This window comes from Paenibacillus sp. EPM92 (genome assembly GCF_016586185.1).
Lineage (GTDB): Bacteria > Bacillota > Bacilli > Paenibacillales > NBRC-103111 > Paenibacillus_G > Paenibacillus_G validus.
Genome location: NZ_BCPS01000023.1, coordinates 1 through 56523 on the forward strand (window position 1 = coordinate 1; position 56523 = coordinate 56523).

At 57.7% G+C, this 56523-nt stretch carries 57 protein-coding genes and 1 riboswitch (1 of these 58 only partly in view); of the genes, 15 read left to right on the plus strand and 42 right to left on the minus strand.

Features of this window, described 5'->3' with window-relative positions; genetic code table 11:
* Window positions 1-194, plus strand: a 194-nt coding sequence (locus JMF85_RS27935; RefSeq protein WP_236595726.1) for a hypothetical protein, incomplete at its 5' end; no start/stop codon positions are given.
* Here the strand turns inward: JMF85_RS27935 and JMF85_RS03650 are convergent.
* From JMF85_RS03650 to JMF85_RS03670, 5 genes are all read right to left on the minus strand, one after another.
* Window positions 191-964, minus strand: coding sequence for a sporulation protein (locus tag JMF85_RS03650; RefSeq protein ID WP_127605108.1), 774 nt, complete (start codon window positions 962-964; stop codon window positions 191-193). The genes JMF85_RS27935 and JMF85_RS03650 overlap by 4 nt on opposite strands.
* Window positions 965-1060: 96 nt before the next feature.
* Complete coding sequence (locus JMF85_RS03655) at window positions 1061-1759, minus strand: serine/threonine protein kinase (RefSeq protein WP_372814180.1); 699 nt, start codon at window positions 1757-1759, stop codon at window positions 1061-1063.
* Window positions 1760-2053: 294 nt separating this feature from the next.
* Window positions 2054-2323 (minus strand): hypothetical protein, encoded by a 270-nt coding sequence (locus JMF85_RS03660; protein WP_054798306.1) that lies wholly within the window; start codon window positions 2321-2323, stop codon window positions 2054-2056.
* An 82-nt stretch (window positions 2324-2405) separates the two neighbouring features.
* Window positions 2406-3452, minus strand: a complete 1047-nt coding sequence (locus tag JMF85_RS03665; protein WP_201317765.1) for a flavin-containing monooxygenase — start codon at window positions 3450-3452, stop codon at window positions 2406-2408.
* Window positions 3453-3480: 28 nt separating this feature from the next.
* On the minus strand, window positions 3481-4653 hold the full coding sequence (locus JMF85_RS03670) for a cation diffusion facilitator family transporter (protein WP_201317766.1): 1173 nt from the start codon (window positions 4651-4653) through the stop codon (window positions 3481-3483).
* 209 nt (window positions 4654-4862) lie between these two features.
* On the opposite strand from JMF85_RS03670, the gene JMF85_RS03675 reads away from it, so the two are divergent.
* Window positions 4863-5219 (plus strand): DUF3889 domain-containing protein, encoded by a 357-nt coding sequence (locus tag JMF85_RS03675; RefSeq protein WP_201317767.1) that lies wholly within the window; start codon window positions 4863-4865, stop codon window positions 5217-5219.
* 87 nt (window positions 5220-5306) lie between these two features.
* Here the strand turns inward: JMF85_RS03675 and JMF85_RS03680 are convergent, their stop codons facing one another.
* Window positions 5307-6152: a DUF72 domain-containing protein gene (locus JMF85_RS03680; RefSeq protein ID WP_201317811.1), complete on the minus strand. Its 846-nt coding sequence runs from the start codon at window positions 6150-6152 to the stop codon at window positions 5307-5309.
* Window positions 6153-6334: 182 nt separating this feature from the next.
* Between JMF85_RS03680 and JMF85_RS03685 the strand changes: the two genes are divergently transcribed.
* Complete coding sequence (locus JMF85_RS03685; protein ID WP_141334816.1) at window positions 6335-7198, plus strand: EcsC family protein; 864 nt, start codon at window positions 6335-6337, stop codon at window positions 7196-7198.
* A 191-nt stretch (window positions 7199-7389) separates the two neighbouring features.
* Here JMF85_RS03685 and JMF85_RS03690 read toward each other — a convergent pair whose 3' ends face one another.
* Both JMF85_RS03690 and JMF85_RS03695 read right to left on the minus strand, forming a co-directional pair.
* Window positions 7390-8745 carry a DUF2252 domain-containing protein gene (locus JMF85_RS03690; RefSeq protein WP_201317768.1) on the minus strand — a complete coding sequence of 452 codons (1356 nt, stop codon included), beginning with the start codon at window positions 8743-8745 and terminating at the stop codon, window positions 7390-7392.
* A gap of 173 nt (window positions 8746-8918) precedes the next feature.
* On the minus strand, window positions 8919-9326 hold the full coding sequence (locus JMF85_RS03695; protein WP_201317769.1) for a hypothetical protein: 408 nt from the start codon (window positions 9324-9326) through the stop codon (window positions 8919-8921).
* Window positions 9327-9603: 277 nt separating this feature from the next.
* Between JMF85_RS03695 and JMF85_RS03700 the strand changes: the two genes are divergently transcribed.
* Both JMF85_RS03700 and JMF85_RS03705 read left to right on the plus strand, forming a co-directional pair.
* Window positions 9604-11277, plus strand: a complete 1674-nt coding sequence (locus JMF85_RS03700; protein WP_127605120.1) for a glutamine--tRNA ligase/YqeY domain fusion protein — start codon at window positions 9604-9606, stop codon at window positions 11275-11277.
* A 119-nt stretch (window positions 11278-11396) separates the two neighbouring features.
* Window positions 11397-11888, plus strand: coding sequence for a DinB family protein (locus tag JMF85_RS03705; RefSeq protein ID WP_127605122.1), 492 nt, complete (start codon window positions 11397-11399; stop codon window positions 11886-11888).
* 198 nt (window positions 11889-12086) lie between these two features.
* Here the strand turns inward: JMF85_RS03705 and JMF85_RS03710 are convergent, their stop codons facing one another.
* From JMF85_RS03710 to JMF85_RS03730, 5 genes are all read right to left on the minus strand, one after another.
* Window positions 12087-13352 carry an MFS transporter gene (locus JMF85_RS03710; protein ID WP_201317770.1) on the minus strand — a complete coding sequence of 422 codons (1266 nt, stop codon included), beginning with the start codon at window positions 13350-13352 and terminating at the stop codon, window positions 12087-12089.
* A gap of 121 nt (window positions 13353-13473) precedes the next feature.
* Window positions 13474-13983, minus strand: coding sequence for an SRPBCC family protein (locus JMF85_RS03715; protein WP_054800345.1), 510 nt, complete (start codon window positions 13981-13983; stop codon window positions 13474-13476).
* Between the two features lie 156 nt (window positions 13984-14139).
* A complete protein-coding gene (locus JMF85_RS03720) occupies window positions 14140-14730 on the minus strand; it encodes a TVP38/TMEM64 family protein (protein ID WP_201317771.1) in 591 nt (196 codons plus the stop codon).
* A 62-nt stretch (window positions 14731-14792) separates the two neighbouring features.
* Entirely contained in the window at window positions 14793-14945 is a 153-nt protein-coding gene (locus JMF85_RS03725) for a hypothetical protein (RefSeq protein WP_201317772.1), read from the minus strand.
* Between the two features lie 129 nt (window positions 14946-15074).
* The gene (locus JMF85_RS03730) at window positions 15075-16829 is read right to left on the minus strand and encodes an ABC transporter ATP-binding protein (protein WP_201317773.1); all 1755 of its coding nucleotides are present in this window, start codon (window positions 16827-16829) and stop codon (window positions 15075-15077) included.
* Window positions 16830-17139: 310 nt separating this feature from the next.
* Here JMF85_RS03730 and JMF85_RS03735 point away from each other — a divergent pair, with 310 nt between their 5' ends.
* On the plus strand, window positions 17140-17775 hold the full coding sequence (locus JMF85_RS03735; RefSeq protein ID WP_054798311.1) for a DsbA family oxidoreductase: 636 nt from the start codon (window positions 17140-17142) through the stop codon (window positions 17773-17775).
* A 108-nt stretch (window positions 17776-17883) separates the two neighbouring features.
* Here JMF85_RS03735 and JMF85_RS03740 read toward each other — a convergent pair whose 3' ends face one another.
* The 3 genes from JMF85_RS03740 to JMF85_RS03750 form a co-directional block, all read right to left on the minus strand.
* Window positions 17884-18243 (minus strand): response regulator, encoded by a 360-nt coding sequence (locus JMF85_RS03740; RefSeq protein WP_054798312.1) that lies wholly within the window; start codon window positions 18241-18243, stop codon window positions 17884-17886.
* A 38-nt stretch (window positions 18244-18281) separates the two neighbouring features.
* Window positions 18282-19256 carry an HD-GYP domain-containing protein gene (locus tag JMF85_RS03745; protein ID WP_127605134.1) on the minus strand — a complete coding sequence of 325 codons (975 nt, stop codon included), beginning with the start codon at window positions 19254-19256 and terminating at the stop codon, window positions 18282-18284.
* A gap of 145 nt (window positions 19257-19401) precedes the next feature.
* A riboswitch (cyclic di-GMP riboswitch) is annotated at window positions 19402-19484 on the minus strand.
* Window positions 19485-19684: 200 nt separating this feature from the next.
* On the minus strand, window positions 19685-21244 hold the full coding sequence (locus JMF85_RS03750) for an AraC family transcriptional regulator (protein WP_201317774.1): 1560 nt from the start codon (window positions 21242-21244) through the stop codon (window positions 19685-19687).
* Window positions 21245-21559: 315 nt separating this feature from the next.
* On the opposite strand from JMF85_RS03750, the gene JMF85_RS03755 reads away from it, so the two are divergent.
* Window positions 21560-21952 carry a hypothetical protein gene (locus tag JMF85_RS03755; RefSeq protein ID WP_201317775.1) on the plus strand — a complete coding sequence of 131 codons (393 nt, stop codon included), beginning with the start codon at window positions 21560-21562 and terminating at the stop codon, window positions 21950-21952.
* A gap of 68 nt (window positions 21953-22020) precedes the next feature.
* Here the strand turns inward: JMF85_RS03755 and JMF85_RS03760 are convergent, their stop codons facing one another.
* The 6 genes from JMF85_RS03760 to JMF85_RS03785 all read right to left on the minus strand — a co-directional run bounded on the left by JMF85_RS03760 (window position 22021) and on the right by JMF85_RS03785 (window position 25652).
* Window positions 22021-22461, minus strand: coding sequence for a Dps family protein (locus JMF85_RS03760; RefSeq protein ID WP_127605140.1), 441 nt, complete (start codon window positions 22459-22461; stop codon window positions 22021-22023).
* 35 nt (window positions 22462-22496) lie between these two features.
* On the minus strand, window positions 22497-22946 hold the full coding sequence (locus JMF85_RS03765; RefSeq protein WP_164751723.1) for a Fur family transcriptional regulator: 450 nt from the start codon (window positions 22944-22946) through the stop codon (window positions 22497-22499).
* Window positions 22947-23268: 322 nt separating this feature from the next.
* Window positions 23269-24099 carry a winged helix-turn-helix domain-containing protein gene (locus JMF85_RS03770; RefSeq protein ID WP_127605144.1) on the minus strand — a complete coding sequence of 277 codons (831 nt, stop codon included), beginning with the start codon at window positions 24097-24099 and terminating at the stop codon, window positions 23269-23271.
* Entirely contained in the window at window positions 24072-24470 is a 399-nt protein-coding gene (locus tag JMF85_RS03775) for a Fur family transcriptional regulator (protein WP_054798516.1), read from the minus strand. The genes JMF85_RS03770 and JMF85_RS03775 overlap by 28 nt, the downstream gene beginning before the upstream one ends.
* 272 nt (window positions 24471-24742) lie before the next feature.
* Entirely contained in the window at window positions 24743-25378 is a 636-nt protein-coding gene (locus JMF85_RS03780) for an SdpI family protein (RefSeq protein ID WP_054798515.1), read from the minus strand.
* Entirely contained in the window at window positions 25371-25652 is a 282-nt protein-coding gene (locus JMF85_RS03785; protein WP_174817556.1) for an autorepressor SdpR family transcription factor, read from the minus strand. Before JMF85_RS03785 ends, JMF85_RS03780 begins: the two co-directional genes overlap by 8 nt.
* Window positions 25653-25901: 249 nt before the next feature.
* Between JMF85_RS03785 and JMF85_RS03790 the strand changes: the two genes are divergently transcribed.
* Window positions 25902-27542 carry a stalk domain-containing protein gene (locus JMF85_RS03790; RefSeq protein ID WP_054798513.1) on the plus strand — a complete coding sequence of 547 codons (1641 nt, stop codon included), beginning with the start codon at window positions 25902-25904 and terminating at the stop codon, window positions 27540-27542.
* Window positions 27543-27666: 124 nt separating this feature from the next.
* On the opposite strand, the gene JMF85_RS28550 is transcribed toward JMF85_RS03790, so the two are convergent.
* From JMF85_RS28550 to JMF85_RS03800, 3 genes are all read right to left on the minus strand, one after another.
* Window positions 27667-28053, minus strand: a complete 387-nt coding sequence (locus JMF85_RS28550; RefSeq protein ID WP_308645017.1) for a dicarboxylate/amino acid:cation symporter — start codon at window positions 28051-28053, stop codon at window positions 27667-27669.
* An 11-nt stretch (window positions 28054-28064) separates the two neighbouring features.
* Window positions 28065-28301, minus strand: coding sequence for a cation:dicarboxylate symporter family transporter (locus tag JMF85_RS28555; RefSeq protein ID WP_308645018.1), 237 nt, complete (start codon window positions 28299-28301; stop codon window positions 28065-28067).
* A 290-nt stretch (window positions 28302-28591) separates the two neighbouring features.
* The gene (locus JMF85_RS03800; protein ID WP_201317776.1) at window positions 28592-29035 is read right to left on the minus strand and encodes an aminoacyl-tRNA deacylase; all 444 of its coding nucleotides are present in this window, start codon (window positions 29033-29035) and stop codon (window positions 28592-28594) included.
* A gap of 98 nt (window positions 29036-29133) precedes the next feature.
* On the opposite strand from JMF85_RS03800, the gene JMF85_RS03805 reads away from it, so the two are divergent.
* A complete protein-coding gene (locus tag JMF85_RS03805) occupies window positions 29134-31287 on the plus strand; it encodes a YhgE/Pip domain-containing protein (RefSeq protein WP_127605147.1) in 2154 nt (717 codons plus the stop codon).
* Here the strand turns inward: JMF85_RS03805 and JMF85_RS03810 are convergent.
* Both JMF85_RS03810 and JMF85_RS03815 read right to left on the minus strand, forming a co-directional pair.
* Window positions 31284-31772 (minus strand): GyrI-like domain-containing protein, encoded by a 489-nt coding sequence (locus tag JMF85_RS03810; protein WP_141334840.1) that lies wholly within the window; start codon window positions 31770-31772, stop codon window positions 31284-31286. The genes JMF85_RS03805 and JMF85_RS03810 overlap by 4 nt on opposite strands.
* Before the next feature lie 28 nt (window positions 31773-31800).
* The gene (locus JMF85_RS03815) at window positions 31801-33765 is read right to left on the minus strand and encodes a dihydroorotate dehydrogenase (protein WP_201317777.1); all 1965 of its coding nucleotides are present in this window, start codon (window positions 33763-33765) and stop codon (window positions 31801-31803) included.
* 329 nt (window positions 33766-34094) lie between these two features.
* Here JMF85_RS03815 and nagZ point away from each other — a divergent pair, with 329 nt between their 5' ends.
* Entirely contained in the window at window positions 34095-35321 is a 1227-nt protein-coding gene (nagZ, locus tag JMF85_RS03820) for a beta-N-acetylhexosaminidase (protein ID WP_201317778.1), read from the plus strand.
* A gap of 66 nt (window positions 35322-35387) precedes the next feature.
* Here nagZ and JMF85_RS03825 read toward each other — a convergent pair whose 3' ends face one another.
* Window positions 35388-36809, minus strand: coding sequence for an HD-GYP domain-containing protein (locus tag JMF85_RS03825; protein ID WP_201317779.1), 1422 nt, complete (start codon window positions 36807-36809; stop codon window positions 35388-35390).
* Window positions 36810-36977: 168 nt separating this feature from the next.
* Between JMF85_RS03825 and JMF85_RS03830 the strand changes: the two genes are divergently transcribed.
* Window positions 36978-37232 carry a hypothetical protein gene (locus JMF85_RS03830; protein WP_127605157.1) on the plus strand — a complete coding sequence of 85 codons (255 nt, stop codon included), beginning with the start codon at window positions 36978-36980 and terminating at the stop codon, window positions 37230-37232.
* A 30-nt stretch (window positions 37233-37262) separates the two neighbouring features.
* Here the strand turns inward: JMF85_RS03830 and JMF85_RS03835 are convergent, their stop codons facing one another.
* Complete coding sequence (locus JMF85_RS03835) at window positions 37263-37553, minus strand: hypothetical protein (RefSeq protein ID WP_127605159.1); 291 nt, start codon at window positions 37551-37553, stop codon at window positions 37263-37265.
* Window positions 37554-37901: 348 nt separating this feature from the next.
* Here JMF85_RS03835 and JMF85_RS03840 point away from each other — a divergent pair, with 348 nt between their 5' ends.
* Window positions 37902-39275: a sodium-dependent transporter gene (locus JMF85_RS03840; RefSeq protein ID WP_201317780.1), complete on the plus strand. Its 1374-nt coding sequence runs from the start codon at window positions 37902-37904 to the stop codon at window positions 39273-39275.
* Window positions 39276-39441: 166 nt separating this feature from the next.
* On the opposite strand, the gene JMF85_RS03845 is transcribed toward JMF85_RS03840, so the two are convergent.
* The 9 genes from JMF85_RS03845 to JMF85_RS03885 all read right to left on the minus strand — a co-directional run bounded on the left by JMF85_RS03845 (window position 39442) and on the right by JMF85_RS03885 (window position 47969).
* Window positions 39442-40245, minus strand: coding sequence for a sugar phosphate isomerase/epimerase family protein (locus JMF85_RS03845; protein ID WP_155614921.1), 804 nt, complete (start codon window positions 40243-40245; stop codon window positions 39442-39444).
* A 39-nt stretch (window positions 40246-40284) separates the two neighbouring features.
* Entirely contained in the window at window positions 40285-41115 is an 831-nt protein-coding gene (locus JMF85_RS03850; RefSeq protein ID WP_141334853.1) for an AraC family transcriptional regulator, read from the minus strand.
* Between the two features lie 34 nt (window positions 41116-41149).
* Window positions 41150-42385 (minus strand): NAD(P)/FAD-dependent oxidoreductase, encoded by a 1236-nt coding sequence (locus JMF85_RS03855; protein ID WP_201317781.1) that lies wholly within the window; start codon window positions 42383-42385, stop codon window positions 41150-41152.
* 12 nt (window positions 42386-42397) lie between these two features.
* The gene (locus JMF85_RS03860; RefSeq protein ID WP_127605167.1) at window positions 42398-42718 is read right to left on the minus strand and encodes a MocE family 2Fe-2S type ferredoxin; all 321 of its coding nucleotides are present in this window, start codon (window positions 42716-42718) and stop codon (window positions 42398-42400) included.
* A gap of 75 nt (window positions 42719-42793) precedes the next feature.
* Window positions 42794-43888, minus strand: a complete 1095-nt coding sequence (locus JMF85_RS03865) for a fatty acid desaturase family protein (RefSeq protein ID WP_127605169.1) — start codon at window positions 43886-43888, stop codon at window positions 42794-42796.
* 287 nt (window positions 43889-44175) lie between these two features.
* Window positions 44176-45354, minus strand: coding sequence for an NAD(P)/FAD-dependent oxidoreductase (locus JMF85_RS03870; protein ID WP_127605171.1), 1179 nt, complete (start codon window positions 45352-45354; stop codon window positions 44176-44178).
* A 29-nt stretch (window positions 45355-45383) separates the two neighbouring features.
* Window positions 45384-45803, minus strand: a complete 420-nt coding sequence (locus JMF85_RS03875; RefSeq protein WP_054797213.1) for a helical membrane plugin domain-containing protein — start codon at window positions 45801-45803, stop codon at window positions 45384-45386.
* A gap of 353 nt (window positions 45804-46156) precedes the next feature.
* Entirely contained in the window at window positions 46157-47377 is a 1221-nt protein-coding gene (locus JMF85_RS03880; protein ID WP_054799756.1) for a multidrug effflux MFS transporter, read from the minus strand.
* Window positions 47378-47513: 136 nt separating this feature from the next.
* Complete coding sequence (locus tag JMF85_RS03885) at window positions 47514-47969, minus strand: MarR family winged helix-turn-helix transcriptional regulator (RefSeq protein WP_127605173.1); 456 nt, start codon at window positions 47967-47969, stop codon at window positions 47514-47516.
* 184 nt (window positions 47970-48153) lie between these two features.
* Here JMF85_RS03885 and JMF85_RS03890 point away from each other — a divergent pair, with 184 nt between their 5' ends.
* On the plus strand, window positions 48154-49518 hold the full coding sequence (locus JMF85_RS03890) for an MFS transporter (protein ID WP_201317782.1): 1365 nt from the start codon (window positions 48154-48156) through the stop codon (window positions 49516-49518).
* Window positions 49519-49621: 103 nt separating this feature from the next.
* On the opposite strand, the gene JMF85_RS03895 is transcribed toward JMF85_RS03890, so the two are convergent.
* A complete protein-coding gene (locus JMF85_RS03895) occupies window positions 49622-49795 on the minus strand; it encodes a hypothetical protein (protein WP_164751724.1) in 174 nt (57 codons plus the stop codon).
* Between the two features lie 380 nt (window positions 49796-50175).
* Between JMF85_RS03895 and JMF85_RS03900 the strand changes: the two genes are divergently transcribed.
* Together JMF85_RS03900 and JMF85_RS03905 are read left to right on the plus strand one after the other, a co-directional pair.
* Window positions 50176-51480, plus strand: coding sequence for a phytoene desaturase family protein (locus JMF85_RS03900; RefSeq protein ID WP_280531807.1), 1305 nt, complete (start codon window positions 50176-50178; stop codon window positions 51478-51480).
* 70 nt (window positions 51481-51550) lie between these two features.
* Window positions 51551-52486, plus strand: a complete 936-nt coding sequence (locus JMF85_RS03905) for an RNA polymerase sigma-70 factor (RefSeq protein ID WP_201317783.1) — start codon at window positions 51551-51553, stop codon at window positions 52484-52486.
* 102 nt (window positions 52487-52588) lie between these two features.
* On the opposite strand, the gene JMF85_RS03910 is transcribed toward JMF85_RS03905, so the two are convergent.
* The 3 genes in view from JMF85_RS03910 to JMF85_RS03920 are tightly spaced (at most 59 nt apart) and all read right to left on the minus strand, a layout consistent with a single transcriptional unit that may run on beyond the window.
* Entirely contained in the window at window positions 52589-54463 is a 1875-nt protein-coding gene (locus JMF85_RS03910; RefSeq protein ID WP_201317812.1) for an ABC transporter ATP-binding protein, read from the minus strand.
* A gap of 59 nt (window positions 54464-54522) precedes the next feature.
* Window positions 54523-56253: an ABC transporter ATP-binding protein gene (locus JMF85_RS03915; protein ID WP_201317784.1), complete on the minus strand. Its 1731-nt coding sequence runs from the start codon at window positions 56251-56253 to the stop codon at window positions 54523-54525.
* Window positions 56254-56287: 34 nt separating this feature from the next.
* Window positions 56288-56523, minus strand: partial view of a MarR family winged helix-turn-helix transcriptional regulator gene (locus JMF85_RS03920; RefSeq protein WP_201317785.1) — the 3' portion only. Its footprint extends 244 nt past the window's final position; only the last 236 of its 480 coding nucleotides appear in the window; its start codon lies beyond the right edge, outside the window; its stop codon occupies window positions 56288-56290.

The following is a 56523-nucleotide window of genomic DNA, read 5'->3' on the forward strand; positions in this document are numbered from 1 at the left end:
CGTACAACAGTCCCCTCGTCAGCTTATTTCGTTGCCTGCTGGTGAGTCTGCCGTATGCAAACCCTGACATTCAAATTCCGGTCGGAGGCATCCCGTCCCTCTTGCAAAAAGTCCGCCTGCTTCCGCAGACGGACTTGTTTCGCGGCCTGCCTGCCTTCATGCAGGCGGGTCGGTTAAGTTTCGTTGTCCCCTAGCTGTATCGAGAGATCAATTCTTTCAATTTAGACGCGACCGTTTGCGCACCGTAACGCAGCTCGCTGCCCGGAATCGTCAAGCGGACGAAGCTCTCATCCAGCCCCAGCTCTTCGGCAAACATGCCGCGTAAGCCTCTTGCCCGGCGGTCGATTTGGAGGAACAGCTCCAAGTCGCCGCCTTTCGGGAAGAAGAGCACCTCCAGCTCATCAAGCTTCCCGCGGAAATGCGTCGTCGGCACGAATTCGAACTCCTGCACGAACGGCAGTCTTCCGCCGAGGCGCGGCGCATATTCGTTCTCCACCTCGCGCAAGCGGAAGCCGAGTACATCCAGCGCGTCCAGTACCGTTTGCATCTCCTGGCTCGGCGTCACTTGAATATAATCGCGGTCGGTCGGGTTGACAGCCATCTCGATATCCAATCCGGTTTCGACCCATACCGGCGCGTTGCGCAGCGTAACCGGGGTTTGCTCCGGCAAGCGGAAGCTGAACGGAATTTCTTTGCGCTCATCCGGCCGCAGCAGGAACGCGTCCGTCAGCAGAAACTTGCCGATTTCGGCTTCCCGTGTAACTTTATGGTCGTTTTCCTCTTTGACGTAGCTTGTTTTGATATACAAATAAATACGGTCGACCTGCTGCTCCGTGCTCCCGCCCTGTACGCGAACGACCCCGCTGATTGCACCGCCCACACTCACCTGCGACGAATCCAATTCCGTATCCACCTTGGCGGATCCAATTCCTACGCTTGCCAGCATTTTCTTAAAAAAAGACATCGAGCAAAGCCTCCTCATCGTATATATCGAACGGCTGCCGCATGGACTGCCGATGGCCAATCTTAAACGTTCATACGAGCCACCCAAAAGTTGGTTTCACCCTTTGCGGCAGACTGTGCGCTTACACTTTTTCCAGACGCGGTATCCTTTGCGAACCGAATTCAACAAAAAATCGGGAAACTCCACACGCCGCACCCAAGGAAAATAAAAGCGATAGTAGGCGCGCTTCAGATCGTCCCACATCTCGCACGGCTCTTCTTTCAAAAAATCCGAAACGTCGACCACTTTCCCCCGGCCGTCCTGCAGCATCACATTTTTCCCATGTACATCGTGGGGATTCAGCCCTTGCTTGCGCGCATATTTCAACGCTTCGTCGATATCCTCGATCACTTGTCTTGGAATCGGGATCCCCCGGCGCATGCAGTTATACAACGTGATGCCCGTCAACCGGCGCAGCACCAGATACCCGGCCCCCGCATGCAGGCATTCCGAGTACGCCGGATGCCGGCCCAGCCGCCGGTACACTTCCGCTTCCTCTTCCAGCCCCGGACGCCCCGGCGCATATACTTTCACTACCCAATCGGGCCAAGCCGGATGCAGCAGCACAGCCGCGTAATTACCGACGCCAAGCGTCCGCCAAGGTCCGGGCACCTCATACACGGTGACCGGTTCATGCTCCCGCTCGCTCGCAATGCGCAGCCCGGGGAGCAGCTCCTGCTCAATGCACTCGATCAAGGCCGCATGCTGCATCCGGTTGTCCTGTTCTCCCGCACGTATGCGTTTGCCCTCCTTCATAAGCGTACGCGTCTTCCTTTCCCGCCAATCCGCCTGGCGCCGTTACACGAATATCGTTCCTGCTCATTGTATCATACGTGCGAAATCAGCGGCAGTATGAAATCGGTGTATGGCCCATCGGATAACGCCCAAGCCCCTTTGTCGAACACGGTTGTAAGCGCAACCAACATTTCGGAGGTGCCTCGCGATAAGACCAAAGACCGTTCGGTTCGCCTTGTCCTGACAAAAAGCCGCCGCGGCGCAAAGCCGCGGCGGCGGTCTCTTGGTCGATGACGGCGGCGGTACGCCGAAGCCTCAGGATTGCGAAGGCTTCACGCTTTGGAGCGCCGCTTGGTCCTCTGCGAGCGACTCTTGCGCCAGCTGCATCGGCTGCTCTGCGTGCTCATGGCCGACGGCTTGCGCAATGGAGCGCTGCGCTTTGTCGACAGCCGTCTCGGCCTGCTCGATCATCTGCGCGGTCGGATGGGACTGGGCTTGCGTGACGGCATGGTGAGCTTTCTCCACTGAATTTTGCGCTTGGGAAATCGGATTTTGCGATTGTAAGCTGGAATCGTATCTGGACATCTCACACGCCTCCTTTCCACATTAATCGCTGTTAATGTGGGACAATCGGCGGTGTTTTATGCGAGCTATGGAACAATCTGCGCTAGATGCATATGCGTTCCACGACAAATTCTGCATCTTCTCCCACCCCGCCCACCAGTGCGGAGCCGCGGGAATGCTGCCAGGGCAGCCCGACATAGTACAGTCCCGGATGGGCGCCGATCCCTCGCTTATGTACCGGAAGCCCCTGCGCATCCACGGCGCCCGGGATGCGGATCCAGGCGAAGTCCGGCCGAAAGCCCGTCGCCCAGACCACGTTCGCCGCGCGCTGCTCCGATCCGTCCTCGAACCGGATGATGTCGCCTTCGGCGCTGACGGTTCGAGGCATTAAGCGCACGTTCCCTCGCTTGAGACAGCGGGCAAGCTCTCGGCCGAATATGGGATCCTTCCGCTTCCGAAGCCAGTTCCCGATCCTCGAGTCCCGCGGTGCTCCCAGAATGCCGAGGGCGTCCATCCAGCCGAATACGCTTCGGCCGAGCACATCAAGCGGTATAAACTTGAGCGCGTGCGCCGCAGAGAATGCGACTTCTCGTCCGGATGCTGCGAGCTCCACGGCAATTTGGGCCCCGGAGTTGCCTCCGCCGACAACCAGCGCCGGCCCTGGCTGCAGCTGCTCCGGACGCCGGTAGACGCTGGAATGCAGCTGCACAACCGAGGCGGACAGTCCGCCCGCCAGCGGCGGCACGGCAGGTCGTTGAAAGGGCCCCGTCGCCACAACCACCTGATTGGCGGTAATTATGCCTTGATCGGTACGGATCTGATAGCGGGCGCCGGCGGTCTCAAGCGCTTGTACGGAGGTGCCAAGCTGAACCGGAAGGTCGAAGTCCGTCACATACGCCTGCAAATAATCGGCGATCTCGTCCTTCGAAGGGTAACCGTTCGGGTCCCCCTCCAAGCTTCTTCCCGGCAGGGCGCTGTACCATCGCGGCGTAAACAGCACGAGCGAATCATACCGATAACGCCACGCATCGCCGACCGCTTCGTTACGATCGATGCAAAGGAACGATATACCCCTTTTTTTTAAATAATAGGCAACTGCAAGTCCAGCTTGACCTGCTCCAATGACAGCCACATCCACCGACTTATTCATGCATGACCGCTCCTTCTTCTATGCTGCGTTATACCTTCAACTCTTCGTGTCGAATGGTCGAGTTTTCAATCTGAATCGTCGCATGCCCGATGCCGAACCGCTGCTCAATGAGTTGTATGGCCTGCTGCAGAATATGCTGGCCGTCCGCCTGATCCTCGACGACCATATGGCAGCTCAACGAATCGAGCCCAGAAGTAATCGTCCAGACGTGCAGGTCATGGACGTCGATAACGCCGGCAATGCCTTGCAGCGCCTGCTGAACGTCCGGCAAACGGATCCGCGAGGGCGTACCCTCCATCAAGATGTGCACCGTTTGGTTGATGACGCCCCAGGCGCCTTTCAAAATGAGCAGCGCGACGACGACGCTGATGATCGGATCGGCCGCGTACCAGCCGAACGCCCACATCACGAGCCCGGCGACGATCGCTCCGACCGACCCGAGCGCATCGCCGAGAATGTGCAGATAGGCGCTGCGCAAGTTCACATTCTCGTGCACGTTTCCCTTGCGCATCAGCGCCAGGGCGCTTAGTAAATTGGCGAGGAGGCCGATCGCGGCGATGCCCATCATCGTGCCGCTGGCGACCTGGGGCGGATCGAGGAGGCGTTCGTACGCTTCCCACATAATAATGCCGGCAATGACGAACAAGGTTACCCCGTTGAACAGCGCCGCCAAAATTTCAAAGCGATAAAAGCCGAATGTCTTCGCCGGGGAAGCCGGCTTGGCCGCGAAGCCGATAGCGATCAAGCTTAAGACAAGCGAGCTCGCGTCGCTCAACATATGCCCCGAATCGGACAATAGCGCCAAGCTGCCCGTCCACAAGCCGCCGAAAAACTCCAGCAGCATAATGCCGGCCGTAATTATCAGCGCGATGGTCAACCCTTGCTTATTGCCTTCGCGCCCGTGGTCATGGTGGCCGCCGATACCGTGGTGGTGACCGTGGTGATGGCCGCCGCCGTGGGCATGCCCGTGAGCGTGACTTTTCTCGTGCCGATGGTCGTGATTGTGTGCGTGATCGTTGTTGTGTTCATGCTTGTGTTCATGGTTGTGTTCGTGATCCTGATCGTGTTTACACGCTTGATCGTTTGTATGATGGCCTTCCGGATCGTGACGGTGTTTCCCGTTAGCGTCTTCCTCCTGCCGGCACCCGTCGTTCGTTTTGCCGCTCGTCCCTCCGGACCGAGGAGAATGCTCATTGCCCATAAGATCAGCCTCCCTTGCTCCGTAGCTTCTGGTCACAGCATATGCAGAATCATTACCACTACATATGAGCATGTATTCATATATTATGATAAGAGGATATGGCTTCCCTGTCAAGATATACCTTCACATCCACGCTTGCAAAGAAGTATCCAGCTCCTCGCGCATGGATTCGGATCAAGTATTAAAAAATAGAAGTGGAGGTGCATCCTATGAAATCTACCCGTCTGTCCCTGCTGGCTTTGCTCATGGCCGCTGTCCTTGTTCCGGAGCGGGCCGAGGCGACCCGCATACTTGAACCTTTCTTGCCGTCGTCCGTATCCGTAAGCCAGGAGCCGTCCTATGCGAAGTGGAGCCGCTTGGCCGTTCAGGAGGCTCAGAAGCGGCAATATCGCGTACTCGATTACCGGTACATCGGCCTCAAAGAACTGTCGCCTTACGCCGCGGAGCAGCAATTCAAACTGTGGGTGCAACAAAACGAAGAGCCGTTCTCCCTCTACGTCACCGTTCGCTACAACCCGAAAAGCGACAAGCTCATTCGGATCTCCACCAAAGAATCGCATCCTTAAGACGGCGGCATGCCCAATAGCCTGGCCATGGGCCAGGTTATTGGGCGTCTATGGAAGTCGCTCGCTCATTGACATGCACGGGCACACCTAAAACAAATCGAGCTGGCGCGGCGCAAGCGGCTCGGTCGGCATGCCGAGCAGCCGCATCAACTCCAACGCATTATGCGCGGCGTCTCCGCCGGAATTGTTGTTGAAGATGACGCAAATTTCCTTCGTCTGCTGCTGCAGACCGGTCAGATGCGCCTTCCACTCAAGCAGCTCGGACTCGCTGTAACGGTACAAATACCGCACTTCCCGCCAGTTTGGACCGCCGCCCTGATTCCAGTTGGCCGCGTTCCGGCCGTGCATCCGAACGATCGTCAGCGCGTCGTCGGTCGGCTGCAGCACCGTCGGGATGGACCCCACGCCGGCTTGAGGCTCGTCGCAAATACTATGGACCCAGCCTTCCTTCTTCATGAAGGCAAGCGTCTTCTCGCGCATGTCCGCCGTAAACCAGCTTTGATGGCGGAACTCCAGCGCCAGCGGGAGATCGCCCATCAGTCTTTTCGCTTGCCGGAGCAGCTCTACGTTCGTTCGCGTACAATCAAACCACGGGGGATACTGGAACAGCACGCAGGTCAGCTTACCCGCTTCGACCACCGGTCTTATCGATTCGCAGAAGGCGCGGAACATCGATGCCGCGTCCGGGTAAGGGATGCTGCCCCTCGCGTGTCCCGTCATTCCTTGATACGCCTTGATAACGAACGTGAAGTCGGGAGGCGTATCACCGACCCAGCGCGCAAACTGGTCCGGCGATTGAACCGCATAGAACGAGCTGTCCACTTCGACGGTCCGGAAATAGCGGCTGTATACTTTTAGCTTATCCCGCGCTGCGGCGCCCTGTTCGTACAGCACGTCATGGTCGCCCCAGCCTGCAAGTCCGATTCGTATCATCGTTTCGCTCCTTTCCAAGGGCCCGCCCTCCGGTAACGGGACCGCCGTAATTAGCCGAATTCATCCGTCGCGTCATAACTTCTTCCTGCTCATATCGACGCTTGGGACCGATTCCATGTTCAGCGCATCCGGCTCCGCGCTATTTCGTAGTACTCTGGTAAGCAAAGGAGTGTGTATGTATCATGACGACCGATCCGATCCAGCCCTACCCGCATACCCCGGAATCCCGAGAAGCGCTGCTCGCCATGCTGAACGATATCGAGACTTGGGAGAAGAGCCAGAAAGACCTGTGGTTTTGGGAAAAAATCGGGCGCTTGCCCTTTCAGCTGCTCGACCGCTTAACGCCCCAAGCCATCCAGAAGAAACTGGCCCAGGCGATGGACGAAGTCGGCAGCTACGTGCAGAGCGGAGGCCGGTATCTCGTGTCGGAGAGCGGGGTTCTGAGCCGGCTTCAGGAAGAGCTTGCAGCATCCGATGAGGCTCGCGGAGAGGCGAAGGAAGCGCCGCTCACGCTCGCGGACGTTCCCGGCCTGCCGCTTGCGGTCATGAACCGCGCCGCGGCGAGCCTCACGCACAACCGCATAAAGCTGGCGACCGCGCAGGGCGCGACTACCGGCTTCGGCGGCCTGTTCACGCTTGCCATCGATATTCCCGCCATCCTCGGGCTGTCGCTCAAGACCATCCAGGAAGTAGCCATGGTATACGGCTATGATCCGAAGGAGAAACCGGAGCGCGTTTTCGTCATCAAATGCTTGCAGTTCGCTTCCGCCGACATCGTCGGCAAAAAAGCGGTGCTCGAGGAGCTTGCCGACTACGGCAACGAAAGCCGCAAGCCCGAATCGCTCTCGCAGCTGCAGGGCTGGCGCGAGGTGGTCGCCGCCTACCGTGACAACTTCGGCTGGAAGAAGCTGTTCCAGCTCGTTCCGATCGCGGGCATGCTGTTCGGCGCGGTGCTCAACCGCAGCACCCTGCAGGACGTCGCAGAGGCGGCCACGATGCTGTACCGCAAGCGGCGCATACTGGAAAGGCTGCGGCAGCAACAATAACGATGATCTAGGACCGTCCGGACACCTGCCCGCGGACGGTCCTTCTCCGGTTGCGCAGCGGCCCCGCTGAAGGGCGGCAGAAGGCTCATGGATACTTTCAAATCGCGTACAGCCGTTCCGCTATGACCACGCGTCATCGTCCCTCCACTTGTGCGGCTTACATCATCCCCCCGCCCTCGCCCCGCACCGCCTTACTCCTGCGCGGCATACACCGCCGTCCGCTCCTGCGCCCATTCCGCGAACAAGCGATAATCGACTTCCACTTGATGCGCGTAAGCCATCGACCAGTCGGCCGCATAATCGCAGAACGCCTCCACATCGTTCCCGATCGCAGCCGCGATCTCGTCCTCGCTGTGATAACGCATCAGCCCATGGTCCACATCCGCGTCCGCCCGGGCGTGCAGCTTCGCGGTGATCCGCCCCATGCAGTCCAGCACATCGAAGAGCTCGTCGGCGTTAGCCAGCTTCTCAGCCTTCAGCTTCTTCTTATACGGCGATCGCTCGCGCGCGTAGAAGTGCCTGTCGTTCATCGTCATATACCCGAGGAACGGATCGGCTTCATGGTGCATCGCCTGCTGCGTCATCGTCACCCGCTTGCCCTGATGGCCGAAATAAGCCCAGAACGCCTCATGATACGGCAGAAAATAAGCCGGGACCGGTGTGCGCACTTCCTTCACCTCGATGACGTGATCGTCTGGAGCATGCTCGCCGCCTTCCCCTTCGATCAACACGTAGTACCGGTCGAGCCCGATGGAAGCTGTCCCGGAGCCATGCTTAAGCGCCACATCCTTGATCGCGTAATAGCCATCCGGCCGCTTGACTTGCTCGCTGAGCGTCTGCAGGTAGCCGGGCCAAGCCGACTCCAGCATCCGGCGCTCCTCCGCGGTCGGAGCCACAAGCTCCGCGGATTTCGTGAAGCGGCGGGCGGAACGCGTCAATGTCGTAATGCCCTCCAGAAATTGCGAGGCCGCCCGCTTTTCCGACTTTTTCAACAGCTTGCGAATCGGGCCATGCGTATGCTCCTTATCGAAAACGAGCGTACGCGGATCTTCCTTCCGTTTGGCAAACCGCCGAATCTGCTTGTCGTATGCGCCCGCATAACGGACAATCGCTTCGTGCTCCTCTGCGGGCGTCAACCCCTTCATCCGGCATACGAGCGAGATGCTCACGGACATCCGCAATATATCGTACAGGTACGAGCCCAGGTACCCTTCGTCAAAATCGTTCACATCGTAAACAAACCGGCCGTGCTCGCTGCGGAATACGCCGAAATTTTCAAAATGCAGGTCGCCTTGTATCCATGTCGGACGATCGGCGGGCGTATGATAAGGGAACCACTCCCGGGTCGTATCGAAATAAAACAGGTAAGCGCTGCCGCGAAAAAAAGAAAAGGCGCTGCCCGCCATTTTGGCGTACTTTTGCCGGCGCCCCGCCTCTCCTATTTGCATCAACTGTCCGTCAAATTCGTCGAATACCCGCTGCAGCATATCTTTGCGCAGCCGCCCGTGCGTCTCTTGAACGCGAGCGATCAATCGTTCAATCGTCATGAATAGGCTCCCCTCCGTTTCAGGCTATCGTAGCCGATGCTTCATCCTGGTGTCAATGCAATGCGGCAATGCCGTCTCATGCTCGCAACCCCCGGATCCACGCATCCAGCCCCTGACCGGCGGCTTCCCGCCCACACCTACGAAACCGCCGGTGCTCCCGGCGGTTTCTGGCCTTACATAGCAGACCACAGATTCCGAATTGCTTCTTCAATCGTATCCGTCAGGCGGTTGACGCTGGCGGTCAGCCGCTTCAGCTCGTCGCCTGCCGAAGCCAGTACGCCGGTTTGCTCGCGCAGTGCCCCTGTTTGCTCCTGCACGGCACGGCCGACGCCGTCCATGCTGCCGGCCACCGCCCACAGGGCGGCGACGACCCCTGCGATCCCCAGCAAAGCGACAAGCAGCCACAGCCAGCCATGCCGGTACCACGGCTTCCGGTAGGTTTGGCTGCGGATCGGAAGCGGGGCGTACGGGTGCGACGGTCGTCTCGTCTCGTGAAAATAGGTTGAATCCGGATGCCTCTCATATTCGAATGGCAGGTCTTCCTTGCCGGGCTGCCCGTTCGGTGTTTTATTCATAGTCAAGCGAATCCCTCCTCGGTAATAGCGTTCGCAACGGTACTGGAGTGTTAAACCGTTCGCAGGCCTCCTCCGTTTTTCAGGGGATGTGATGGAAAATTCAGGATTTCCTTTTTCCGTTTCACAAACCACGATTAGCCGGTACTCTTCATTTACCGCGTTGATTTTCATAGAAACCGGTTTCATCCGGATTCATACGGAAAAACATTATAATTGCCGCCGATTTTGTGTATTATAAGTAGTAATAGTTTTGGCATTTTTTCAGAGAAAGGTTGATACCACCGTGGAGACTACGAAACCGGCATCTGCTTCATCCACTAATTTCATTAAACAAATTGTGGCCGACGACCTGAAAACGGGGAAAGTCAGCGAAGTCGTCACCCGCTTCCCGCCGGAGCCTAACGGCTACCTGCATATCGGTCACGCCAAGTCGATCTGTTTGAACTTCGAGCTGGCCGACGAATTCGGCGGTCGGACGCATTTGCGTTTTGACGATACGAACCCGTTGAAGGAAGACACCGAGTATGTCGAATCGATCAAGGAAGATGTGAAATGGCTCGGCTTTGATTGGGAGAAGCTGTTTTTTGCTTCCGACTTTTTCGAGGAAATGTACGACCGGGCGGTACTGCTCATCAAGAAGGGCAAAGCCTATGTCTGCGATCTGACGGCGGATCAAATCCGGGAAACGCGCGGAACGCTGACCGAGCCCGGCCAAGAAAGTCCGTTCCGCAACCGCAGCGTGGAAGAAAACCTCGACCTGTTCCAGCGGATGCGCAGCGGGGAGTTCCCGAACGGCCAGAAGGTGCTGCGCGCCAAGATCGATATGTCCTCCCCGAACATCAATATGCGCGACCCGGTGCTGTACCGCATCTCCCATGCGCAGCATCATAATACCGGCGACAAGTGGTGCATTTATCCGATGTACGATTATGCTCACCCGCTGGAGGATGCGATCGAAGGCGTCACACATTCCATCTGTACGCTTGAGTTTGCCGACCACCGGCCTTTATACGATTGGGTCATCCGTGAATGCGAAATGGAGTGCGTCCCGCAGCAATACGAGTTCGGCCGCCTGAACATTACGAATACGGTCATGAGCAAAAGAAAGCTGAAGCTCCTCGTCGACGAGAAGGTTGTGGACGGCTGGGACGATCCCCGGATGCCGACGATCTCCGGCTTGCGCCGCAAAGGATACACGCCGGAAGCGATTCGCGAATTTTGCCGCGAGATCGGCGTCGTGAAGAGCAACAGCACCGTTGACGAGAAGATGCTCGAGCATTTCATCCGCGAGGACTTGAAGCTGAAGGCTCCCCGTACCATGGCTGTGCTGAACCCGCTGAAGGTGGTCATCACCAACTACCCGGAAGGGCAGACGGAAATGCTGGAGGCGGAAATTAACTCGGAGAACGAAGCGATGGGCGTTCGCCATATTCCGTTCTCGCGTGAAATTTATATCGAGCAGGACGATTTTATGGAGGAACCGGTGAAAGGCTACCACCGCCTGTTCCCGGGAAATGAAGTGCGCCTGAAGCACGCTTATTTCATCAAATGCGAGGAAGTCGTGAAGGATGCGGCGGGCCATGTGATCGAGCTGCGCTGTACGTACGATCCGGCAACGAAAAGCGGCAGCGGCTTTACCGGCCGCAAAGTGAAGGGCACGATTCATTGGGTCGAGGCCACGCAAGCGCGCCCGGCCGAATTCCGCCTGTACGAGCCGCTTATTTCCGATGCAACGGCCGGGGAAAGCGACGACTTCCTAAGCAACCTGAACCCGAACTCGCTGGAGACGGTGCACGGATTCGTGGAAGACAACATGAAGGATGCGAAGGCCCATGACAAGTTCCAATTTTTCCGCCACGGCTACTTCAATGTCGATTCGAAGCACTCGGACGCAAACAAGCTCGTGTTCAACCGGATCGTCTCGCTGAAAAGTTCCTTCGATGTGAAGGGCAAATAATTTTTAACAAAACTTAATGCGTTGTTCCCCTTTCTGCGAAAGGGTTCCGGGCGTTCTTATGGAAGGTAAACAAGCAGGGATCTTCACCAATCGTTCCATGAAACGGGAGAGTGGATTGCATGTTTATTCAGAGCATTTCCGCCTTTGAACAAGAATGGAAGCACGAGAGCGCCTCAACCTTGAAAATATTCCGTGCGCTGACGGACGCCTCGCTTGCACAGGAAGTAGCTCCGGGACACCGCAAGCTCGGTGAACTCGCCTGGCACATCGTGACGACGCTCCAGGAGATGATGTCGAGAACCGGCCTGAAGTTCGAATCACCGGACGAACACACGCCCCAGCCTTCGTCCGCCCAGGCGATCGCCGACGCTTACGAGCGGGCGAGCCAAGCGCTGCTTGAAGCGGTGCTCGGGCAATGGACAGACGCCTCGCTGCAGGAGCAGGTCAATCTGTACGGCGAACCGTGGCCGAACGGGGTGACGCTGCACATTCTCGTCAACCACGAGGTGCATCACCGCGCGCAGATGACCGTCCTGATGCGTCAAGCCGGCTTGAAGGTGCCAGGCGTTTACGGGCCTGCGAAGGAAGAATGGCAGCCGGCTGCGCAGTAAGCCGTGCTTCCGGGTAAGGAAAACTTGCAAATCACCAAAAAAACCAGCGCCGTTCCTCGGGAATCGGCGCTGGTTTTTTGGGTTGAGTCAACGGCAGTACACCGCACGCGTCGCAAGAAAGCGGCGGGCATGGGCTTTCGCCCTTGCAAGCGGTGCCGTCCCGACGCAGCCGAGACACGGCCCGCTGCGCCGTCCTTCTCAGGAGACGCCCGCATCTCCGGGCCGCCGCCGGCGCATGCGGTTCGCTTCGCGAACCGCCAGCCATCCGGCTAAAGCCAGCGACAGCACGCCGTACCACAGCACCATCTGCCGCAGCCCGATCGTGTCGAGCAGCAGGCCGGTGCTGAGCAGCACGGCTTGAAACATGACGCGGTCGAGCATACTGCGGAACGAGAAGAAGCGGCCGTGGTACGCTTGGGGGACGTCCCGTTGAAACAACGTCGCAGCCGCAGGAAAGAAGCCGCCCACCGCGAAGCCGAATACACCGAAAGCGAGCAACGACCACAGCTTCACATGCGCGAATACAAGCAGCAGCTCGGCTCCGGCGACGAACAGCGCGAACAGGAACAACCGGCTAAGAAGCGAACCTTTCCGGGCGAAGCGTTTCACCAGAAAGCCGGTGAGAATGATGCTGGTGCCTTCAACGGCGTACAGCCAGCTTTTGACCCCGGGATCGTGCTGCAGCTCGCTGATATTGATGACCATCAGGTTGAAGCCGCCGATAAACACCGTCGGGATGATCGTCAGCAGCAGCACCGTCAAGACCGTCGGCTGCGTGCGCAGCAGCGGTACGATCGCTTTAAAACCGCGCTCAGCCGGACCTTCCGCCCGTTCGTCCATGGCTTCAGCCTCCCGCTTCCCTGGACCCGCCGGAATCCCGTACTCCGCCGCTGCCGGCGTGTCCCGCTCGCGCACCTGCAGGAAGAAGGTAGAGACGAGCAGCAGCGCATATGCGGCCATCGCCAGCATGTACAGTCCATACAACGACATGACCGACAGCAGAAGTCCCGCCAGTGTCGTGCCCAGAATACGCGCCAGTGTGCCGGCATTCATATGCACGCCGTTCAGCGCCAGCAGATCCCGATCCGTCACGATCAGCGGAATAACGGACTGCAGCGCGGGGAAATAAAACGCCGCCGAGGCCTGCAGCGACACGAAGAACACGACCATCCAGCCGATCGACTCCTGCTGCAGGGCGATGAACATGAAGCAGACGCTGAGCATGCGGCCTGCACTTGCGTACAGTAGCACCCGTTTCTTCGAGACGGTATCGATCACCCGACCGGCCAGAGGGCCGAACGCGACGCCCGCCAGCAGCCCTGCAATCAAGATCAACGATTTCACAAAATCCGAAGGCACCCGCTGCTGCATAAACTCGAGATTGGCAATAATCGACATCCATAAGCCGAGTCCTGCGATAAATTCCCCTGTGAGCACGATCCATACGTTCCGGTTTCTCCACATGATATGTTCATCCGCCCTTCCATGACTGCCCGACCGCAAGTCTGTACGTCCTAGGGTACCATAAACTCCGCTCCGCAAAAAAGCCCCGACCCGCCGTTTACGCCAGGTAGGGACTTCCATGTCAAAAGGGATGCTTTGAAGAACGCTTCATGTCGCTATGAATTTTCTCTGTCGCCACGACCTGCTCCTCCGCCAGCCGCTTCACGACGGCATTGCGCTCTGCTAATAAGCGGCGCATGTACCGCTCCAGAAACCATGCGTCCGCCAACCAACCGAGCGGGCCGCAAGGCGACGTATAGTCGAACGTATCCGTCATCCGCGTCCCCTCTGCCTCGGGCATAAACGTATGCTCGTGGTAAAATCGCGCAAACGCCCCCTTCACCATCTCGTCGACGAACCGGTGCGGCTTGTCCATCTCTGTAATCTTAGCCGTCAATTGCTGACGCACGCCGAAGTGGACGGCCTCCCACGTCACGGTTTCGCCGAGCTCGATCAAACCGCTCGTCCTCCCGCCGATTGCCCGTTCTTGCGACCCCGACATAGACAGCATATGAACATCGATGCTGCGTGCCAAATCGAAGCAAAGCTCAGGTGGGGCTTCGATAAACAATTCCATCCGAATGACCGGCATTCCCCTTGCCACCTCTTTTCCTTTCTTACCCGGCGTAAGGCGGAAGCCTGAAGGCGGCGATCCAGACGCACACCCGGCCCTCGTCTCCCCCGCGCCGGCTCGCGATAACGAAACGCCCTCCTCCTGACCGATCGGCCGACGGAAGAGGGCGCTTGCTCATTTCATATATTTAGACTCGACTTTTTTGCCAAGCAGCCACAAGAGACCGAACACGCCCAAAATAAGCGCGATTTTCCAAGGCTGCTTAAGAACGTCGGCCAAGTCGTTGCCCGCCAGCGAAACCAGAAAAATCATGACCCCTTTACCTAAGGCGGTCGCCGTGAAGAACGTATGGAATGGCATCCGCGATAACGCCGACACGACGGTGACGACAGCCGACGGCGTAAACGGGAAACAGGCAAGCAAGAACACCGAGGAAAAGCCGTGCTTCTCCAGCCAATGAATCAACTGGCCCGTTCTCGGCAGCTTCCGTTCCAACAGCCCGCGCAGCCGGCCTCCGAACGTCCGCACGACAGCAAATACACAGGACGCTCCGCCTACAACCCCAATCCACGAAAGCAGCACCCCTTCGCCCAATCCGTAAGCGTTGACATTGGCAATCAAGATCGCGACGAGCGGCAGCACCGGGAAAAACGACTCGACAAGCGGCGCCAGGATGCCCGGAATCGGACCGAGCGCCTCGTACTGCTTCAACCACCCCTGAATATCTTCCCATGTCAGCGCGGATATCGCTTGCGTCCACTCCATGCCCGTTACACGACCACCTTCTGCTTGTACTACTTTACAATATAGCCGAAATTCGCGCCGAATCAAAGAGGCGGGATGTTGCCCGGACAGGGCGTCACGTCAGGGTCAGCCGCCGGATCGACTCGGTCCAGGCGGTCTTCCGGCTTATGAGAGTACGCCTGCCGTAAACCGCCGTTCGCCGCCCCGAATACAGGCTTGGCACGAATGCCGCGCACGGAGCGACTGCTCTGCCGCGTGAATCAGAGCTTCTCCGCGCTGAAGGCGAAGCCGCATGCGGCAGCGCCTGCCATGGGCGGTCCGGACACGCCTTCAGCATGCGCCAGACTCCCTTCCCGGGCACCCGCTCAGCTCGGCCGGTCCTGCAAACGCAGCTGCTGCGAAGCGAATTCGCGGTACAGCGGGTGCGAGGCGAACAGCTCGTCGTGCGTCCCGACGCCGGTGACCGTCCCCTTCTCGACAAAAACGATTCGATCGGCGTCAATGACCGTAGACAGCCGATGCGCGATCACGAGCGTCGTTCGGCCCCGCATCAAATTGTGCAACGCCTGCTGCACCACGATCTCCGACTTGCTGTCGAGGCTCGACGTCGCTTCGTCGAGCATCAAAATTTGCGGGTCGCGCAGCAGCGCGCGAGCGATCGCGATACGCTGGCGCTGGCCCCCCGACAGCTTGAGGCCGCGCTCTCCGACCTCCGTCTCGTAGCCGCCGGGCAGCTGGCCGATAAACTCGTCGGCATACGCCATCTGCGCTGCCCGGTCGAGCTCCGCCGGCGTCACTTCCCGATCCAGCCCGTAGCTTATATTCTCGCGAATCGTTCCCTCCACAAGCGGACTCTCTTGCGAGACGTACCCGATCCGGCTGCGCCACGAAGGCAGCGCGTACCGATCGATCGGAACCTCGCCCAGCTTAATCGTCCCCCCAGTCGGGCTGTAGAATCGCTCCAGCAGCGAGAACAGCGTCGTCTTGCCGCTCCCGCTCGGACCTACGATGGCTGTAACCTTGCCTGGCTCCGCCGTGAACGTCACCTGTTTAAGCACAGCTTCGCCGCCCTTGTAAGCGAATGACACGCCTTCCAGCACGATCGGCAGGTCGGCTCTTTCAAGCGGAAGCCCCAAGACGGACTCCTCTTCCGCCTCAAGCGTCTCGATGATGCGTTCGGTCGCCCCTTTCGCCTTCTGGAACTGTGTGAAAAACTGCGTAATCTGCGTCGTAGGCAGCACGATTTGGAACAAATACAGCAGGAAGGCCACCAGCGCTCCCGCCGTCAGCGCGCCGGACGATACCCGAAGGCCGCCGTAACCGATGATCAGCACGAACATCAGCATCATGACAAAGGACATGACCGGCGCGATCCCGGCCTGCACCTTACCTTCGCGGATGCCGTAACGGAGCAGCTTCAATATGCCGCTGCTCCCGTTCTCAAACTCCCGCGTTTCCGCGTTAGAGGCTTTCACCAAGCGAATTTCCGACAGCACGCGGGTCAGTACGGACGTGAAATCGGCCGTCTCATCCTGCAGCCCTTTGGAAATTTTGTACATTTGCCGGCCCAGCGGCACCAGGACGGCGGAAGCGAGCGGAATCGCGATGAGCAGGAGCAGCGTCATTTTCCAATCCAGATAGAACAGCATCACGAGCGAGCCGACAATGGAGATGATGCCCGTGAAAAAGTTGGCCGAGTGCTCGGTGATCAGCCCCTTCAATACCCCGGTGTCGTTGGTCATACGGCTGATCGTTTCGCCCGTCTGGTGTTCGTCGTAGTAGGAAACAGGCAGCTTGAGCAGCTTCTGCCACAACCGGTGCCGCAGATTGGAGACGATTTGCTGGCCGATCCGGCTGAGCAAATACGTGGAAATGCCGGCTGTAACCGCCTGCGCGATGAAAGCAAGACCGATGCCGGCCATTTGCACGGCATTCAGGTTCGCGAGCGAGAAGTTATCGACTACATGCTTCGTCAGCAGGGGAATCACGAGTCCCGAGAGCGTCGTGACGAGATTGAGCGAAAGCGCCAGCGCGAGCAGCGTCTTGGACGGCTTCGTCTGTAGAATAAGCCGGACGAACGGGTTCCAGCCGGCTGTCGATGGAGAGGTTTCTTGTGTCATATAAAGGAAATTCCTCCTTCAGATCGGGTGCTGAATGGTGCGGCGCTCTTAGTTCGCCCGATGCTTCCAGTGTACCAGTGCGGCGTGAACGATATATGAACAAGGTGTGCCGTCTGTCCGGCAATCGGCAGCAGACTGTGCGCGGGCGCGGGTGGGTAAATGCTACTCCCTAGCATGCCATACTCACGGTCGAAACACAAAACGCACGAACGTGCTTCTGCTTGTCCCTGATTCTAATCTTATATTGCCATCCGCCCCTAAATGTCCCATACTAGAGTTACTTATGAAATTAAAGTGGAGGTGCTGCTTTATGCAAATAGACGTCTACTCCGATATGGTGTGCCCTTGGTGCCGGATCGGCAAGCAAAACTTAAAGGACGCTTTGGCCGCATGGTCCGGCGGCAAGGAAGCGACGATTCGCGTCCGCTCGTTCCAGCTTGATCCGTCGCTGCCGCCCGAAGGACTTCCCTTCCACGACGCGATGGGCAAAAAGATGGGCGGTCCCGCCGGGGTAGCGCAGGTGACGGAGCGCGTCACGCAAGCGGGCGCGGCGGTGGGCGTCACCTTCCGCTTCGATCGGGTGACCCGGATGCCCAGCACGCTGCTGGCGCATCGGCTCGTCGCGCTGCTGCCGGAGGATCGGCAAGCTGCGCTCGTAGACGGGATCATGAAGGCCTACTTCGAGGATGGCCAGGATATCGCGCAGCTGGAGGTGCTGCTGGCTATCGCCGCAGCCCAGGGACATGCCCCCGAAACGCTGCGCAGCCGCCTGGAGCAAGGCGAAGGCGCCGAGCGGGTGAACGCCGATCAGGAAGAAGCGGCTCGCATCGGCGTTACCGGCGTTCCCTTCTTCGTGTTCGATAACAAGTACGCGCTCTCCGGCGCTTATCCCGCTGAGCAAATGATCAAGGTGATGGAGCAAATCGTCTCCGAAGCGCAAGGCTAAGCCGTTAGCCAGGCGCAGCCGTAAAACAAAAAAGCAGCCGTCGTTCCCGAAGGGAGGCTGCTTTTTTCCGTTATGAAAATCAAATCCCTTGTTCTGGCCGGCGATGCGCTAGCCCAAAATTTTGGAGATCGCTTCGCCTACCCGATCTTTCTGAAACGGCTTCACGATAAAATCCCTCGCCCCTGCTTGAATGGCCTGCAGAACCATCCCTTGCTGCCCCATTGCCGAGCACATGATGATTTTGGCGCCAGCGTCTATGCTCTTAATGTTCTTAACGGCTTCGATCCCGTCCATATCGGGCATTGTAATATCCATCGTCACCAGATCCGGGCGAAACTTCTCATAAGCCGCAATGGCTTCTATGCCGTTCTGCGCTTCGGCCACCACCTGGTGCCCGAACTCGGTTATCATCTGCTTCAGCATCATGCGCATGAAAGCTGCGTCATCCACGATCATAATGTTAGCCATCCGTTGTCTGCTCCTTCGAAATTAAAATGAACTGCCGATCAACAGCAGCCGGCAATCATGAGCGTAGGGTTGTCGGCTAATGAAACTTCTTGTCCCGTCGTCAGGTAGCGAACGACCGGCCGCTGCATATGATCGGTGATTTTCGTCACGATCGCGTTATCGCCGGTTTGCATCCGAATTTTCGTTCCTGGCGGGTACGAGGGAACGGCTCTTACGAAAGCCTTGACCACATCCGCGTTATAGTTGATGCTGCTCGTAGCCATGATGCGTTCCATCGCATCGTGAGGAGCCGCATCCTGCACCGAGATCAGGTTCTCGTACAGATTGCACACGCCGCAAATTTGCGCATACTCGTGAAAGGTTGCCCCGGAGATGCCGCGCGGGTATCCATGGCCGTCGAGGGTTTCATGATGTTGATACGCAATATGCGCCGACAGCAGACTGAATTCGCGAATGCCGCGGATCAGGTTGAAACCGGCCTCGGGATGCCCCGTCTCTTGTTGCGCCGTCACTTTGCCGATATCGTGAAGCAAACAGCCTACCGCCAAATCGCGAAGCATCAGGTCGTTGTAACCGAGCGCCTTGCCGACCTGGAGCGCCAGCAAAGCCACGTTGACGGCATGAGCGTAAGGCTTCAGCTCTTCCGCAAGCGTTCTCGAAGGCACCGGGATGACGACCGGCCGGCTTTGAACTTCTCTGATCAGACGGCTGACGCCTGTCAGCACATTTCGGATGGGAAAAGCTTTTTTCGCCTTGACGGCGGCATAAGCCTCCTGCACGTTGTCGATGACATCCATCCAGGTGGGCATGTCCATCATTTCTTCCAAGGTGATCCCCTTGGACTCGGCGTCCTCAATGATCAATTGCTTGATGCCGACCTGGATCAGCTTCTCCAGATACCTCGGATGAATGGTGTTGTTGGCCGCAAGCAGCATGCGCCGCTTGTTGTCGTATACGGGCTGAGCCAGCATCATGGCTTGTTCGTTGTATTCGGTAATCGGGATAAATCTCATCAAGCTCACTTCCCTTTTCATCAAAGTCGATTGGTTTGTCCGATGCGCCGCCGTTGAAGTTCCTTACCGCTGCTCCTCGTTACTCGACCTTCAAAAAAGAAACTACCTCAGCCAAATATCAGGTAGTTTGTCGCGATCTAGCCTCGATGGCAGCCCAGCCGTCATAGCTTCCGCATTAGACCTGTGGCTTTGCGTCCTTATCTTTCAATAAGTTTGCCTTTACATAGGTTGTTAGAACTAATTTCCATATAAACTCTTAGCTCAGCATAGCACATACGAACTAATATTGTAAATAATGATCACTTTTTGTCGAACAAAAAAACCGCCCGAAGCGTCGGACGGTCCTGCCGTATAAAACTTATGCGTTCGCACTTTTGGTTTTTCTGCCTGGAGTCACGAATTATGTTGCGTTTCTGGCAATCGCCGGGTCAGGTATACTGCACCAAGTGGCTTACCATTTGGTCGACGAGGCTCTCGTGCACAGCGGCGTTGTTCATCAGCGGTTGGCGGGTGCGGATGAAGAAGCAGTTTTTCTTCGGGCGGTCCCGGTTCAGGCTCCGCCAGTGATGCTCCAGCTCCGCGCAGCGATCCTCCGAATCGGCAATATCGACCAGGAACACCACATGGTCGCTGTCAAGCTCGGACAGCTCCTGCACCGAAGCGACATCGAGAAAGCTCATGTTCCGGACAAGTGCCGGTGGCGTCACCTGCAGATCGTCGTAGAACAAATCTTTCATCTTCCGCATCTGCATGCCGAATACGCGAAACCCCAGACCCGAAGCGTTGACAAGCAGCACCGACTCGTCCCCGAGCCGTTTGCGCACCAGATAACGCGCATTCTCCGTCTTCACTTCGAAATAGGACAGCCAACGCTCGGCTACCGTCGATATGTCGAGCGCCCGGCTAATATCGAGCAGGCGTTCTTTCCAGGAATAACGCTTCCAGTCGAGCATGACGACCGGAGCGATGCGGGACAAGGCGCGATGCACATCATCCGTTACCGGCGGGATGAAGATGAACTCCGGCGCCTCCTCCGCTACCTTGCGCAGTCCCTCCTCCGGAGCTTCCCACCACCCGCGTTCCAGAACGAGATGGGGAGTAATGCCGAGCACGGACAGATCTCCGAGGAAGATCGGCGCCAGACAGGCGATCTTCCTTCTCGCCGACAACGCATATTCTGTCGGAGACATCCCCATATGCTTCTTGAACAACCGGCTGAAATAGTACTCGTCCGGATACCCGACCGAATGCGCCACATCAAGGATCGGCAGCGAGGAATCCGCGAGCAGCGACAAGGACATGTCGAGCCTGATTTTCGTCATGTATTTGTGCGGACTCAGCCCTGTATGGCGGCGGAACGCCTGATAAAACCGGCTCGATCCGACCCCCGACAAACGCGCGATCTCCTCCATATCGAAAGGATTGTTATACCGCTCCACCATATACTGACGTGTCTGCTCGACGTAATCCAGCAGCTCCGCCTCCGGCTGTTTCGGCTTTTGAATTGTCGTCATGTAGGCCGCGGCTAATCCGTACAGATGTGATTGCAGCTGATAATAATGAGCCGCGTCGTCGCCGGAGTCTCCGATGAAATCTTGAATCCAGCTCCGAACTTGAGGAATGCGGAAGCGGATCAGCTCCAGACGTTCCGCGAATATCGGCAGCGGTGAAGCCGGTAAGACGTGGAGCTTCTTCGGCACGCATTGGAAGCGGATGACGACCAGAGCGGCCGTATGATTGGCCGACAAGTTATCGAACGTGCATGCGCTGCCCGGAGGAATGAGGAACAAATCGCCGCCGAGCACGTTGCCCGAAAGCCGCTGACCGCGAGCGCGCAGCGTGACGCGAATCTTATCCTGCTGTACGAAGCCGAAGGCGTATTCGTCCCCTGTCGAGACATCCGCTTGCGAACGGCATGGGATTTTCAACTCTTCCGTGCTCATATATTCGAACAAAAGCTGGTGCAGTTGGGTGCTGTCGTACAACATTCTGCATTCACATCCTTCCGCGTACATAGAAAATAGTAGTGATAATAAAAATCATTGTCAACAAGCTGCTAAATGTTACCTGGAGGGGCAGAAGACATGGATCACGATCGGCACGACAGTTCGAAGCGAAAAGCAATCCCCTCCCTGGCCCCTCGGCCTCAGGCAGGCAAGGAACGCTTCTGCCCCGCTTCCGGCTCCCTATGTGTTATGATTGATCATACCTACGCTCGAACAAGGAGACGATGCCGATGCGATGGAAGGCCCCTGTGTGCCTTGTTCCTTATCCTAGGGTCAGCGATGCTCGGAGGGTGCAGCGTGACACACTCCGTGTCTACCCCTGCCGTGAAGGAGCTGCGCCAAGAGCTGCAGCAGCTGAGTCCATCGGTGCAGCGCGTTCACGTTGCATTCACGCGCCCCAACCTGACCATCCGGGCCGACACGGCAGGGTTGCCGGACCCGGCTGTGCTCGAAGCGATGCTTGAGCGGGTGAAAGCTTTCGCCACTGTCGAGCACGTCAACGAAGCCGCCCGTTCCGTGAAGTGGGAGCTGGAAGTGTCCTACGTTCACTTCACGGTGAACAGCGACGGCAACGCGGAGACGGCGGAAGCCGCCTACTTCGCCCGCTATTTCCGAACGTCCGACGCCTCCGACGATTCCCCGGACAACATCGAAGCCTATCGGACCTGGTACGAAATGAAGAAGCCGTAAGCGGAGCACGATGAAATCGGCTTCGCTTACGGCTGGCTGCGGGGCTCGCCCCCGTCAAACAGTAAAGCTTATTTGCCCAAGAACGAATTTAACATCCAAACGTGCTTCTCAAGCGCCGAGTGAATACCGAGCAGCAAATCGCCCGTCGTCTCGTCCTGAATCGATTCGGCGTATTCCATGCCCAGCTTCAATTCGCCGATAATCAGGCTGAAATCGTTCACGATCACCTCCACCATCTGTTCGGCCGATTCCTCTCCGGCGGCTTCCCGGACCGATGCGATTTCCAGACTCCCCGTCATCGTTGCGACCGGCTTGCCCCCTAAGGCGAGTAACCGCTCGGCCAGTGCGTCGACGTGCAGCCCAGCTTCTGTGTACAGTTCCTCGAACTTCGTATGCAGCGTAAAAAATTGCGGACCCTTCACATACCAATGATAGTTGTGCAGCTTTACATACAGCACCGTCCAGTTGGCAATTTGTTTGTTGATCATATCCGTCAGTTGGTTTCTCATTTAAAATTCCTCCTCTTATTTTTCAAATCGGCTTCTTAGATCGCAATGCCTCGCTCCGGCCGCTGCAGGACGGCACATGCCTTACAGGTACCCGTTACTTCCAGGAAAATACTGTGCGCCTGAAACCCCGGACTCACCTCGATGGACGGCAGGGACAGCGCCCCCGTATAATCCGTCACCCTTCCGCATCGGACACAATACAGATGATGATGCGGAAGCACGTTCGTGTCGTAACGGGCGATTCCGGTTTGACGTACATAAAACTCCTTCAATAAGCCCAAATCGCGCAGCACCCGCATATTTTTGTAAATCGTCGTAATGCTGACGACCCTAGGATAATCGGCATAAATGGCTTCATATAATTCCTCGGCCGAAGGATGGGACAACCTGGCATACAGGTAATCCAAGATGAGTTCACGCTGCGCCGTCATCCGGATACCGGATGCTTTCAAGCGCTCGACCGCTTCTTCGATCGTCACGTTCATGGTATCCCGCCTTTCCATTCGCAATTGCTGTTACCCTCCCGGTGTCATACGGCTTTCCGATATCGATACCCCGTTCGTCGGCCAATGGCACACTTTATCCCGAATCGGCCCGGTAGAAATTACAGTGATCTGCAGCAGGCGAGCCTTGATTCGAAGTTAGTCCAGGTTGTTGCGTGTTCATGGTTCCAACCTCCTTTTGTATTTAGACTCAGTCTAAATCTATAAATTGATAATACCATCGAATACCCGTCCGTTCATGAAGGAAAGATGATGTTTTCATGAAGATAGGATGAAGATCCTGCTAACAAGCGTTAGCGGACGATTACTCGTCCGCCAACCGGTAGCCGACACCGCGTACGGTGACAATATAGATCGGAGCCGCGGCGGGATCGCCGAGCTTTTTACGCAAGCTTTTGACATGCACGTCGACGACGTTGCTGCCGCCGAAATATTGACTGCCCCAGACGCGATCCATAATTTCCTCGCGGGTGAGAACGGCTCCGCCCTCCTGCATCAGCAGAAGCAGCAGCTCGAACTCTGTTTTCGTGACTTCGACGCGCTTGCCGCCGCGGGAAAGCGTCATCTTCTTCGGATCGAGGGTCAAATCCTTAAACGTGTAGACGGTGCTGTTACCATTAGCGGTTGCAACCGGCGTCGTCACGGCTTCGGCTTGCGCCGCCGACAGCAGCTCCTCCACCCACTGTACGGCATCGGAAAGCGGCATCGGCCAAACGATCGTTTCGGCATTGGCCAAATCCGCAGCCGGCGCATTCTCCTGCACGAGCCACAGGAAGCGCGCGCGGATGCGCGTATCGGCGACGGCCGCCTGCAGCTCGGCCAGCTCGCCCGCTTCCGCAGCCGCGGCGGCGTCAATGACGACCAGCTCAAGCGGCAGTCCGTCCATGACGGCCGGATCGAAGCGGTGAAAGACGAGCACATCCAGGCACCGCGCCGTCAGTTCGCCAACCAGTCCGCGCAGCCTCTCGGGGAACAGACTGATGACCGCAACCCGCTGCGTTTCGCTGCAATAAGCGCCAATGGCTGTTTCGACGGGTCGCCCCATCTTTTCTGCCGCTTGGCCCGGTGATTTGAACCCCGGATGCCCGATGTCCAGCGACGCCCGCTTTATGAATGAATTGTCGATTTTCTGCATGTCGGACACACCCCTTCGAACACCACGTGCGAATGATCGACCAAGTACGCCGTTTCCTGCTCGACCGCCTGAACCCAGGCGGCAGGCGTCTGGGCTAACACTTCATCGACGCGGCCGCATCGCTTGCATAAGATATGATGATGATCGTCGGTCCGGGCGTCATATCGGCTGGCCGCTTCCCCGAGCTTCAGCTCGCGAATCAACCCCATATCGGACAAATAGCGCAGGGAGTTATATACGGTGCCGTAAGCAAAGTTATGGCCTTTGTCACGCAGCCGTTCGATCACCTCCGCCGCCGTCGGGTGATCGTCGCTATGCTGCAATATATCATAGATCGCTTTACGCTGCGTCGTTAAATTGAGCTTGGTCATTAGCGTTCATTCCCTCTGATTATATTTAGATTTAGTATAAATCCATAGTGGAATAAGGTCAATACACACCCGGCCGCGCGTGCCCCACCACTGGCGCCGAACGCTGATCGCAGCGGCAGAAAGGCCATGCCCCATCAAGTCCGATCGACTTGAGAGCATGGCCTTTCTGCCGCGCATTTACTAGCGGGCACCCGCCGGACGGGCGCTGATGGTTTGCGGGCTTCTCTGCTTCACCTTCCGCCAATGAACCCGGGTCGAGGCCGGCAGATCTGCTAGCCTCTTGACTTTCTGTAATACATATAGGACCCGAGATAAGGGACGATCGTCGTCAAAGCGATGAGTCCGATGAAGAAACCGAATTTCACAGCGTCTGGCAGGAAAACGCTTAGCAGCAGAAGTACGCCGCCTGCCACAAATACTCTGCCGCTCAAATAGTGGGTTTTACGCCAAACCTCTTCGCTCGCAAGCGTCCAGGGGGTGCGGACGCCCATGAAATAATTCGTTTTGAACCGCGGCATATAGTTGCCCAGGACGATGAACACAATTCCTGCAAACGGCAGCGCAACATAGTTCATATTGAAGGTGAATCCGTATCCGTAAGCAATTGTAAAGGCATGCAGCACCAGCAGCCCGATCATAATCACATTCCGGATCACATTCACCGAAGACTGGAATTTGCCGTAGTTTTCTTTCTTCGGATCCAATTTCGGCAAATACGTAAGCAAGCTGTGGACAACGATCAAAATGCCAGGGACGAGAAACAAAGCAACCGCCTTGTGCGCATAGTTGTCCGGCTGTCCGTCAACGCCCCAATGAATCGGCATGAGATCCGGCCTCGACGGATACAGAACAATGCCGGCAACAATAGACGCCGCAAGAAGCAGCCAAATAAACCATGGTTTATTCATGATGATCCTTCCCTTCCGGTAGTTGTTGGAATTGCAGCACCCATTTCAACAAATCTTGAAATACCGTCGTGTTCAGCGAGTAGTAAATATGCTGGCCTTCACGTTCGTCCCGGACCAGATCCGCTTGCTTCAATAAACTCAGATGGTGGGAGATGCTCGGTTTCGTCATCTGAAATTGATTGGCGATCTCGCCGGCCGTCAAATCCTTTTCCTTCAGCAGGTCGAGAATTTTCCTTCGAGTCGGGTCGGATAACGCTTTAAAGGCTTGATTGATCGACATCGGCACACCTTCTCTTGCAATTTAAAGTTAAATATTTAGATAAATATCTAACTATCTAGCTGTTTTTAGTATACCTTTTGACGTCCAGCCTTGTCAATGCAATAAAAGCCTACTCTTCTTCCCAACTCCGAATCCCCCGGCAACCCCCGACTTTATTCCTAATTTATGAGGAGATAAAAGGGGTTTTTGCGTAGAAAAGCGAATAGATAACAACATATGAAGCCAGTCACACAGGAGGTTCACATGAAACCGATGTTACGTTCATTGAAGCTGCTGCTCGTCTTTGGTATCGCCCTCGCTTTATTCGCAGTCGTTCCCGCCCCGGCCCAGGTCAAGGCGGAAACGTTCTATTACATCGCCTATCCGAAAGGAACCGTTGGTCTGAAGAAGCCGACCGTCGGGTTTGCCATAACGGACACCGAAGTCACGATGCTGCATGACATTTCGCTGAAGCTGGACGGTCAAGAGGTACAAGGAACGTTCGACCCGAAATCCATGTCCTACCGCTATACGCCGGCCGGCAACTTATCCGTCGGCGAGCATACCGTCAAAGTTTCCGTCAATTTCACGGGATACGAGCCGATCGAGCAGCAATGGACATTTACAGTTTCCCCGCTCGCCATCGATGAGCCTCCGTCTGACTACTCGGACAAGCAGCTGGAATTGGTGAAAGCCGTCAACGATTATCGGACCTTGTACGGCTTGCCGCCCTTGCAAATCAACCGCCATTTAACGATGGCCGCCAAGATGCACGCCGAATACCTGCACGTCAACCAGATCGACCCGAACAAAGTGTCCCTGCATGACCAAAGCAAGTCGGTGCCCGGGTATACCGGCAGCACGCCGGGCGAACGCGCCGTCTATGCCGGTTATTACGAGGGAGTAGCCGAGGACGTATCCTATAACTACGGGACGCCTGTCGAATCCGTCGACGGACTGTTCGACGCCCCGTATCACCGCATTCCGTTCTTGTACGCAACCGTCAAGGAGGTCGGAGTTGCGGTCGCCGGTCCGATCGTCGTACTGGAATTCGGCTTTCAAGACGAGAACCAGATGGAGCTGCAGGTCACGCCTGCTCCCGGGGACAAATACGTCCCGGTTGCGTTCGAAGGCAATGAAGTCCCGGATCCGATCCGCATGCATACCGCTACCGCTTCGTATCCGGTCGGATATCCGATTCTGGCCCGGTTGACCGGCGCCGACCTGGAGGAAGTAACGCTGTTGGATGCCAAACTGACGGACGCCGCCGGTCAACCGGTCGAGCTGCTGCGCAATTCGCCGAAGAACGACAACCATCTGAAGCAGGAAGTGATTCTGACGCCGGTTAAGCCTCTGCAGCCGGATTCCGCCTATACGGCTTATGTGAAACTATCCGCCAGCCGCAATGGGACGGTCAGCACCTTCGAGCGGAAGTGGGATTTCCGGACGGAGCCCGTTCCAACTGTAGGCAAGGAGAAGCTTCACCAGGATGCCGCGGCTTACAAGAAGCTGGCAGAGCTTCAAGGCGACGCGGCGCACACGGTTTCCTTCGCGCTGAACGGAGACAAGTACGTGCTCGACGGCGTGACGTTTGATATGCATGTGGCCCCGGCCGTGGTCGACGGCTCTGCCTACTTGTGGGTACGCGATCTGGCTTCCGCCCTTGGCGCCGCGGTCACGTGGGATGACGCGCAGAAGGCGGCCATCTATACGAAGAAGGACCGAACGATCACCTTCTACACGACTCGCGGCGCGTATGCCGTCAACGGCCGGGAGTACGTAACCGGGACGGCCGCCAAGCTGATGAACGATCATACGATGATTCCGGTCCGGCTGCTGTCGGAGGTGCTCGGAGCTAAAGTCGAGTACGTGCCGGAGACGCACAGCGTCAGCATCCGGTACTAACCACAACAAACAAGACAAGACCCTCGCTGCAAAGCAGATGATGATCGCCATCCGCTTGCAGCGAGGGTCTTCTTTGTGGGCTTATTTGACGGCCGCTTTGGACCTTCGGTCTTATTCCTCGAGCTTAGGAGACGTTACTCAGCTCAAGCTCGTCTTCTTCGTCGCGGTTAAACGCTTCGCGGTTGAATTCGCCTTCGGCATTCGCGACCAGCAGCGAAGAGACTGTCGTACCCGTCGCGTTGACGGCAGTCCGCCCCATATCGACGACGGCGTCGATCGCCAGCGTCAAGCCGATCCCTTCGAGCGGCAAGCCGAGCGCAGTCAGCACGACCGTCGTCGAGATGGCGGCCGGTCCGGGAACCCCCGCCACGCCAACAGAGGAGATGACGCTGACAAGCACGATGAGAATGTAGTCGGATATATCCAGCGGCATGTTGTACATCTCACGCGGCTTGAAGTCCTGCGGAACGGCTTGGACGATGCCTGCCCCCGGATCGATCAATACCGCCACGATAACGCCGATCAGCGCGGCGATACCGGTCGTAGGAAGATGGATATCGTCTTGAAGCCGATTTTGCGCAAATGACCGAGATTGGTCAGCGTCGTTATGCTGTTGATCACGAGCACGACGACGAGCGGGATGACCGGCATTCGCACCAGGTTCACATAAATGCTGCCGATCGTGCCGACACTCTTGAAGTCGAACTTGTATGAGTTAAAGAAAATCCCGGCGGCCAAACCGAGTCCGAGCGCGATCAATACCCGATAGCCGAAACCGAGCGTCTGCGGCCTAAAGCATAAGCAAGCCGATGACCGCCAAGGAAACCGCTAAAGAAACCCCGTTCGTCTGAAAAGCCGTGATCAGGTTGTTCTCCATGGGATCCAGCTCATTTATATATTGTCTATCCGAATAGGTTGATTTCGAATAAAACCGAGTTTACTCCCCGCTATACCGGATGTCCATGTAAAAAGTTGCCGTCGGCTCCGGCCTTGGATACCCGGCCTTCAACACGGGAACACTGGCATTTATGGACATAAATTTTCTCACCTTAATCCAAAAAAGCAACAACTTGATTTAGTTTTTCTAAAGCATTTGGGACAATTTTCAGCGTCGATGTCGGTTCTCCCGTACCACCGTAAATAAATGGATAGCGGAAAAGTCCTCGATCTACGATACAAGGCAAAGAAAGCACTATAGAGACACTGCCAACCGTGCAGCCGGTTATCTGTTGGACTTCTTTTGGAGTTGCCATTTTCAATTGATTGCATCCTAAAATTCCCGACACTTCTTCTAAATTTACACGCCCGCGACTTCCAGAAACTATCATCGCAAAGTAGCCTTTTTCTGACTTGAGAACTAATGTAGGTGCTGTCTGACCTATTTCAATTCCAAAATAATCCGCACCCTCCTGTGCAGTACGAATCGGTTTTTCGTGATGAATCATTTCAAATTGAACTCTACTTTCTTGCAAAATGGTTCTTAAATTATCCATGAGGGTTCCCCCCTTTAGAAAGTCTTAAGCAAAGCAGCAGCTTGAAAAGACGATATTTTGTATCACGAATACGAAGCAATAACGTCCAGGAGGTAGCCATGAAGCGAATTTGGTCCATCTACGCCACAGATATGCGAAATGTCGGCCGCAACTGGGCCGCTTCGGTCATCGTCCTCGGACTGATATTCCTGCCTTCGCTCTACGCTTGGTTCAATATTCTGGCCTCGTGGGATCCCTATTCGAACACCGGCTCGCTCGCGATCGCCGTAGTCAATCAGGATCTGGGCACGACCGTCAACGGCCGCGAGCTGCACATCGGGGATGAAATCGTCGCCTCGCTGCGAGCCGATCACCGCATCGGCTGGACGTTCGTCGAAGCGGAGCAGGCGATGAAGGGCGTGCGACGCGGCGATTATTACGCCAGTCTGACGATTCCGCCGGACTTCTCCGAGCGTATCGCGTCCGTGCTGACCGAATCGCCGCGCAAAGCGGAGATCGTCTACGACGTCAACGAGAAAATCAACGCCATTGCTCCGAAGATTACGTCAAAGGGCGCCAGCGGCATTCTGGAAGAGGTCAGCCGCAGCTTCATCAAAACGGCGAACGGCGCCATCTTCGAAATCATGAATAAGGTCGGGCTCGAGCTGGAACGCGGACTGCCGACGATCGAAGCGGCGAAAACCGTCTTGTTCAGGGTAGAGGCGCTGCTTCCCGAAGTCGAACAGGCCGTCGGCACCGGACTTGCCGATATCGAGAAGGCGCAGGACATCGTGCGCCGAACGGAATCGTACTTGCCCGAAGTCGCCAAGCTGGCCGATACGGGTCAAGCCGTCACCGCCCAGCTCGGCCAATGGCTCGAACGAAGCGACGAGGCGCTCAATTCGCTGGCGCCCGGCATCAAGCACGATCTGTTCCTGCTGCAGCAGGCGGCGATCGCCACCGAGCAGCTGACCGGGCTGCTGCAGGACGCCAAACTCGATCCGGCGGCCTTACAGGCCGAGCTGGAACGCGTCAGGCATCGCTTGACGGTCGCCGGGGACGTGACCTCCCGCATGCTGACGCTGTTCGAGCGGCTGAACGGCCTGACCGGCGGCAAGGGCTCCGCGTGGGCCGCGGGAAAGCTGCAGCAGCTGCAAAGCAGCCTGCAGATGCAGACCGCGATCGTAGGCCGCATCGCGGACGCGATCGCCAAAGGCGCCAAGCCTGCGGATGCGCTTGTGAACGACTTGGCGCGCGTGTCCCGGGATGTCTCCGCGGTGCTGGGCGACGTGCTGGAGCGCTACGACGGCGAAATCGCCCCGGGCATCGCGGACGGCGTAGAACGCGCCAAAACGGCGGCGCGTAAGGCGCACGACGCGCTCATCGAGGCGCAGAGCAGCATGCCCGACGTGACGCGCATCGTAGGCGACGCCAGCCGCGGCTTGGCAACCGGGCGCGAGGAGCTGCTTGCCGTTCAACAAGCGCTGCCGCGCATCGGAGCGAAAATCAAGGAGCTGGCCGATCGGGTCCGCGCCTTCGAGCGGGAGGGGAATTTGGGCGAGATTTTGCGATTGCTGAAGCTGGATGCGCAGAAGGAGAGCGAATTTTTCGCCGAACCGGTCATTTTGAAAGAAAACAAATTGTTCCCGATTCCGAATTACGGCTCCGCCATGTCGCCCTTCTTCACGACGCTGTCGCTGTGGGTCGGCGCGCTGCTGCTCGTCTCGCTGCTGTCGGTGGACCTTCACGCCGGTGAGGCCGCCCCCTATACGAGCCGCGAGGTTTATTTAGGCCGCTACTTGACGTTTCTGACGTTCGCGCTGCCGCAATCCTTGTTCGTCACGCTCGGCGATCTGTACCTGCTGCACACGTACGCGGCCAATCCGTTCTGGTTCATTGCGTTCGGACTTGTGTTAAGCGCGTTGTTCATGCTGATCGTGTACACGCTTGTGTCGGTGTTCGGCAACGTCGGCAAGGCGATGTCCATCGTGCTGCTCGTGCTGCAGCTTGCCGGGTCGGGCGGCACCTTTCCGGTGCAGCTGACGCCGCCCTTTTTCCAAGCGATTCACCCGTTCCTACCGTTTACGTATGCGATCGGGCTGATGCGGGAAGCGGTCGGGGGTATATTGTGGGAGCTCGTGTTCGAAGACTTGCGGATGCTGGCGCTCTACGCCGCCATCGCCCTGCTGATCGGACTTGCGTTGAAGGAATGGATCAACGCCTCCTCGGCGAAGCTCGTGAATAAAGCCCGCGAAAGCAAGCTCATCCATTAATAAACGCGCTCCACGGGGATCAAAATCGTAAACGCCGGATCGGGGTCGTACGGATCCTGACGCATCGGGTACAGCTCGAAGTGAGTAAGCGTTCCGGGCACGGTCCGGTACCCCTCGCGTTCGATCCAGGCGAATAAGCCGGTGTACGACCGTTCGATCTGCTGCCCTTTGCGGTGCTCCGTCTGGACATAGGTATGTGAAGGGACGGAGAGCCGGGTCATCCCGGACGGAACGTCCTCCGCCCGCTCGACCTCCACGGCCGCATAATGGGTGAAGCTGTCCCTTGCCGGCGTGACGTGATAAGACAGACCTAACAGCACGGCCGGGTCCGCGACATAGCGAATTTCGTTCAGTCTGCTCTGCAGCGCCCGTTGAAGCCCGCGTATCTCCCCGGCGCCCGCTTGCGCGAACGTGCCCTCCCAGCGCAGACCGACCGCTTGAAAAGCCGGACGCGTCACCAGCGTTTTGACTTGCGTCTGTTCCATAAGCACCCTCTCCTTGGCTTTCGTTCGGTTAAGCGTCTTGCGTCTGCGGGCTTCTCATCAGATATGGATAAAGCAGAATCAGTCCGGCGACATATAGCGCCAAAGCAAACAACGCGGGCAGCAGGTGCCAGAAATCGGTGTATCCGATACCGAGATGGACGCCGAAGCCCGCAATAAACCCGGGAGCCCCGCCCACAAGCAGCGTCTTCCACTGCCAACGCTCGCCCTGCTGCAGGCCCCAGAGCGCCATAATAAGAAGCGCCAGCGCATCGGACAGCAGCGCTCCGCCGAAGCCGGCGCGATCATGCGCGATGAGCGGAATGAGATGCGGATTGGCCGCCTCAAGCTCGGCCGGCGTAACCTGCATGAACGCCAAATCCTCCGGCACGAACACCTGCGTCATGCCGACAACGGCGATCGTGATGCCGCCGGCTGCGAGGGCGAAGCCCAGTACGACGAAGCAAAGCTGCCCCCACATCGCCAGCCGCCACACGCGGTCATTGCGCCTGTTCACCGGCTTGCGGTAAGGCCGGTCCGGATTGTTCCGCATGGACAAGACGAACATCGGAAGCAGCGCCGCAGCCGCGATGGCATGAAGCGGATCGAAGTACCCGTAGCCCAAATATAAGAAAAAGCTCGAGAATCCGACGACGCCGGAAACCGCCAAAGCGGTTTTGCTCCAATGCAGCCCGTGCTGGAGTCCGTTCGCGGCGATTTGGTAATACAGGATGCCGATCGAGATCATCGTCCCCGCCAGCGTAATCCGGTCGTGCGACATGAAGTGCAGCAGGTTGGCGTTGATCCGCGACAATTCTTCGAGATCCATGCCTAGATACGCTTCGTCGTAAGGCAGCAGCACGGTCGTCGTCGCCACCAGCCACGCCAGAATACCGCCGAAGATCATCCCCAGCCCCAGCAGGCACATCCAGCCCCAATGCTTCCAGAACGACGGCGGCGACGGCTCGGGTTCCCCGCGGATTTTCTCGTAGAGAACCGCCTCGTTCACCCGCTTGGGCAAGCCCGGTCCGGCGTACACCAGACCGCTGTGCAGCAGCACGTAATCCGCCCCAGCCCGCATCAGGTCGACCGCATCCTGCGGCTCGTGCACCCCGCCCGCTGCTTTCACGGCAAATCCGTTCACGTCCCGGCTGCCCAACCGGTCGAAGCTTGAGCCGGGGCCGAGCACACGGCGGATCGCCCGAAGCTTCTCCAGCGCCGCCGCTTTGCACGCCTTGCCGATACGGACGCCGCCGCCAGCCGCGGGAAGCGCTTCCCCGACAACGATGCCCGCCCATGCCGATCGATCCAGCCGCTCCAGCAGCCGCTCCAACTGCTCGTTCGGGTAGTCGAGCGGAACATATAGAAACAGAGGCCGGCCGGCCTCCGCAGCGCCCGGGATGCGCTCCAGCAGCGCCAGCGCCTCCTCCGTCCCTTCGCAGTCCCGCAGCACATCGATGTAAAAGCCCGCCGCTCCAGCCTCGGCCAATCGCGCCCGCAGCAGCCGCAGCTCTTCGAGCGCCCGCTCGCCGCGGGTACCGGGCATCGGCGCGATGCGCACCAACTGCGGCAGCGTGTGCCCCGGTTTCGCGATTCGGCGGGCGGCCGCCTTCAGGCCGGGGTTCTCCGCGTACGCCGGATAGACGATCGATTCCGCGGCAGCCTCGCGCACAATCGGCTGGCCGCTGCGCACGGATGAAACGGTCACCGGGCCCACTTCCATGAAGCCGAAGCCGAACTGCGACATCGCCTTGTGAGCCGTCCCTTCCGGGTCCAAGCTGCCGGATAATCCGACAGGCGTTGGGAACGTTAGCGCGGTTACGCGGCTCTCCAGCAGCGGCGAAGGCTCCATATGCCCTAACGTGCGGATAACGAAGGCGCCTCCGGGCAACCGGCTCAGCCGCCCCATCGCGCGAAGCGTCAGCTCGCGTGCCAGCCGGGACGGGAGACGAAACAGCAGCGGGCGAAATATCGTTTTATACGACCAATCGGGCATGACGGCCACCTCTTTTTTCCGAGATCTAGTTAGAAACCGTAACCAACACATCATCCTTATACGTTCCATTTTAACAAATAACGGGAACGGCACAAAAAAGAATATCGCTTGGGCTTCAAGATCGAACACCGCAACCTCGTACATTCCTTCTCCGTCTAGGGGTAAACGGATGGATTCCGCAGAAAAGCCAGGTAGGCGATGCCGCGTCATGCCGTCAAATGGTTTCGCCGGCATCCGGCAGGGACGAAGCTGAAGCATGGTTGCAGGAAAATTACGGCATACTGGTTGGTAAGTTGAAATAGGCTGCGGCCTAAAAAGGAGGGCTTCTTTTGCGGCAATGGCGTCACTTTTATCGACTTGGTCTTCTCTTGGGGTGCCTCGGTCTGGCAGGCGGGTGCACGGGCCCGCAGAACGACGTCCCGCCGCCTCCCGCCGCGACGCCCGACCCGATTCATGCACAAATCCAAAGGATGAACACCGACGAGAAGATCGGACAGCTGCTGCTGATTGGTCTGGAGGGGAGGACGCTGGACGCGCCGGTTCGCGAGCTGATTGCGAACCGGCATATCGGCGGAATCATTCTGTTTAAACGCAATGTCGGATCGCTGGAGCAAACCATCGGCCTTCTCAACGCCTTGAAGGCGGCGAACGGGTCGAATGCCGCTCCGCTCTTCTTAAGCGTCGATCAAGAGGGCGGCGCCGTCAGCCGGCTGCCTGCGGCCTTCGCGGCGCTGCCGGACAACCGTCACATCGGGCAGGCGAACAATCCTCAGCTGGCGAAGCGTATCGGGGAGCTGCTCGGGGAAGAACTGCGTTTGCTGGGGATGAACATGAATTACGCCCCGGTGCTCGACGTGGACAGCAACCCGGACAACCCGGTCATCGGTCCGCGATCCTATGGCGCCAGCGCCGCTCTCGTAGCCGACCTCGGCACGCAGGCGATGAAAGGCATGCAGGGGGCCGGCGTCGTGCCGGTCGTGAAACATTTTCCCGGTCACGGCGATACGGGGGTCGACTCGCATCTGGAGCTGCCGGTCGTAAGCAAGCCGCTCGAGGAGCTGCGCAAGCTGGAGCTGCTTCCGTTCCGGCGTGCGGTGCAAGAAGGCGCGGACGCGGTCATGGTCGCCCATCTGCTGATACCGGCACTGGATAACGCCGCCCCCGCCTCCTTCTCGGAGCCCGTTATCGACGGACTGCTTCGCCAGGAGCTCGGGTTTCAAGGCGTGGTCATGACCGACGATTTGACGATGGGCGCGATCACGAAACACTTCGACATCGGCGAAGCGGCCGTACGCACCATCCTGGCCGGCGGCGATCTGGTCATGGTCGCCCACGGCGCCGACCGCGCGCTGCACGTCCTCGATGCGCTGAAGCAGGCGGCGGCGGACGGCACGCTGACGGAGGAACGCCTGAATACGAGCGTCTCCCGCATTCTCGCACTAAAAAAGAAATACGGCCTCTCGGACAAAGCCGTCTCGACGCCCGACCCCGGCACGCTCAATGCGGCTATCCGCAAGCTGCTCGAAGCGAACAACCTCCGATCCGGGACTCCCTGAACCTGAAGAGCCCCGCACCCGAATGGGAGCGAGGCGCAGCGCGGGAGTATGGAGCCCGGCCGGGAGTCAAAGCACGGGAACCGTCTTTTCTTCCGTTACGACTTGAGACGGATACTGATACACGCTGGCGTCGCGTTCGCATAAGCGGACCCACGCGTCTACACAGCCGGGGTCGAAATGCGTCCCCCGCCAATCCTTCAAGAACCGCATCGCTTCGCGATGGGACATGGCTTGCCGGTACGCGCGGTTCGACGTTAGCGCGTCATACACGTCGGCCACGGCCACAATGCGCGCCATCAGCGGAATCTGTTCGCCCCGCAGACGGTCGGGGTAGCCGCTGCCGTCCCATTTCTCATGATGCCAGCGGATGATGCCGAGCTCTTCTTGCATAAAACCGAGCGTACGGCACATCTCGTAGCCGCTCACCGGATGCAGCTCGATCACGCTTCGTTCCTCGGGCGTCAGCCGTCCCGGCTTGTTGAGAATCGCATCGGGAATATTGATCTTCCCGACGTCGTGGACGATCGTGCCCTGCGCCAGAGCGCGCAGCTCGTCCGGCCGAAGCTGAAGCTCCTCCGCCAGTTTCAGGGCATACATCGTGACCCGGAAATTGTGTCCGGCCGTATACGGATCCTTCTGTTCGGTAGCGGCCATAAGCGCTTTCACGCTGGGCGAGATGCTGCCGGTAATCCGTTCGATCGGGTCGCTCGTGTACAAAGCGCGAATCGCATCGGCCAACGACCGGTTGGATGCATACTGGCGGATTAATCCGGCCACCATGACGATCATGGAAGCAAGCAGCAGGAAGTGGTACAGCCACCAGCTCGCGCGCCATATCTCGCCGGTCACCATAATGAGCTGGGCCACGATTAACCAGCCGGAGCTGTATACGATGGCGATTTGCAGCGGAAACCGCGAATACAAGTAAGATTGATAATAGCGGTACATGACGATCCCGTTCAAGGCGATCGTGAGGGCGACCATCGCCCCGTTCAGCGGAATGAACGCGGCCGTGTGCGGAAACAGCATGCCTGTCACGCCCATGACGGCAAGCGCCGCCGTCCAAGCCGGAATAAGCCGTGACTGGTGCTTGGACAAAACCCTCACGAGACGATGATCGGTGGAGAATGCCGACAGCCACAGCCAGAAGGAGGCAAGCAAGACACTCATTTGCGCGGCTATGCCCGGCAGATTAGTGGCGTGAAGGATGAAATTGGGCGTCGACAAGCCATGAACCATAAACAACTCGGCTATGGAGACGAACGATAACGCCAAGAAGCTCACTTTAATATTCCGCAGCCGGCTGCCGGCGACGCCTACAGCGATAGCGATCACCAGAGCCAAGCAGGCTACAGCGCTAACGATATAGAAGTGCCCCCTCGGCATGGCGAAATGCCCGTCGATGGAAGCATGACTGCGTAACAGCAAATACGCCGCATACGGCAAGACGATGCCCGCCATAGGCCCTAAGAGGCTGCGATAACGCATGGAACGGTCTCCTTCCCCCTGCCAAAAGTCCCCAAGATTCATGCCCTTATTCTAACATAAAGCGTTATATTCGAACATGCCCCGGCTTGCTGAAATGGCTTGTACAATTTCATTGCATTTACAACTTTTGCATCAAATCCGGGCATTATAGGGGTGGAGGTGTTGGCGTTGTCTTCTTATGTTTGCAGCGTGTGCAACGGCCTGGAGGCGCTGGGAGGAAGCTGCCCGTCCTGCCGTCAAGCGGCGGAGGACCGCGGGAGGCTGAGCGATTATGACGATCCGTATTCACCTTACCGATCGATCGACGATATGAAGCTGACGAACGGCTTCGCCGATCTCGAACGGCATCAATGCGTCCATATGGCTTACTGTCCCGGCTGTGGCGCCACGTTTACCTTATCGGTGCAGGAGCAGGAGCGTTAGTGCGGGGAGGACAGGAGCAAGGCGGTCCGGTCAGGACGAACGATCCTTCGTCTCCCCTCGGCCGGGCACAAGAGGACAACTGTCCACCTTCCCGGCTGCCCGCGCCGTATGACCGAATGCCCGAAACGGCTTCCAACCCCCTTCATTCCCATCATCGAAAGCAGTCTGCGCAGCCATGAACCGGCTAGGAATCCAACCGCCGTATAGACGGACCGGAAACGCCGTGAACGGCAGCGGCACGAGCGAAGTGAGCGTCAGCTTCCACGAGACGAACACGGTCATCGGCACGAGCAGCATCGTCATCCGCAGATCATGCCCCATCAACCAAGACCGTATCAGGCCGCTCCACGACGAACGAGCCGCCGAACAGGTTGTGGCCCCAACCCTATGAAACCACGTACACGATAACGGTAATGCCGCCCAACTGCAGCAGCGCGCGGTTCGGGAATCCCATCATCTTCATCTTGAGGTCTCCCCTTTTCCGCTGATGAGTTAGCTTGGATAATTATGTAAGATTTTATTGGAATGAAACCCCATGTCAATGGTTCCTGGGACGAACAAATGGTAATCATAATTTTTTACTTTTCAATTAATGCACCATTGGTTAATATATTTGTTGTTGCTATTTACAGGATTCTAATTTTATAGAAAGAAAGCAGGGTTAATGACGTGAAAAAAAGCAAGGTTTCTCCCTCTTTAGACAACCAGCCCGCATCTTCTGACCGCTTTAGCTCGTCCGGCTTTATTTTAACCGCCATCGGCAGCGCTGTCGGACTCGGCAACATGTGGAAGTTTCCCTATATTACCGGACAATACGGCGGGGCGGCCTTTTTCCTGCTTTTTATCGTGTGCTTGCTGCTTGTCGGCCTTCCGGTTCTGATCGCGGAAATGACGATCGGGCGCAGCGGACGCGGGAACGCCTCGTCGTCGTTCTTCCTCTTGTCGAAATCCAGAACATGGGGCGCTTTCGGCTTCGTTTCGGTATTCGCTTCGTTCATGATCATGACGTTCTACGCCGTCGTAGCCGGATGGACGATGCACTACGCAGCGCTGTCGTTCACCGACAGCTTATATGCGGACAACATGTATAAAGAGCGCTTCGTATCCTTCACCTCGGGGTACGTTCCGCTGTCCTGGCAAGCCGTCGTCATGATCATTACCGGCTGGGTTGTGGGCAAAGGGATTTCCGGCGGAATCGAGAAATTCAACAAAGTGCTGATTCCCGGACTAGTCATCCTCCTGCTTGGACTGATGATTCGTTCGCTTACGCTTCCGAACGCGATGGCCGGCGTCGAATTTTTCCTCAAGCCGGATTTTAGTAAATTGTCCGCTGAATCCGCCCTGGTGGCGTTAGGTCATGCCTTCTTTTCGTTATCGCTCGGGATGGGGATCATGATCACCTACGGCGCATACACACATAGGAGTCAGTCGTTGAAGGGCGCTACACTGGCCATCGGAGCGGGGGATTTGATTTACGCATTCATCGCCGGGCTCATTATTTTCCCGACTTCGTTCGCCTTTGGCATTGAACCCTCGCAGGGGCCTGGACTCGTGTTTATGGCGCTGCCGGCCGCTTTCGCCGCGATGCCGTTCGGCCAGTTGTTCGGCGGGCTGTTCTTCGTGCTGTTAGCCATCGCTGCGCTGACGTCGGCCGTCTCCATTCTGGAAGTGCCGGTTGCTTATGCGATGGGCAAATGGAACTGGTCGCGCATCAAAGCCGCGACGCTGGTCTCGGCCGCTTGCTTTGTGCTCGGCGTTCCTTCCGCACTGTCGGCCGGCGCCATTCTCGGCGGCTTTACGATTGCGGGCAAGCCGATTATGGACCTGATCGAATACGTGGCGTCCAACGTGCTGCTCCCGTTCGGCGGCTTGGTCGTCACGCTCTTCGCCGGATATGTGTGGACAAAGTCCGCCAAGGAAGCGGGGCTCGACGGCTTCGGACACAAGCTGCTGATGTTCATGCTCCGCTACGTGTCGCCGCTGCTGACGCTGCTCGTTCTTCTGTATACGGCGGGCCTATTCGACCGGTTCTTTAATAAATAAAATGCGCAAGCTTAAAAGAACCGTCCGGCCCGGACGGTTCTTTGACGTGCGTATTGGCCAAGCCCTGCGCGATCCATAGCGGAGCCTGATTGTGCGATGGATGGCTTGTCGCGCGTGTCACCGGCCGGCCTTGTTTATTGGGTCAGGGTCAGGTTCAGCTTAACTGTCAGCCGAATTGCCGCATGAACCGATCACGGAACCGTTGGCCCATCGCGTAGCATATTTCCCATAAATCAACGACAGGCTGACGGGTGAACGGCAGCGTGTGCATATATCCCGGCGGTCCGAACTCCGGTGTAAACGTCAATATCGGACGTCCGGCGGATTGATGACGGGCGCAAATTTCGTCCCACCATTGCTCGTGCTTCAACAAAGCATATTTGTATTCAGGCGCACGGAAATCGGGCACCTGGGGCCCCTGCTCATAACCGACTCTGCCATGAATGTGGATGGCATGACGCATCGCGAGGGACAAGTTATCCGCTTGGTCCGGCAGCATGGACTCGCAGACACAGCACCAATGGCTGAAATCGGCTACAAGATGGAGGTCCGGCAAATCCCGAAGCAAGCGGGCCGTGCTCCATGGCGTAAACATCGCCCGGCCCCGATGGGTTTCGTGACCGATCGGAACGCCCAGCTGCCGTTCAAGCCGGATCGCATGCTCGAAGAAAACGAGCTGATCGTCGTACGGCATGGAGTCCTTCGCGCTATGAGAGTTGATTAATTGAGGCTTGAACGCAGCTGCCCGCTGCACTTGCTCTTCGAACGAAGCGATGTGATTCCCTTCCGTATACACTTGCACAATGAGCTCCAGCTGATACTGATCCAGCAGTTCTCTGAAGTGCGACTCGTCCTCGGGGGCGGGCACCGGGCATTCCACCCCGTTGTAACCGGCTTCCGCAATTTGCTTCAGCATCGAGTCCCAGCTTCCCGGCATCCCCCACACGGCTTTGTACATCTTCAATTCCATCGTCTGTTCACTCCCAATCCGGTATCAACACGCACCCGTTCACTCAGCGAGTGTACCTCTCCAGCTGCTGCGACGGATGTCAGTCGGTGTTTTTCCCGAGAAATTTTTAATCATTCTGGAAAGGTGGTACGTGCTCTTAAAGCCGGTTTGTTCCGCAATTTCATCTAACGTCAGGCCCGTGCTTTGCAGCAGCTCCAGGGCGCGGTCCGCTCTAACTTTCCATAAATAACGCATCGGCGTAACCCCTTCGTACTGATTAAAAAGCCGGATCAAGTATTCGGCGGATACATTCGAAATAGCCGCCAGCCGGTGCAGGGTTAACGGATCCTCATAGTTTTTGTGAATTTCCGCTTTGGCTCTTACGACAGAGGGGTGCTTCCCTTTCTCCAGCCATCCGTTCTGACTTTCCGTCTGGTACAGCATAATCGCCGCCACCGCCAGCGTACATCTCAGCTGATCCTGATTGTCCTGCGTCGAGCTATGGGTTAACGATTGTAAGGCGTCGGTCAAGTGGTTCATCGTATCGGACAGCGGAATATATCTCGGCAGGCCCTCCAGCTTCTGTCCAATCTCCGGGTTAGACTCGTTAAGCTGAATATGAATCCAGCGGTGCCGGGTCTCCATATTGTCGGCAAAATAAAACATTTCACGATGACCCGGATGCAGCAAAGCCACGTACCCGGCGGGCACAAAACAGGCCTCATCATCGACATGGATATGTGCGTGTCCGGTATGGACAAGTACGAACTGCAGGTTCGGTTGAATACGCGGCCCCCAGCGCCCGCCAGGGGGATATATACTGGCGCCGGCCGTGGCGTTGTAGACCATGGACAGGAGCTCCCGGTTATCTTCCCAGAAATTCACGGTCATCGCAGCGTTCCCCCTTCTGCTCCTGTAGTAAGGTTCATGCTTGAAGCAGACTCTTCAGCTTCACGTTAGCATTAGCCAAAGCGTCAAGCTCGGGGCTAGCCTGCCGCTCGATCAGCATTTCCCCGAAACGGATATCCTTCGCGATACCCGGGGATCCAATGCCGCTGACCGCGACCAGCCGCCCTTCACCGGACAGATGGAAGTAGAGCTTGCCTGCGGTGCCCATATCGCGTATAACGGTTTTCTCGCCGCTATCCGCCAGCCCCGTTACCTGCAGGGTGAGCTCGTATTGATCGGACCAGAACCAAGGGACGGCGGCATAAGGCTCGGCAGCGCCCAGCATATTCCTAGCGACATGCAGCCCTTGATCCTGCGCATTGCGCCACGCTTCAAGCCGGATGCGCTTGCCTCCATAGAGACGGTGCGGGAAGGAGCAGCAATCGCCCGCCGCGTAAATATCCGGATCGCTCGTGGCCAGCATCTCGTCGGCTCGTATGCCGTTCTCGATCTCAAGGCCGCATGCGGCAGCAAGCGTCGTCTCGGGAATTGCCCCGATTCCGGCAATAATTTCATCGCAAGCGACGATAGAACCGTCGGCAAGGACGATGCTGCGCTCATTGCCTGTGCGCTGTATACGGTCAATAGCGGTACCGAGCTTAAACCGGACGCCGGCCTCACGATGCCGCGCGTCGACGATGCGGGCAATGTCCTCGGGAACACCCCGCATCAGAATGCGCGGGCCGACCTCGATGAGGGTCACGGAGCAGCCCCTCTTCACAGCGCTTGCCGCAACCTCAAGTCCGATAAAACCGCCGCCGATGATAGCGATACGTTTACCGCTTTGCAGCCTTGCACGAAGCGCGAGCGCATCGGAGTAGGTGCGAAGATAGCTTACATGCGATGGATCAGAGCCTTCGACGGCAAATGGCCGCGGGCGCGCTCCCGTAGCCAGCAGCAAGCGCTCGTACCGGATTTGCCTTCCATCGGCAAGTACCGCGGAATGACGATCCCTGTCGATCCGCTCTACAGCCGTCCCGGACAAGAAGCGGATATCATGCCGGGCCAGCATCTCGTCGCTCAGAATAAACACCGGCGACGGCTCCTCCTCCGCAACCAGCTGCTCCTTGGAAAGCGGCGGGCGCTCATATGGCGCCCACTTTTCTTCCCCGATTAACGTAATGGACCCGGCCCATCCTTGCGTGCGCAGCTCGGCGGCCGCCCGCGCGCCAGCCTCGCCGGCCCCAACGATGACCATCCCCAGATCAGTCATAGCACACTCTCCTCAGTCGATCTTGACGAACACTTTATCGGCTTCAATTTTTACGGGATACGTTTTCAGAGCGACGCAAACCGGGGCGCGTTTCGGCTCGCCTGTCGTCACATCGAATCTGCCGTTATGCTTCGGACATTCGATCGTACTGCCCATCACAAGGCCGTCAGCCAAATGAAATTTTTCATGCGTGCAATATCCGTCCGTCGCATAATACTCGTCTTTGTCCGTGCGATAGATGGCGAAGGTCCGATCTTCATGATCAAACCGGATGACGTCCTCATTATCGATATCGTTAACTCCACAGGTTTCGATCCAACCGTTAAGTGCCAAGAGCTATTCCTCCAGAAATTCAGTATTTATTGATGGGTATACCGCTTAACTTGCTTGCCGCCGTCCCTTTGCGAGCTAGCCGACCCGTTCCGGAGCCATCGTTCCCGTATCATGGCCGTACTTGTAGGGACGAGCGGTGCTCGGGAGAGGTCGATCAATCGTGTAGGCAGGGTCTTTTCCTTGCTTGATCAGCGCGACGACCACGTCCTTGAGCGCCGCCGGGAAGCTGCGGGAAGCCGGCGGGCAATCGGCCTTGATCTCTTCATGCAGCTTAGCCAGCGCGTGGTAAGGAACCATCGGAAACATGTGATGCTCGATGTGATAGTTCATATTCCAATAAAGAAACCGAAGAACCGGGTTCATATAGATCGTGCGCGAGTTCAAGCGATGGTCAAGAACATCTTCATGAAGGCCCAAGTGCTGGGTCATCCCGAAGAGAAGCACGATAACCATGCCGTAAAAGGAAGGCAGGCCGATAAACATGGCGGGCAAAATGCTGCCCATTTGTATGCACAAGGCGATAACCGATAAATAGATGATCAGGTAAATACGGGCTTCCAGGAAGACTTTGCGGTACTCTGAAGTCGGAATATATTCCAGTTCCTCTTTATCCAGCTTGCCGAAGCAATGGAGGAAAAACTTATAGAACTCGCGCGGTCCTCCGTATAAGTGAAAGATTTGCATGAAAATGATTTTCCAAATCGGCGGCCGCTCCATCACAATCTCAGGATCCCGGCCCACGATGATCGTATCGGTATGGTGGCGCGTGTGACTCCAACGCTTAGGCGTTGCCGACCTCAGGGCCATGAAGGAGGCGATCTGGTAAACGACTTCATTCATCCACGGCGTTTTGAAAGCGGTTCCATGACCGCACTCATGCCAGCGTGAATCGGAAGGCGTGGCGTATACGATGCCATAAAGCGCGAATGCGGGAATCGCCCACCACGTGCCCCAGCTGTAATAGGCCAGAACCCCTAAAGCGATAACCAAGCCGAACCAAATTAGCGTATCGCGTATGGCCGGCCCGTCCTTTCGCTTCATCAGCTCCTTCAGGCGTTGACGGGGTACCGGACTCGTATACCACTCGGCTGCTACGAGCCCTCTTTCGTACGCCCGCTGTTTCTCGGGACCGACGACACTGTAGTCTCTTCTGGTCTTTGTAGAAGACAACTTGACTCTCCTCCTCTTGATTTGGCTGCCAGGCTTGAGTCCGAATTGCCCGCGGCTGCAAGCCCCATATTTGAATTGATAATCACATCCTCAGAGTACATAATTTTACAGCTCATAGCAATGCATTGAATTGACATCGTTTTGTCTGAAATTGATAAGTTACCCAAACATCCCGAACATCCTTTCTGCCGGTGTCGCTCATCCCCTGTTCTCTTAACGTTCCTTTAAACAGAGAAAGGCCCCGCTTCTCTATATGCAGAGAAGCAGGGCCTGCCTGATCGATGATTTTAGTACGCCAAGGTGAACAGTCCGTTGATGTGCGACAAGTAACGCACGTTGCTCGCTTCTTTCATCAACGTCGCCGGCAAGCCTTTCAATTTCGTTTGGTTGCCGCCGATTGTGCCGATTCCGTCTTTGCGGCCAAGGCTCGCGAGCGTTCCGGAGAATACCGGCTCGAACGACTGCATCGGCGCGCCATTATACGACGCGAAGATGTTGTAACCGATCGTTTCGCCCATTTGCCAAGCCAATTGCGCTGTCGGCGGGTATGGACGGCCTTCTTTGCCCATGACAACCGCGCTGTCGCCGGCCACGAATACGTCCGGATGCGACGTCGATTGGAGCGATTCGGTCACGGTTGCGCGGCCGCGGTTCACTTCGATGCCGCAGTTTGCGACAACCGAATTACCTTGAACGCCACCCGTCCATACGAGCGTGCTTGTCTCGATGACGCTGCCGTCTTTCAACGAAACGGACGTCTCCGTCATTTCTGTAATCGCCACGCCGGTCAGGAACTGCACGCCGCGCTTTTGCAAGCTTGTTTGGGCGCGCTCGATCAATTCAGGCGCAAAGCCCATCAGAATCGAAGGGGCCGCTTCTACGCAGTACAACGAAACGTCGTTGAAATCGACGCCTTTCTTCTTACACAGACCCGGCAGCATATCGGCAAATTCGCCGACCAGCTCGATGCCGGTCAAGCCGCCGCCGCCTACGACGAACGTAACGTCCGCTTTGTTCTTCGATTGCTTGTAAGCTTCAACCCGCGCTTCAACGTGCGCACGCAGACGGTTCGCGTCGTTAACGGATTTCAGCGTGAAGCTGTGCTCCTGCAGGCCAGGAATGCCGAAGAACGCCGTTTCACTGCCGAGCGCGATGACAAGCGTGTCATACTCGTAGGTTTTACCGCTTTTCAGAAGCACGCGCTTCTCGTCGAGTCCGATCGTTTCGACCGTATCGATGCGCAGATCGATGTTTTTACCGCGAAGCAGCTTCTCGAGCGGAAGCGCTACAGCTTGCTCGCTCAAGTTGCCTGCAGCCAAACGGTGCAGCTCGGTAATAATTTGGTGAGAAGGGAATCGGTTCACGACCGTGATAGTCGCTTCTTCCGCCGTCATATATTTACGCGCCGTCAGCGCGGTTAACAACCCGCCGTATCCGCCGCCTAGAATCAAAATTTGCTTCGACATAGTTATCCTCCGTCCGGTATTGATGCTTCTTAAGATTGACGCTGATTTTGCTGACGCTCTGCCGATACTTCCAGGAACGCTTGGGCAAAACGGAACATCTTCTGCACTTGCGGATCCTTCAGCATTTTAAGCAGACCGAACAAGCCGATAGTCGCCGTTTCCGCTTGCGCACGGTCGCTTGCTTCAATCGCCGTCGCGGCTACGCTCTTAACTTTCTCTTGGATCGGCTTCACGAATTCTTCCATGCCGCCCTTCAGATCGTCGATCAGGACGCGGTCGGTGGCCACATTTTGCACCAAATCGTACGTTTTCGTTAAAAGGGTTACCATTTCGGCCAGCTTCGGCAGGTTGTCGACCAACACCGTAAGCGACTGTTGGACCTCGGGCTTCATCAATTGATCGAGTACATCGAGTGATTCGCGCGAGATCGTTTGCGTTGTTTGTGACATAAGTAAACGTCCTCCTATACTTTGCATAGATGTCCCTTGTGCCGGCTGCCTGTTCTTTTCGAGCGATGGGAGGTTCGTCTTCTTCAAGCCGTCTCTCTGACAAGCTTATCGTCCATGAAGATCCATGACCATCCAATTGTAACATTTTTCACATGCTTGAGAATAAGGCAGTGCCTGAAAGGGAACGCTATATGGACTCTATTATACGACCATTCCCTTCATCTTTGAAAAGCCAATTTCCTACAATTGTGAACATTCTGTTAACACTAATTTCAAGCAGCCGATTCCTTTTTGAAAAAACAGCGCGGCCGCTGCTTCGCTCCCTGGACTCAGCCGCGACCGCACTTCAAACCTTACGCGTTTACCGAACGCTTGCGGCCGATCATGACCGCGTACAGCACAATCGCGCTGACGTTCGCGGCGGCAATGACAATCCCCATCGGGACAGTCGCTTCGCTGCCGCCCAGACCGACCAGCGGCGCCACCAATCCGCCGAAGATGAACGACAGCACGCCGAGCAGGGCTGAGGCCGTCCCCGCCGACTTCGCCTGATTGCGCATCGCCAGCGGGAACGACGCCGTTCCGACGATGCCGACGCACGAGACGACGATGAACAGCGGCGGCAGCACGGCGGCCAGCCCCGCTCCGGCGATAAGGCCGACGAGCAGGATAATCCCGCCGAGTGCGGCGAGCACGAGTCCGCTGACGAGCAGCGTCGTTTCCTTGATTTTACCGGCTAGTTTCCCTGTGACTTGGCTGGCAATAATGATGCCAAGTCCGTTTATGGCGAATATGAAGCTGAACGTTTGCTCCGAGACGCCGAACGCATTCTGAAGGACGAAGGGCGATCCGGCGATATAAGCGAACATGGCCGCGGTCACAAGCCCTTGCGAAAGCGCATAGCCCATAAACAGCCGGTCCTTCGCTATCGCGCGCATCGTCGACAGCGATTGCGCAATACCGCCTTGCGACCGGTGCTCGGGCTTCAAGGTTTCCGGCAGCGCGAAGAGGACGGCGATGAATACGAGCACCCCGATAAGCGACAGCACGAGGAACACGCCGCGCCACGACGTGAACTGCAGGAGCTGACCTCCCATAATCGGAGCCAGGATCGGAGCCGCACCGTTCACCAGCATCAGCAGCGCGAAAAACTTCGTCAGCTCCGTCCCCGCATAGAGGTCCCGGGCCACCGCCCGCGAGATGACGATACCCGCCGAGCCGGCCGCGCCTTGAATGAAACGCAGCGCGACGAACGCCCAGGCCGACGTGCTGAACATGCACAGCAACGAAGCTACGGTGTACAAGAGCAGCCCCGCCAGAAGCGGCCCCCGTCTGCCGCGCACGTCGCTGAGCGGCCCGGCAAGCAGCTGTCCGAGCGACAGCCCGAGCAGACAAGAGGTAAGGCTTAGCTGCGCCATCGAGGTGCTCGTGTGCAGGTCGCCTTCAAGCATGGGCAGCGCCGGCAGGTACATATCGAGCGATAACGGACCGAAAGCCGACAAAATGCCCAGCACAAAAGCGATCCAGATGCGCCTGGACCGGGCGGGCGCTTGAATAGCCGCAGATGATTTCATGAATGAATGCCTCCTTAATTCCGGACAGTAAACCTAATAACGGAACAGCCGTGCGCCATCTGAGCGGTTGGCGAATTTTCCGGCGGAAAATTGGCGTATAAGAAACCGGGGTGCGAAGTTTCCGTAACCGCAACCGCTAACGCTTCTTCTCCAGCTCCACGTTGTAGGCGCTTAAATATTGGCTGAGCCGCTGAATTTTATCGTCGAATTGCGCAATTTCCGATTCCGGCACCTTCGCAAAAATCAGATCCGCATGCTCGGCAAAATGCTCCCTCCACCGCAGCAGCTGCTCCATCCCCAGCCCGGTTAACCGCACGTACATGATACGCCGATCCTCCTCGGAACGTACGCGTTCGACCCACTGCTTCTCCTCCAGTTTATCGATAAGATTGGAAGCCGCGCCGATCGTAATGCCAAGTACGGTGGCAACGTCGTTAACCTTCAGCGAGTCTTCGTGTTCCAGCTTAAAAACGAGCGCCACGGCGGACGCGGGAACTTCCGCTTCCTGACTTAACAAGCACAGCGTCTGCTTCAGCCCGCGATCCAAATCAAGAAGACTTCGCCACAAGCGGTTTATAGATTGAGAAGGCATGGATGCTTCACCTCAGAACGGTTCGAATATATTCCATCTTACATGAAACCGTCAGGAAAGGAAAAAGTTTCAGCGCGCGGCATTGACAACGAGACGCAAGCAAGTTATATTTTACCAAAAATACTTTCACAAGAATAGTATTTTTATAAAACAATTTCAGTTGGCTCAAGGAGGCTGTGCCTGTATGGAACGATTCAATCCTTCATTTCGAGAATCTCTGATCATCCCGCTTTGGAGCATCACGGTCATGTTGGTCGTCATGAATACAACGATGTTTAATGTCGCGCTGCCGACGGTCGCTCAAGCCCTGCATTTAACGGCTACCAGCGCTTCGTGGATCGTCACGGGATACTCCATTTTGTTTGCCATATCCTCCATCACCTACAGCCGCCTCTCGGACTTCATCCCGATTCGGACGCTGCTGACGCTCGGCTTGCTCCTGCTCGGTGGAGCGTCGATCGTCGGCATGCTGGCGACGAATTACTACATGCTGATGGCCGCCCGCCTGCTGCAGGCCGTCGGCGCCGCATCGGCGCCCGGTCTCGGCATCGTGCTCGTGACGCGTTACATTCCGGTCGAACGGCGCGGACGCTCGATGTCGGGCATCGTCTCCGCCGCTTCGTTCGGCTTTGGCTTCGGACCGATCGTCGGCGGGATACTGACGCAATACATCGGCTATTCCTCGCTGTTCGCAGTGACGGCGCTCGTCCTTCTGGCGCTTCCCGTCTTCCTGCGCCATCTGCCCAAGCAAGCTGCGGCCCCCGTTCGATTTGACGGGTGGGGCGCGCTCTTCATCGGGGTCGGTGCAACGGGGCTGCTCCTGTACTTGACCGGACATCAATGGCTGCCTCTGGCGCTTGGCCTTGCTGCGCTCTTCGCGTTCTGGGTGCGCATTCAGCGCGTCGAGCACGCGTTCGTTCAGCCCGCCTTATTACGTAAACCTAAATACATGAGCTTGATCGCCATCAGTTTTGTCTCCTATGTACTGCACTTCTCCACCTTATTCCTGATGCCGGTCATCCTTACCCACTTATTCGGCAAAAGCTCTTCCGTCACCGGGCTGCTCATCTTTCCCGGGGCCATCTTAACCGCTCTCCTGTCTCCGCAGATCGGACGCTGGATCGACCGTCTGGGCAACGCTCCCGTCATGGTAAGCGCGCATGTCCTGCTGCTGCTATCCGCTGCCGGGTTCGTCCTGCTGTCCACGCAGTCGGCCTATTTCATCGGTGCCGCCTATCTCTTCATGAGCGTGTCGGTCTCGGCCATCGGCTCCAGCGTATCCAACGAGATGTCGCGCATTTTGGACAAAAGCGAGATTGGCGGGGGGATGGGGCTGTCGCAGCTCGCGCAATTTTTCGGCGGCGCGCTCGGCGTAGCCCTGACGAGCGCCTCGCTGGTTTGGCAAGCGGCGCGGCCGCTGGAGGCCGCCTATGCAGCCGTCTTCTGGGTCATGCTCGCTGGTGCAGTTCTCTCTTTGCTGCTGTCCGTTCAATACGTGCGCGCCGGTCGCCGTAAACTGGCAGCAGCGCCGCTTGCCGCCTCCGAGTGATCCATGCGGCTGGTATGCTCATGAAAAATCCCCATAAAGCGAAACCATCCGTTATTCCGGATGTCCGCTTCATGGGGATCGCCTTGCTTAACCGAGGGCGATGTTATTGTTCTTGCTGCTGCCCGGTGTTGATGACGGCACAGCTTCCCGGATACCCGTCGTTCTGCATCGTTTCTTCCAAGTGCTCCCGCATCTCGCCGTCTCCCGGCAGGTCGGCTGCAAGCTTGGCCGGAGACTGATTAAACTCGACGTGACCCTTCGGTTTACGATCCGTCATTCGCCCTTCACTCCTTTTGGACTGTGTCAACTGCTCCGTAAAGCTGTATGCTCCCTGCCTAACCTGCAAACCGCAGGATAGCCTGGGCCCATACTTCCTTTACGGGAGGTATTGTTGCCCATAAGGCCGGAAATCATCACGTTCATCAGGCTGCGTATTGAGCCCGCCCAGGCCGGGAGGCCCTCCGCCGGTATCTCAGGCAAGAAAATCGTTCTACCCGTGCCCAGCCCGGCAGGAATATTCCGTCGACATGTGGAAGTTAGGCCCTATACGATCTTGCCCATAACGACCGGCCTTCGCCCAACTTTTTTCGCTTGCTGTCACAGATTGCTCCTCCTCTCCGTCCTATGCTTGAAACCGAACAAACGGAGGGGATTCCTATGAAAATGTATGATGCAGCTGTTATCGGCGGCGGTTTGGCGGGTCTCATCGCAGCAATCGATCTGGCGAGGGCCAAAAAGTCGGTCATCTTGTTGGAGAAGTCCAGCCGCGTCGGCGGCCGGGCCGTGTCGACCCGCAAGAACGGGGCCATTTTCAACCTTGGCGGCCATGCGCTTTACCCCGGCGGCGAAGCGTATCAAATCCTGCAGGAGCTGGGGGTCAAGCTTGAAGGCGGTTCGCCGCCGGCCAAAGGATTGGCTCTCTGGCGTGGACGCCTAACGACGTTGCCGGGCGATCCTGCCTCGCTGCTCGCCTCCAAGCTTCTCTCGTGGCCGGGCAAAATCGAATTGGGCCGCTTCATGTTAAAGCTCGGCAAGCTCGAGACTCACGCCCTTCCGAACATCGCCTTGCGGGACTGGGCCGAGCGGGAGATTCGCGACCCTATGGTGCGGCATTTGTTCTATGCGCTTTGCCGGACTTCCACCTACGTGCAAGACCCTGACCGCCAATCCGTCGGTCCCGTGCTTCGGCAAGTGCAGCGGTCTCTAAAAAGCGGCGTCCTGTACCTCAACGGAGGGTGGCAGCGGGTGGTCGATCAGCTTCACGATCTGGCCGTTCGCGCCGGGGTCACGGTGCTGAATAACAAGAACGTGACCGGCCTTTTGCAAGAGAACGGCGTCGTTCGGGGCCTTCAATGCACGGACGGCGAGCTCGTCTGCACGCCGAATGTGATCGCAACCGGCTCCCCTGCTGATACGTATCGGCTGCTCGGCGAGGCCGCCGAACGGACGGCGCTGCGGCGCTGGAAGAATGACGCGCGACCAGCCTCAGCCGCCTGCCTCGATCTCGGGCTGAATCGGCTGCCCGTGGCGGACCGGCATTTTGCCATCGGGCTGGATCAGCCGATCTTCTTCTCGCATCATTCGCGGGTGGCGAAGCTGAGCCATAACGGCACGCTGGTCATGCATCTGATCAAATACATCGGCAGCGGTGACAGCCATCCGCAAGCCGATGAACGGGCGCTGGAGCAGACGATGGATCTGCTGCACCCCGGTTGGCAGCAAGAGGTGGTCGCCCGCCAATATTTGCCGAACATCACGGTCGTGCACGACTATATGCATATCGGCCGCCAGGATTCGCAGCCCGGTCCAGCCGTATCGGAGGTGCGCGGACTGTATGTAGCCGGAGACTGGGCGAGCCATGGCGAAATGCTCGCCGATGCGGCGGCTGCCAGTGCCAGACGAGCGGCCTTGCGGTTGCTGAAGGACCTCGCCGCGACGGCGAATCACGCTATAACCATATAACGAACTGGCGCGGCGCTTGCTTCCAGGAGGCGGTAGGCGGCGAAGCTATGGAAGAGGAAGGGTGTTAGCTATGGAACCTAAGCACACGACCGAGCAATTGTATGCCGCCTACAAGCCTTTGTTATTTTCCCTGGCCTATCGGATGCTTGGCCGCGTCATGGATGCCGAGGATATCGTCCAGGAAGCTTTTCTTTCCTTGAACGGAGCCTTGCCCGAGCATGTGCGCCATCCGAAGGCGTATTTGTGCAAAATCGTCACCAACCGCTGCATCGATTTGCTCCGTTCGGCAAGCAAGCAGCGCGAAGTGTACGTAGGGCCTTGGCTGCCGGAGCCGCTTGTTGCGGAGGAGGACGGTTCCGGCTCCGGCTTAGGCGACCCGTCCCGCCACTATGTACAGAAGGAGTCCGTCTCCACCGCTTATTTGCTGCTGCTTCAGCAGCTCTCTTGGGTCGAGCGGGCCGTCTTCCTGCTGCGCGAGGTGCTGCAGTACGAGTACGACGAGATCGGCGAGATCGTCGGCAAGAGCGGCACAAACTGCCGGCAAATTTTTCATCGGGCCAAACGCAGCCTTGGTACGCATGCGGCGCCGGCCGCCGGGGACCCGCCCTCTACGGGCTCCGGCGTTCAACTGCACACTCCGGCCGCGGGGTCTGCAGCCGGCGGCCTGGTGGAGCAGTTCGTGTCGGCGCTCGCCAGCGGCGATATGGCGAAGCTGCTGCGTCTCCTGTCCGAGGACGCCGCGCTCTACTCGGACGGAGGCGGCAAAGTCACCGCCGCGGTTCGCCCGATCTTGGGAGCGGAGCGCATCTCCCGCTTCCTGGCAGGCCTTCTTGAGAAGGTGCAGGACGGCTTCTCCTATCGCTTCGCCGTCGTCAACGGGTATACCGGTATCGTCACCTACGTCCACGGGCGGCCGTTGAACGTCTTCTCGTTCCACGCCGAGAACGAACGGATCGAAGCGATCTATATCGTAGTCAATCCGGAGAAGCTGAAGCATGTGAAGTGAAGCGTGCGCAGCCAAAAAACCCCCATTGGACCCAAGTCCGACGGGGGTTAAATGTTATAGACGACTGCTCCGGCCGGCCGACCTAGCGGCCTTCCCGGCCTTCTACCCGACTTCCTTCCGCATGCGTCCGCTGAACTGGCTCTCGTACAGCTCGGCATAGAAGCCGCGCTGCGCCAACAGCTCCTCGTGCGTACCCTGCTCGATGACCGAGCCCTGGTTCATGACGAGGATCAGGTCGGCATGCCGAATCGTCGACAAACGGTGGGCGATGACGAAGCTCGTGCGCCCCTGCATCAGCTCGTTCATCGCTCGCTGAATGTGAATCTCCGTCCGCGAATCGACACTGCTCGTCGCCTCATCGAGGAGGAGGATCGCCGGATCGGCGAGAATCGCCCGCGCGATGGTCAGCAGCTGCTTCTGGCCTTGCGAGATGTTCGACGCTTCCTCATTCAGCACGGTGTCGTAACCGTCCGGCAGCGTGCGGATGAAGTGGTCCGCATAGGCCGCTTTCGCCGCTTGCACGACCTCCTCATCCGTCGCTCCGGAACGGCCGTAGGCGATATTGTCGCGGATCGTGCCGTTGAACAGCCAAGTATCCTGCAGCACCATACCGAACAGCCCGCGAAGCTCGCTGCGCTGCATCTGCGTGATGTCGACGCCGTCAATCGTAATGCGTCCGCCGTTCAATTCGTAGAAGCGCATCAGAAGGTTGATGAGCGTCGTTTTGCCGGCGCCCGTCGGCCCGACGATGGCTACCGTTTGCCCGGACCGCACATCGATATTCATGTCCGCGATCAGCGGCGCATCGTCCTTGTAGCCGAACTTCACGTGCTCGAATCGGACGCGGCCCTTCGCCTGGGCGACGCTGCCGCCAGCTGCCTCCGCCACCTCTTCCGGCTCGTCGAGCAGCTCGAACACGCGTTCCGCCGCAGCAATCGTCGACTGGATGATGTTGGCGATTTGCGCCGTCTGGGTAATCGGCATCGAGAACTGCTTCGAATACGAGATAAACGCCTGCACGTCCCCGATCCGAATCGAGCCCCGCATGACGAGGAGCCCGCCCGCGACGCAGACGAGCACATAGCCGATGTTGCCGATAAAGTTCATCAGCGGCATGATTGTGCCCGAAATAAACTGCGCGCGCCAGCCCGCTTCATACAAGCGGTCGTTGACCGCATCGAACTGTGCGATCGACTTGCGCTCTTGACCGAACGCTTTCACGATCGGGTGTCCGGTGTACATTTCCTCCACATGTCCGTTCAGCTCGCCAAGCGACTGCTGCATCCCGCGGAAATGCTTCTGCGAACGCGGTGTCACCAGCCGGATCACCATAAAGCTGAGCGGCAGCGTCACGACGACGATCAGCGTCATCAGCGGGCTGATCGTCAGCATCATCACCACGACGCCGACGAGCGTTACGACCGAGGTGATCAGCTGGGTCAAGCTTTGCTGCAGTGTCGAGCTGATCGTATCGACGTCGTTGACGACACGGCTTAACGTTTCGCCGTGGGTGTGCGAATCGAAATATTTAAGCGGCAGACGGGCCAGCTTCCGATTGACCTCGGCACGCAGATCGTACACGACCTTCTGCGAGATGCCTGCCATCACATATTGCTGAATGTAGCTGAATAGCGTACTGACCACATAAAGACCGGCCAGCAGCAGGAGCAGGCTGCCGATAAACCCGAAGTCGATGCCTGCGCCAGGCACACCCTTCATCTTCGCCATCATGCCTTCGAACAGCTTGGTCGTCGCGTCGCCCAAAATTTTCGGGCTGACGATGGAAAATACGGTGCTCAGCACCGCTGTGAGGAAGACGACCATGAGCGCCGTGCGATGCGGCTTGAGATAACCGATCAGCCGGCGCAGCGTGCCCTTGAAGTTTCTGGCCTTTTGCACGGGCATGCCCATGCCGGGGCCGCCGCGTCCGGGACCGAAGCCGAAGCCCTGAGCGGGACCGCCGGGTCTGCCGCCCATGCCGCCGGCTCCGCCTGAACCGCCGGCGCCTCCTTGAGAACGTTCGTGCGGACGCTCACTCATGCGATCTCCTCCTCCGATAGCTGCGAAGCTACAATTTCCCGGTACACGTCCGACGTCTGCAGCAGCTCGCGGTGCGTACCCATCCCGACGATTCTGCCTTCGTCGAGAACGATAATCCGGTCGGCGTCAATGACCGTGCTCACCCGCTGTGCGACAAGAATGACGCACGCATCCGCGGTTTCCGCCCGCAGGGCTTCGCGCAGCTTCGCATCGGTCTTGAAATCGAGCGCCGAGAAGCTGTCGTCGAACACATAGATGCCGGGTTTACGCACAAGCGCCCGCGCGATGGAGAGCCGCTGCTTTTGCCCGCCGGATACGTTGGCCCCCCCTTGCGAGATGGGCGAATCATAGCCGTCCTTCATGCCCCGGATGAACTCGAACGCCTGCGCAATTTCGGCGGCTCGGCGAACCTCTTCGTCCGTCGCCTGCTCCTTGCCGAAGCGGATGTTATCGGCAATCGTACCGGTAAACAGCAGCGCCTTCTGCGGCACAAGGCCGATCTGCGCCCGCAAGCTTTCCTGCGTCAGCTCGCGCACGTCGATGCCGCCGACGAGCACCTGCCCTTCCTCCACGTCATAGAAGCGCGGGATGAGGTGCACAAGCGTCGACTTGCCCGAACCGGTGCCGCCGATAATCGCTGTCACTTCGCCGGCGTGCGTCGCGAAGGAGATGTTCGAGAGCGCCTGCATCTCCGCGCCCGGATAGCGGAACGATACATTCCGGAATTCGACGGACGGTCTTGCCGAGCCCGCACTCCGCTTCCCTCCATCAGCATCCCGGATGTCAGGCATCATGCTCAGCACCTCGTTGATCCGGGCCGCCGAAGCGGACGCTCTCGGAATCATGATGAACATCATCGAAGCGAAGACGAGCGAGAACATGATTTGCCACGCATATTGGATGAAGGCGATAAGATCGCCTATCTGCATATGTCCGGCATCGATCCGAATACCGCCGAACCAGATAATCGCAATGCCGGCGAAATTAAGCACCAGCATCATCACCGGCATCATGAACGCCATAATGCGGTTCACTTGAATCGCCGTATTCGTCAAATCGCGATTGGCCCGGTCGAACCGCTCCTGTTCGTGACCGATCCGGTTGAACGAACGGATCACACGGATGCCGGTAAGATGCTCCCGCAGCACAAGGCTCAGCTTATCCAGCTTCGTCTGCACCGCTTTGAAGAGCGGACCGCCCTTGCGGAAGACAAGGAAAATGAATCCGGCCAGCACAGGCACGACGGAGATGATAACCATCGCCAGCGCAGCGTCCTTCGACACCGCCATCACGATGCCGCCGATACACATCATCGGGGCCATGACCATCACGCGCATCATGATCGTCAGCACCTGGTTCAATTGCGTAATATCGTTCGTCGTCCGGGTAATGAGCGACGCCGTGCCGAGCCGATCGAATTCGCTTAACGAGAATCGCTCCACATGCCCGAACAGCCGGCTGCGCAAATCGCGGGCAAACCCGCTCGCCGACTTCGCGGACCACAGACTCGCCCCGACCGAGCACAAAGCGCCGCAGGCGGCGACCAGCAGCATCAACCCGCCGATGCGCCAAATATAAGGCGTGTCGCCTTGAACGACGCCGCGGTCGACGATGTCGGCCATCAGGGTAGGCAAATACAGCTCCGCGATCGATTGCAGGAACACGAGCAGCAGCACGAGCCCAACCTGCCGGCGATAAGGCCTTAGAAAACGAAGCAGTTTAATCATAGGTTCACCTTCACTTTCCTTCGAATCCGATTCTTCAGGAATCCGTCTCCCGCTCCGGCGGCGGTTCGGCGGCCTGCGCACGGTAGTATGCGGCAACATCGTCGAGCAATTCGATGAGCTGTAAGCTGCGTTCGTGGCCCAAGTGGTCGATCAGTCCCTTCATTCCCTCCAGCATCGCTTCTTCCGCCTGCCCGGTTTCCCGTCTTCCGGCTTCAGTCAGCCGAATGCGCACAGCTCTTCGATCGTCCGGATCGGTACCTCGCTCCAGCA

Excerpts from the sequence above, each read along its gene's own strand:
- JMF85_RS03650 (WP_127605108.1), bottom strand. The coding sequence starts at position 964 with ATGTCTTTTTTTAAGAAAATGCTGGCAAGCGTAGGAATTGGATCCGCC.
- JMF85_RS03655 (WP_372814180.1), bottom strand. The coding sequence starts at position 1,759 with ATGAAGGAGGGCAAACGCATACGTGCGGGAGAACAGGACAACCGGATG.
- JMF85_RS03660 (WP_054798306.1), bottom strand. The coding sequence starts at position 2,323 with ATGTCCAGATACGATTCCAGCTTACAATCGCAAAATCCGATTTCCCAA.
- JMF85_RS03665 (WP_201317765.1), bottom strand. The coding sequence starts at position 3,452 with ATGAATAAGTCGGTGGATGTGGCTGTCATTGGAGCAGGTCAAGCTGGA.
- JMF85_RS03670 (WP_201317766.1), bottom strand. The coding sequence starts at position 4,653 with ATGGGCAATGAGCATTCTCCTCGGTCCGGAGGGACGAGCGGCAAAACG.
- JMF85_RS03675 (WP_201317767.1), top strand. The coding sequence starts at position 4,863 with ATGAAATCTACCCGTCTGTCCCTGCTGGCTTTGCTCATGGCCGCTGTC.
- JMF85_RS03680 (WP_201317811.1), bottom strand. The coding sequence starts at position 6,152 with ATGATACGAATCGGACTTGCAGGCTGGGGCGACCATGACGTGCTGTAC.
- JMF85_RS03685 (WP_141334816.1), top strand. The coding sequence starts at position 6,335 with ATGACGACCGATCCGATCCAGCCCTACCCGCATACCCCGGAATCCCGA.
- JMF85_RS03690 (WP_201317768.1), bottom strand. The coding sequence starts at position 8,745 with ATGACGATTGAACGATTGATCGCTCGCGTTCAAGAGACGCACGGGCGG.
- JMF85_RS03705 (WP_127605122.1), top strand. The coding sequence starts at position 11,397 with ATGTTTATTCAGAGCATTTCCGCCTTTGAACAAGAATGGAAGCACGAG.
- JMF85_RS03710 (WP_201317770.1), bottom strand. The coding sequence starts at position 13,352 with ATGTGGAGAAACCGGAACGTATGGATCGTGCTCACAGGGGAATTTATC.
- JMF85_RS03715 (WP_054800345.1), bottom strand. The coding sequence starts at position 13,983 with ATGCCGGTCATTCGGATGGAATTGTTTATCGAAGCCCCACCTGAGCTT.
- JMF85_RS03720 (WP_201317771.1), bottom strand. The coding sequence starts at position 14,730 with ATGGAGTGGACGCAAGCGATATCCGCGCTGACATGGGAAGATATTCAG.
- JMF85_RS03730 (WP_201317773.1), bottom strand. The coding sequence starts at position 16,829 with ATGACACAAGAAACCTCTCCATCGACAGCCGGCTGGAACCCGTTCGTC.
- JMF85_RS03735 (WP_054798311.1), top strand. The coding sequence starts at position 17,140 with ATGCAAATAGACGTCTACTCCGATATGGTGTGCCCTTGGTGCCGGATC.
- JMF85_RS03740 (WP_054798312.1), bottom strand. The coding sequence starts at position 18,243 with ATGGCTAACATTATGATCGTGGATGACGCAGCTTTCATGCGCATGATG.
- JMF85_RS03745 (WP_127605134.1), bottom strand. The coding sequence starts at position 19,256 with ATGAGATTTATCCCGATTACCGAATACAACGAACAAGCCATGATGCTG.
- JMF85_RS03750 (WP_201317774.1), bottom strand. The coding sequence starts at position 21,244 with ATGTTGTACGACAGCACCCAACTGCACCAGCTTTTGTTCGAATATATG.
- JMF85_RS03760 (WP_127605140.1), bottom strand. The coding sequence starts at position 22,461 with ATGAGAAACCAACTGACGGATATGATCAACAAACAAATTGCCAACTGG.
- JMF85_RS03765 (WP_164751723.1), bottom strand. The coding sequence starts at position 22,946 with ATGAACGTGACGATCGAAGAAGCGGTCGAGCGCTTGAAAGCATCCGGT.
- JMF85_RS03770 (WP_127605144.1), bottom strand. The coding sequence starts at position 24,099 with ATGCAGAAAATCGACAATTCATTCATAAAGCGGGCGTCGCTGGACATC.
- JMF85_RS03775 (WP_054798516.1), bottom strand. The coding sequence starts at position 24,470 with ATGACCAAGCTCAATTTAACGACGCAGCGTAAAGCGATCTATGATATA.
- JMF85_RS03780 (WP_054798515.1), bottom strand. The coding sequence starts at position 25,378 with ATGAATAAACCATGGTTTATTTGGCTGCTTCTTGCGGCGTCTATTGTT.
- JMF85_RS03790 (WP_054798513.1), top strand. The coding sequence starts at position 25,902 with ATGAAACCGATGTTACGTTCATTGAAGCTGCTGCTCGTCTTTGGTATC.
- JMF85_RS03800 (WP_201317776.1), bottom strand. The coding sequence starts at position 29,035 with ATGGATAATTTAAGAACCATTTTGCAAGAAAGTAGAGTTCAATTTGAA.
- JMF85_RS03805 (WP_127605147.1), top strand. The coding sequence starts at position 29,134 with ATGAAGCGAATTTGGTCCATCTACGCCACAGATATGCGAAATGTCGGC.
- JMF85_RS03810 (WP_141334840.1), bottom strand. The coding sequence starts at position 31,772 with ATGGAACAGACGCAAGTCAAAACGCTGGTGACGCGTCCGGCTTTTCAA.
- JMF85_RS03815 (WP_201317777.1), bottom strand. The coding sequence starts at position 33,765 with ATGCCCGATTGGTCGTATAAAACGATATTTCGCCCGCTGCTGTTTCGT.
- JMF85_RS03825 (WP_201317779.1), bottom strand. The coding sequence starts at position 36,809 with ATGCGTTATCGCAGCCTCTTAGGGCCTATGGCGGGCATCGTCTTGCCG.
- JMF85_RS03835 (WP_127605159.1), bottom strand. The coding sequence starts at position 37,553 with ATGGGGCATGATCTGCGGATGACGATGCTGCTCGTGCCGATGACCGTG.
- JMF85_RS03845 (WP_155614921.1), bottom strand. The coding sequence starts at position 40,245 with ATGGAATTGAAGATGTACAAAGCCGTGTGGGGGATGCCGGGAAGCTGG.
- JMF85_RS03850 (WP_141334853.1), bottom strand. The coding sequence starts at position 41,115 with ATGACCGTGAATTTCTGGGAAGATAACCGGGAGCTCCTGTCCATGGTC.
- JMF85_RS03855 (WP_201317781.1), bottom strand. The coding sequence starts at position 42,385 with ATGACTGATCTGGGGATGGTCATCGTTGGGGCCGGCGAGGCTGGCGCG.
- JMF85_RS03870 (WP_127605171.1), bottom strand. The coding sequence starts at position 45,354 with ATGTCGAAGCAAATTTTGATTCTAGGCGGCGGATACGGCGGGTTGTTA.
- JMF85_RS03875 (WP_054797213.1), bottom strand. The coding sequence starts at position 45,803 with ATGTCACAAACAACGCAAACGATCTCGCGCGAATCACTCGATGTACTC.
- JMF85_RS03880 (WP_054799756.1), bottom strand. The coding sequence starts at position 47,377 with ATGAAATCATCTGCGGCTATTCAAGCGCCCGCCCGGTCCAGGCGCATC.
- JMF85_RS03885 (WP_127605173.1), bottom strand. The coding sequence starts at position 47,969 with ATGCCTTCTCAATCTATAAACCGCTTGTGGCGAAGTCTTCTTGATTTG.
- JMF85_RS03890 (WP_201317782.1), top strand. The coding sequence starts at position 48,154 with ATGGAACGATTCAATCCTTCATTTCGAGAATCTCTGATCATCCCGCTT.
- JMF85_RS03895 (WP_164751724.1), bottom strand. The coding sequence starts at position 49,795 with ATGACGGATCGTAAACCGAAGGGTCACGTCGAGTTTAATCAGTCTCCG.
- JMF85_RS03900 (WP_280531807.1), top strand. The coding sequence starts at position 50,176 with ATGAAAATGTATGATGCAGCTGTTATCGGCGGCGGTTTGGCGGGTCTC.
- JMF85_RS03905 (WP_201317783.1), top strand. The coding sequence starts at position 51,551 with ATGGAACCTAAGCACACGACCGAGCAATTGTATGCCGCCTACAAGCCT.
- JMF85_RS03910 (WP_201317812.1), bottom strand. The coding sequence starts at position 54,463 with ATGGGCGGCAGACCCGGCGGTCCCGCTCAGGGCTTCGGCTTCGGTCCC.
- JMF85_RS03915 (WP_201317784.1), bottom strand. The coding sequence starts at position 56,253 with ATGATTAAACTGCTTCGTTTTCTAAGGCCTTATCGCCGGCAGGTTGGG.